We start from the raw sequence: 57671 nt of genomic DNA, 5'->3' as shown, positions 1-57671 counted from the left end.
GCCGGATGCGCTCCAGTTTGGCTGCTTCCAATGTGAAGCCAAAACTGCGGGGAGTAAATCCACCTGCATCACTTTCCAGGGCGAATACATGTTGTTCGTTTTTGGTTTTTGCCTCTTTTGCATATTGACTGCCGCCCCGTAAACCATTTTCCTCATTGGCAAATAAAACCACCCGAATGGTATGGCGGGGTTTATAGCCCATGGCTTTGAATGCGCGAATCACCTCAATGGATTGCACACAACCGGTGCCATCATCATGCGCCCCTTCGGCAGGATCCCAGCTGTCGAGATGTCCGCCAACAGTGATAAACTTATCCGGAAATTCAGAACCGGTAAATTCACCAATGATATTGTGACCGGTTGCATCCGGCTTGAAATGTGCCATACTTTTATAATAGACCTGCACCGCTTTGCCTGCTTTCAGTTGGGCGATCAGCTGATCCGCATCTTTGAGCCCCATAGCTGCAGCCGGAATTTTCGGGTAGGCGGTATCGTAAGCCAGCGCCCCTGTATGTGGATGGTTGTCATTTGCACTGGCTGTAACTGAACGAATCAATACAGCAGCTGCGCCATATTTGGCAGCGCGGCTTGGGCCAGAACGACGATAGGCACCTGATTCTCCATAGGATTGTCCCACGGAGAGATTACGCGGATTAAATACATTATTGAAAATCACGATAACATCCTTCAGTTCATCTTTGCGCTTTTCGAGTTCCTCAAAATCATGAATGAGGACTGCTTTTTTCAGGAGACCGTTTTTACCTGTGCCCATTGAGTTTCCGAGAGCCAGTACATCCAAAACCACTTTCACTTTTTTTCCGGAGGCATCAGTATACTGGTACCAGGCTTCATCCTTACCACCCCGATCCCAGTGAGGAACCTGTACTGCCTGTTTCCAGACTTTGTCGGCGCCGGCAGTCTGCAACGCTTTTTCAGCCCAGGCTTCAGACTTGTACATACCAGGGGAACCGGCGAGGCGTGGACCAATGGTTTTACACAGCACCCGGAGACTTTCATACGCCGCAGGAGAGCTCAAAACATCATCGGCCAGTTTGCGGAAAAAAATTGAATCTTGCTGAAAATCAAAAGATTGTGCACGGGCTGGGATGAAACTAAGCACCTGCACCAACAGAGCGAGCAACCAAACAATTCTAATCATGTAAACGTTTTTTTAAAATTACCTAAACATTTTAATCCAGTACCTTCACAAGGAACTAAATAAAGTTATGCGTATCGGAATTGTATGTTACCCAACCTTTGGCGGAAGTGGTGTATTGGCAACAGAACTGGGAAAAGCATTGGCAGATAAAGGCCACCAGGTGCATTTCATCACGTATCAGCAGCCTGTTCGACTGAATGAATTCAACGCCAACATATTTTATCATGAAGTGAGGGTACCAACCTATCCTCTCTTTGATTATCCACCCTATGAAACAGCACTGGCCAGTACCATGGTGGATGTGATCATCAACAACAAGCTGGATTTGCTGCATGTGCATTATGCCATCCCGCATGCGTCGGCTGCCTATATGGCCAAACAGATTTTATTGAAGCAGGGCATCTCCATTCCGGTGGTAACCACCTTGCATGGAACCGATATTACCCTGGTGGGCAGAGATAAAACCTATGCGCCGGTAGTGACTTTTTCGATTAATGAAAGTGATGCGATTACCGCGGTATCAGATAACCTTCGGGAAGAAACCTACAAATGGTTCAAGATTGAAAAAGAGATTGAAGTGATCCACAACTTCGTGGATGTGGGCAGGTTCCGTCGTAAGGGAATTGACGCTTTTCGCAGGGTGATTGCACCACAGGGAGAGCGTATCCTGATGCACGCTTCCAATTTCCGCAAGATCAAACGCATTGAAGATGTGGTGCGGATCTTTGGCAATGTGGTGAAAAAAGTGCCCAGTAAATTATTGTTTGTGGGTGATGGTCCGGAGCGCCCTGCTGCAGAAAGCCTGGCGCGTGAACTAGGGATCTGTGATCATATCCGGTTTGTAGGAAAGCAGGAGCAAATGGAAGAGATCATGGCCATTGCGGACTTGTTCTTACTGACATCTGAATACGAAAGTTTTGGACTGGTGGCCCTGGAGGCGATGGCAGCCGGCGTACCGGTGATTTCCACCAATGCAGGAGGATTGCCGGAGATCAACATTCATGGTGAGACCGGTTACCTGAGCAATATTGGAGATGTGGCTGATATGAGCCGTCATGCAATAGACTTACTCAGCAACCAGGCGCAATTGGATCAGTTCAAAGAGAACGCAAAAGTGCAGAGTGATCGTTTTGATATTCACTTCATCGTGCCACAATACGAGGCATTGTATGAAAAATGTTTAGAACAGACACCCGTCGGGTAACCCGAAGGTTATCCAACGGGTGGAATTATTTACCTAGCCAAAGCTCGGGGTTCAGGTTAATCTGGTTGTCGTTGGTGATTAAGAATTCAAGTTCGCCACGGCCTCCTTCTTTTTCCTCCAGGCGGCCTATTAACTGTCCTGTTTTTACTTTATCACCTTTGCTAACCAATACGCGTGAAAGATTGCTATAGGTAGTAAAATATTTTCCGTGTTTGAGAATTACTGCCTGTACAGAGCCAATGGTGAAAATTGCAGAAACTTCGCCATCAAACACTGCTTTAATGGAGCTGTTAGCTTCCGCCTCAATGGTGATACCTTCGTTTTCATAATCAACATTAAGGCCTTCGTATTTATTTCTGCCGAATTTCATGGTAATACGGCGTGAATTCACAGGCCATGGTAATCCACCCTGATTTTTTTCGAATATATTTGAAGCAAGCTTAATTTCTTCACGTATCTCCATAACATCCGCATCGCTGGTCGGTTTAGAAACTGGTTTTTCCTCAACTGTTTTTGTTGGTGTTTTCGTAGCTGCGGTACTACCTTCTTCCTTTTTTGCGGCAGCCGCTGCTGCAGCTGCTGCTTTTCGCGCGGCATCTTCCTTAGCTTTCCTTTCTTTTTCCAATTCAGCCAATCTTTTTTTCTCAGCCGCAATTTCTCTTTTGATGGCGGCAGAAATAGCCGATTTCAATTTATTATCCTGCTTGCGTTTAGCAGTCATCTCTTTGGTAAGTTCGCGCTCCTGACTCTTGATCTTACTCACGACCGCATTTTTTTCGGCTCGTTCTTCTGCCAGTACTTTAAACTGTTTGTTCTGTTCTTCCAAGGCGGAACTCTTTTCCTTCTTACTCAGGTTAAGGTTGTTGATCTTCTGCTCTAACTGCGATTGAGTATTCGCAATATTGATCGCCTGCTGCTCACGGTAAGCCCTGTACGATTTCAGGTAAGCCATCCGCTTTAAGGCATCATTGAAGCTGCCGGCGCTGAAAATAAAATTCACGAAATCGTAGTTGCTTCTGTTTTTATAGGCGTACACCACACTTTTCTGGTACTGGATTTTGAGAGTATCCAATTCCGCGCGCAGCTTCACAATATCGCGCCAGCTTTGGTTGATATCGCTTTGAATCAGGTTGATCTGATCATTGATTACTTTGATTTGGGATTCCCGGAGGCGCAATTTTTTCTGCACCAGGTTGAGTTCAGCCAGGCTTTTACGCTTGTATTTATTGGTTTCAGCCAGCTGTTGTTTCAGCTCATCAATTTCCTTTTGAATGGCGGCCTGCTGTTTTTTCAGATCGGCACTGCTACTGGCATTTTGTGCAAATGTGCCCAGACTGCTGGCCACAATTAACAGGAGTATCCAGATTTTTTTTATCATGCTGTTCAATTGGAAGATGGAATGCTTCAAATATAAAAACTACAACGTTTACTGAATGCTATAATTTTTCGGAATACTGAAAGGATAGCTTAAACTTTCGTTAAAGGCATACTGTTTGAACTCCATCTGCACATCAATCTTGGATTTTTCGGTGAAACTCATTTTGCGATACGTTGAAAAAGCTACACCTCCCTGTCCATTATAATTGCTGAAACTCAGATCTGCCGTACGATTCCGGCGGGCATTCTGATCATCCAGTTTGATATGCTGAAGCAGATAATTATCCACTCCAATGGTGATCAGGTTTTTAAACAATTCACCCATACTCAACAGGCTGATTGTTTCTGGTCCTTTTCGATACGATACAATATTGGAATCCAGGAAAAGCGGATTACCGATAATCAGTTCCTGTACCGCATGAAAATCAAAAGGAATCTGCGCCACTTCTTCCAGGTATTTCGCCGAACGAAGCTGTACGATTTTATCCTGCTTGTTGAGCAGCTTTACACTATCTGGCGTAATCAAAATCCGGAAGGCTTCGTAACTGAAAACTGTTGCATTAACTGACAGCCAGATGACACTATCCTTTTGCATGCGTACAAATACCGTGAGGTCGGGACCCTTGCCATCTTTGTCCCAGTACTCCACTTTCATCTTTGCACTAAAAGTTTTGTAGTCTATTGTATTCTCTGCCAGTTTCCCATACACTTCCCTGATATAGCGCAGAGAGTCGGCGTGAGCATCTGCAATGATGGTTGTAACAGCCGAATCTTTTTTGGCAATTACTGTGTTGATCTTTTTGGTAGCCCGGCAACCAACTGATGCGATGCTTACAATGAGTATTGCCAGGTATGCAAATTGCTTCATTCGTTATGCTTTTCCGGTATGCCCAAATCCTCCGGCATTCCTTTCTGTTGAAGTTAAAGTTTCTACAGGAACCCAGTTCACCTGTTGAACCCGCTGCACTACCATTTGCGCGATGCGGTCTCCCGGTGCTATGACCTGTATTTCATTGGAAAGATTAACCAGGATCACTTTAATCTCTCCCCGGTAATCTGCATCAATCGTGCCCGGCGTATTGAGGCAGGTTATACCCTGCTTGATGGCCAGTCCACTGCGAGGCCTGATCTGCGCCTCATATCCTTCTGGTAATTCCATATACAGGCCGGTTGGCACCAGGGTTCTTTCAAGAGGCTGCAGACTCAGTGGTTCGGAAATATTGGCCCGGATATCCATACCTGCTGATCCGCTGGTAGCATAGGCAGGTAAGTCGAAGGAAGATTCGTTCTTAATCTTTACAGACAGTTTCGCCGGTCTGATTTCCTCCAGTAATACAGATGCATAGGCTACCAATCCCTCTTCCCTTCCCACAAATCCCATGGTTTCGGTGGTGGTGGCTTTGATTGAAACATGCTCTGTAGGGATATCCAGAATCTTCGCGATGGTTTCCTGCATGGCGCTGACATGTGGCTTAATCTTTGGCTTCTCAAGGGTGAGGGCCGCATCCACATTAATCACCTGGTAGCCTTTGGAACGGATCAGTTCCTGGCAATGGGCCAGCAATTTCTTGCTATCGATATCTTTATAAGCCGGATCGGTATTGGGAAAATGAACCCCAATATCGCCGAGTGCCAAAGCGCCCAACATGCCATCACAGATCGCATGCAGCAGTACATCCGCATCACTATGTCCCAGTGCTCCTTTCGTATGGGGGATGGTTACCCCGCCAATTACCAACTCCCGTCCTTCCACCAACTGGTGGAAATCAATGCCGAAACCGATTTTATAATTACTACTACTCATTTGAAGATTGTTACAGGTTCTCCTATGTATTGAGTTGGGTGAAATGTGAGACGTGAGACGTGAGAAGAAAACGTGAAACGTCAGAAGTGAGACGTGAGAAGTTGGAACCACTGTTCCGTTGTCTCCCGTCTCCTTTGTCTCCCGTCTCCTTTGTCTCCAGTTTCCTTTGTCTCCCTCTTCCATTCCCCCTCTTCCATACAAAAACGTCCCGCAAAGATGCAGGACGTTTCTTATAATCTTACTTAAAATTTAAAGTGTGTTACTCTCCGCTTACCTGGTCGAGGTCAAATACCAGGCTGAAGCGCAGGGTATTGGAAAGCGGGTTCTGGTTTACACCAGATCCGGAAGGAACGATATAACTGAAATTCAGTCCGAATACATTGTAGCGAATACCGGCACCCAGGGTGAAATATTTACGGTTACCCTTGGTTTTATCTTCATAGAAATAACCGGCTCTCAGAGCAAACTGATCCTGGTACCAGTATTCTGCACCAGTAGAGACAGTGAACTCACGCATTTCTTCACCAAATCCGCCGGGAGCATCTCCGAAAGAACTGAACCAGCTGCTTACTACTGATTTGTTACGGTAGTTTACCAGTCCGGCTGAATCACCCACATTTGGCGGAGTAGGCACCAGCAGTTTGTTCACATCCATTCCCACTGTAATCTTATTGTCTTCATCAAATACTTTGGTATAAGCTACTCCCAAACCGAGGTTGGCCGGAATGAAATCTTTTTGTGTAGCATCAGATGTATATCCAATCTTACTTCCGAGGTTAGTCAGGGTTGCACCTGCACTGAAACCATTTCCGGCTTCATTCTGCCCATTGTAATAGAAACTCAGGTCACCTGCAACGGCACTACCTGCTTTATAGGTATTACCATCAATGGTTTGTCCGGCTGCCAGGTTGGAATGGATATATCGCAACGCAATACCCAGACCTACTTTTTCAGACAGTTTACGGGAATAGCCCACATCAAAACCCCATTCTCTCGGGCGTCCTTCACTGAACACATTACCCAGGTTATCGGTAAACTGAATGCTTCCCAGGTTGAAATACCGAAGCGTCGCAGACAGTGCCTGGTCATCGTCCAGTTTGTAATATCCACTCATGGATCCAAGGAATACATCATTTAATCCCAAGCGTTTTAACCATGGCGTATAGGTTAAACCTACCTGGAATTTGCTGGTATTAAAAGGTGTTTTTGCCAGGTTCCAGAAAGGTGCATTGACATCCGGTGAGGTAGCAATACCCACTTCACCCATGCCGCCTGCTCTTGCATCCGGAGAAATTCTTAAAAATGGAACCGCTGTAGTTACTACGTTGATTGGTTGTACATCCTGCGCATTCACTTCACTCACCGCCATACAGCCAATCACAAACGATAAGGCCAGCTTTAGGGACTTCTGTTTCATTGTATTGAATCTTTCAAGTTTAAATCGGGAAACGGCCGGATACGGGCCCATAGAATAAAAAACTTACCCTGTGGTGGCACAGAAAGCCTGGACGTTTCAATAAATAGTTCGGGTAAATTTTTTCTATACGCGGCGAAAATAGTGATTAATAAATAATTCGTTTAAAATCTGATTAATTGACGGGCTCTTATTGCAGTCTGGCCATTTGCGGAACGCAATACCAGTCTGTATACATAGATCCCATTAGGAACCGGAAACCCTTGCTGATTCCGGCCATCCCAGTCCATGTAGGAACGGTTTCCACTGGCAATTATTGTACCGTTTATTTTTTTGATCAGTTGCCCCTGCAGTGAAAAAAGCTCAATCTGAGCCTGTATTGGCAATTGATTCTGGTTGTGCGTAAAAACAAACCGAACCCTGTCCCGGAATGGGTTTGGCCAGGCCTCCAGTGTCTCTACTTCCAATACTTCCGCAGCTCTTACCCGAAATCGAATTTCCGTTTCGGAGCTGTTATTCAACAAGTCCCATGCTTTTATCCGAAGCCGATGCCAGCCATCTTCCAAAGCAGGCAATTGAAAACGCAACTGGCCCGACGTGTAGGTATTCGCATCAGCTTCAAAAAATGCATTCAGGATAAAAGGCTGATCCTCCGCATCATCCAGTACCATGCTGATATCGTGACCAAATCCACGCCCCAGTACATTGATACCCGAAGGGTCAGACAAGCGTAACACCAAAACAGGCCGGTCGCCGGTCAGATCCCCTGACCGAAACAGGCTGTCATTCAAGTAAGCTGTAATAACCGGCCCTTCCCTGTCTGCCGGAGCCGGATCAGAACCTGCCAACACAAGGTTGCTGTAGCCGCCCTGGGCATCTGATAGACTATCCGAGGCGTAATACAATATCCTCATATTCCCTTCACTGTAATCAATATCACGTGGGATGAAAAACGCAAATTCAAACTTACCATCTGTAACAGAAACCTGTCCCCGGTAAAGCGCCCTGTCCTGAACAGTAAACCGGGCCGGCTGGCTACCCGGATCATTTCCCAAGGTAGATTTTTCATAGGGCTGATCCAATACCACCGGATACACCCATCCATTAAATCCATTAAGGGGCTGCCCGGTTGAGTCGGCAATCAATCCACTAATCCTGACTTCCTGCAGTGCTTTCACCGTATCGGCCACCTGGTTGGCAGGTTGCCCGTTAATGTGAGTGGTCAGCACCTGGTACCTGGGGAATGCCAATGTGAGGGCAGGGTCGCCCAACAACGTAAACTTGAGGTTATTAAAAAGATCCCCGGAGCTGGCGAATGTCTTGTTTTTGGCATCCCGGGCAGCTTCTCCCAGGGTCCGATACCTTCCACCCGGCAACCTCTGGAGTGCGGTCTCCATATAATTGGTATTGAGAATCCGGTTACTGTAGGCAAAAACCAGGCGGGTGGTAGTCATGAGTGCGATCGCACCGGCATTCGGTTTGGTGAGCAGGTACTCACCCAGGGAGTTAATGGTAGGATTATCAAAAGGTGCGAAATCACAGGTTGCGGTAACAAATAGAGGCAGTCGCCCATTTTGCTGCCATCCGTCCACAATGGGCTGCTCCAGGATCACTTCATCTGCCAGCCTGCGAAATCCACCGTGACCGGTATAATTCCAGATCAGTGTACCTTTTTGCATCTGGTCGCTGATGGCTTGGTTGACCTGTGGATAGCGGCTTCCTGCTGCATCGCTCACCTGGGGATACGCATCCAGGTAAATCTTTTGTTGCTGAAAGCGGTCATTCACACCGGCAGCATCCCGAGTGATCGTTTCCATATCCTGGAGATGCAGGTTTCCATCTTCATCATCGGCGATAAAAGTCAGTTCATTGCGCCAGGCTCCCCTGCGGGAGGGATCATGATAGGCAATTATCTTATCAATGTATTGATTGGCTATTGAAACTGTTGACACCGGAATTCTTCCAATGGCGATGTCCAGCTGATTGGCCTGTACCCCTCCATTGATGTTTTCTCCATCATCCAGGAAACCAAAATAGTCATCCGAAACATAAGTGCTAAGCGGGTCCAGCGAGAAACTGCTCTGAAAGGAGGGAATCCCGCCTGAACCAGCCACCACCCTGTTTTTGGGGTCAAAGGAAGCGTCTCCGAAAAGCAGTAAAAACCTTGGGCCATTTCCAGCGCTGCCACCTGCACGGTCGTAGTGCATTTTTACATAATCCCGGATCGCCGTTGGATCCGGCACACCTGCGGAAAACTCATGATAGATGGATTCCACCGGAACCACCAGGCAACTCAGCCCATCGTGTTGACGGTGCCAGTCGGCCAACCGCTGTGCCGGTTGTTCAAGGCCCTTTGAAATGATGATGAGCATATCAGCAGAACCAGCACCATGCAGATCCTGGTTGTCGACAGGTCCAACCCGGGTTACCGTTGGCAAGGCAGCAGCCGGATCAAACACCAGGTATTCCTCGGGATATTCATGCAGGTCGGTGAAAATCAGCCTGTTGCTTGAAAGTTGACTGCGCATTTGGATTGGTTCCAGGCTATTGGAAAGTTTCCAGACCCTCAAAGCTGTATTGGCATTGTTTATTTCATAGCTGGCCACTCTGCCGGGTCCTCTTCCCTCCCAGGTTCTGAAAGGAAGCGGTTGGCCAGCCCAGTCGAGCCTGCAATCCGCCAGCAACTGGAAACGATTCAGCCATCCAATGGCTGATGCATTGGAGGAAGTAAAGCGCAATGTCAGATTAGTAGCTGGCGCCGGTGTGAATTCCGCCTCCAGCCTGCTTTCTCTTGCAAACAGATCAAAACTGGAAGCGCTTACCGGGGCAATGGTATGGGTACTAAAAACAGTTCCATTGGCCAACCATTCAAAGCCAACAACGGATCCAACTGAGCGGGCTGCGACGGTGGAAGAAAACGTTGCAGTGCGACCGGCAACAGGCTGCGGCAGAGATACCGGCAATTGCAGGGCCTGGTTAGACTCTGCCAGGAAACGTTCCCCGTACCATTCCTGGCCACTGGAAAGCAGGTTAAACAGGTCTTTTTCATACCAGTAGCGGTATTGATACTCAGCAACCTGGTGTGTTGGTGATCCGGCGACAGGAGCCAGTTCTACCCTTTTTCCGGAGCCTCCTCTGGTAATATAGTAATAAGTGGTATCGGTATAGATATTTAACTGATGAGTGAACACCTGGCGAAGGGTATCTGTTAACCAATAATGCGGGCCGGCACTATAAAAGAGGAGAAAATCGTTGGCTTGTAGCTGTCCATCGCCTCCGTCTTCGACCTGGATGGCCAGTTCAGTGAGATCATCGGAATAGGGCCCGCCGGGTGCTTCTGAGAGTGGGAAAGAGGGTCTGCCATAGAGCCGCAACTGGCTGGAGGGCATTGGTAAGGAGAAACCCATCGCCTGCAAATCCGTACCGCTGATTTTATATACCCCTGCCTGTGTGGTGGCTACCTGGTACCATTGTCCGGTTGCCAGTACCGAATGCGATGAATAGCTTCGCTGTGCATTCAGCAACAAAGGCAAGGTAAACAGGTGAACCAGGATAAGCACGCGGAGGTAAAACAGCATGGTTGATCAAAAATAATATAAAGCCTTGCGGATTTAAGATTTTGGCAAGAGTATTGATTGCTTTATCTGATTATATTCGCATTTGGTCGAAGAAAATAACACAATAATAGATAAACTGTTCCGTTATAACTGTCTAAAACCAGCTTAAATGGCTATCAATATGAACTGGAAAAACCTCACAATCCTTGTATCCTGCGCCGCAATGGTAGCTTCCTGTAAAAACGGGAAGATATTTGGCAAAAAACCCGAAAAATCGGACGTAACCGGTTGGAATTATAATGACAAAAACCAGGGAGGCTACCAGGTCTCCAAAGAGAAAGAGCAGAGAACTGGTCCCGGTCTCATCTTTGTTCAGGGTGGTACCTTTACCATGGGTGCAACTGAAGAAGATGTAATGGGTGACTGGAACAATGCCCCCCGCCGTGTTACGGTGAATTCCTTCTATATTGATCGCACAGAGGTTGCCAACGTTCACTATCGCGAATATTTATACTGGATCAATACTGTATTTGATGGAGATGAGCATGCTCCGATCCGCAATGGTGCACTGCCTGATACGCTGGTTTGGCGCAGTGAGCTGGCTTACAATGAGCCGATGGTGGAATACTATTTCCGCCACCCTTCTTATAATTATTATCCGGTGGTTGGTGTAACCTGGAAGCAGGCAAATGATTTCTGTCTCTGGAGAACTGACCGCGTGAACGAGCTGGAGTTGATTAAAAGAGGTTTTATCAACGACAAGTCACTGAAGAACATTTCCGGTATTGCTGAAGAAAACTTCAATACCAAATCATACCTGACTGGTGAATTTCAGGCAACTCCTGGTAAGGCTGCCAAGTCTAAAAAGAATACGCTTAAAAACCCGAACGGCACACCCCGTACACAGGTTACTTTCGAAGATGGTATCCTGTTGCCAAACTACCGCCTCCCAACAGAAGCGGAGTGGGAATACGCAGCACTGGGTTATGTAAACCAGAATCCGCAGCCCTCTAAAAAAGAAGGTAAGCGTGGTGAAGAACTGGTTGCCAACAAGCAGGTTTATTCCTGGAACAACAACGTAAACGGTTTGCGTGATACCCGTAAAGGAAGCTGGCAGGGTACTTTCATGGCCAACTTTAAGCGTGGATCAGGTGATAATATGGGTGTTGCAGGCGGATTAAACGACCGTGCTGTATACACTGCTCCGGTTGAGTCTTTCTATCCAAATGGATTCGGTATCTATAACATGAGTGGTAACGTGAATGAGTGGACTGCTGATGTGTATCGTCCGCTTTCACTGACCGACTTTGATGATGTTGCTCCTTATCGTGGTAACAAATTCTCTACTGTTGATATCGATGCAAGTGAAAACAAACCAACCCGTGATAGCCTGGGTCGTATCAAGTATCGTATGATGACAGATGACGAAAGCAAAGATCGTCGTAACTACCAGCGTGCTGATGTGATCAACTACCTGGATGGTGATTCTCTGATCCAGGGTGTAAACTACGGATACGGTATCACAACCCTGATTGGCGACAAGAGCCGCGTAATCAAAGGTGGTAGCTGGAATGATCGTGCTTATTGGCTGAGCCCTGGTACACGTCGTTTCCTGGAGGAAGATCAGGCTAGTTCAACTGTAGGTTTCCGTTGTGCAATGGACCGCGTGGGTAGCCCTGAAGGTAACGGTCGCAAAACCGGTATTAACTACAAGAGCAGAAAACAGAATTCCCGTAAGAGATAATTTTTGAAACCTTACTTATAAAGAGTCGCTGTATGGCGGCTCTTTTTTATTTTCGTATATGACCATTCCTGAAATCTATCAACTCTTTTTACAATATCCTTCCGTTCAAACCGATACCCGGAAATTAAAGGAAGGAGATATCTTCTTTGCACTTAAAGGCGAGCATTTCAACGGCAATGAGTTTGCCAAAAAAGCCCTGGAAGCAGGTGCTGCCTATGCCATTATTGATGAACCGGCTTACCGGGAAAATGACCGCATGATTGTGGTGGACAATGTACTGACCTGTCTGCAGCAATTGGCCCTGCATCACCGGCGGCAATTCAGGATTCCCATACTGGCCATCACCGGCAGCAATGGAAAAACAACCACCAAGGAACTGATTCACGAGGTATTGGCCACTACTTACCGAACCTATACAACCGTTGGCAATCTGAATAACCATATTGGCATCCCGCTTACCTTACTGCGCATTCAGCCGGATGCGGATATGGCAGTAGTGGAAATGGGTGCGAATCATCAGAAAGAGATTGCAGGTTATTGTACCTATACAGAGCCAACACACGGACTAATAACCAACCTGGGTAAAGCCCACCTGGAAGGATTTGGTGGTGTGGAGGGTGTACGTAAAGGAAAAGGAGAACTGTTCGATTACCTGCGTGCCCATGAAGCAACAGCATTTGTGATGTGGGATGATGAACACCTGCGTCGCATGTCTCAGGGCATTGAAACCGTTATCCGGTATGGCACCAAAGAGGGTGATGTGGTTGGTACAGCTGTTCCGGACCCCGAAGGCCAGCGGGAGTTTTTACAGGTACAGGTGACCAGAGGTTCAGCTATCGGTCTTGTATCCACGCAATTGGTAGGTGATTACAATGCACCCAATGTATTGGCAGCAGTGGCAGTTGGAAAATGTTTCGGTGTTCCGGATGATGCCATCAAAAAAGCCATAGAATCTTACCAGCCCGAAAACAGCCGGAGCCAGTTAATCAGGCGCGATGGCATGCATATCATACTGGATGCCTATAATGCCAACCCAACCAGTATGCGGGCTGCGATTGAAAACTTTAAGCAACTAAAGGTTGACAATAAATACCTTTTTCTCGGTGCCATGGCAGAACTGGGTGAGGAAAGCATCGTGGAGCACCAGGGTATTATTGATCTGATTGGTAGCGGCAACTGGAAGGCAGTGGTGCTGGTAGGAGGAGATTTTGGAAAGATTACACATCCCTATATTCAGCTCCAGAACAGTATGGAAGCGCATGAATGGCTGAAGCAGCAGGATTTGAAAGACGCTTACCTGTTGATCAAAGGCTCCCGCAGTATGCAGATGGAAAAGGTATTGTAGCCAATAGGGTGATAATAATCACTTTTTCTTGGAGCTGCATCCGGTACCTTTGCAAAAAACAGGAAGGATATGGCGAAAGAATCAAATCACCCTGGCTATTTGTCAACAGTATTATCTAACCGTTGTCCCCGATGCAGGGAGGGAAAGATATTTGAATCCTCCAACCCTTATGCGTTTGGAAAGATTCTGAAGATGAATGACAAATGCCCCGTATGTCAGCAGCCCACTGAAATTGAAGTTGGATTTTATTATGGAACAGCCTATGTAAGTTATGCGCTTACTGTTGCGTTTTCCGTAGCAACCTTTATTGCCTGGTGGGTATTGATTGGATTTTCACTGGAAGACGGCGATTACAGAGTATTGTATTGGGGCATTACCAATGCAGTATTGCTAATTGCTTTACAACCGGTATTCATGCGCCTGTCCCGCTCTTTGTGGTTGAGCTGGTTTGTGAAATACGATCCAAACTGGAAAGAAAAAGAAATAGATAAAACTACCCTGGAAAGAATTATTCCCGAGCATATGGGCGACTGGTAAGTCGCCCTTTTTTAACCCGGATTGGTAGAAAAAATACTGGCCTCTTTCAGCAGCAATCTTGGATGAAGTTTCAGCTGTGCTATCACGAGTTCCGCAAAATCTTCAGGATGCATCACTCTTTCAGGATCTCCTTTGATCAGGTTGGCACTTTGTGCAAGGTCTGTTACGATGGTGCTTGGTGCCAGTGCAGTTACCCGGATATTCAGTTTTCTGACTTCCTGCATCAGGCTTTCGGATAGACCGAACACACCGAATTTGGAGGCGCTGTAAGCGCTGGTAACCGGACTGCCTGCCTTGCCTGCGGTGGAGGAAATATTGATGATATCGCCTGCTTTTGCTTCAATCATATCCGGTAATACGGCGCGGGTAACATAATACACCCCGAAGAGATTTACTTTCACCTGCTGTTCCCAGGTTTCGGGATCCAGCTCCAGGAAACCACCGAATGTTCCGGTACCAGCATTGTTGATGAGAATATCAAATTTACCCAGCTTGCTTTTCAGATCGGCCACTGCTTTTTCAACAGCAAGGCGGTTGCTGACATCTGCTGTGGCATAAGCTGCCTTACCACCTCTTGCTTCAATAGCATGTGCCAGTTCTTTTACATCTTTTTCCGTCCTGGCCAGCAAACCCAGGTGAACACCTTCTGCTGCCAGCGCCAATGCGATGGCCTTGCCAATTCCCTTACCAGCCCCTGTAACCAGGGCGGTCTTATTTGTTAATGACTGCATAATAGTTACTTTAAGTAACCAAAGCTACTTAACTTTGCAGGAAGCAATTGTTAAATCGAAAAAAAATAGAAGCGGTTTGTCCGGTTAAGGACATCATGGCCCGTTATGGCGACAAGTGGACCATGCACAGCATCCTGTTGCTTGGCAAGCATGGTACCCTGCGGTTTTCAGAGCTTAAATCCTCCATCGAAGGAATCTCTCAACGCATGCTTACGGTAACATTGAGGGCCTTGCAGGAAGATGGTTTAGTAAAGCGAACTGTTTATGCAGAGCGACCACCGCGCGTGGAATATGCACTGACTCCCCTGGGAGAAAGCCTGCTCGAACAACTGGTACTGTTATCGGAATGGGCACATGCGCACCTGGATGAAATCCAGAAAGCCCGCAAACAATTTGCCCGCAAGGAAAAACAAAAAATATAAAATAGAGGTATGGAAATAGGAATCTGTTCATTTGCTGATCTCGGAACTCATCCAATCACCGGGGAGTCGGTTTCAGCACAACAGCGATTGAAAGATTTACTGGAAGAAATTGAACTGGCTGATCAGCTGGGGCTGGATGTATTTGCTATAGGAGAACATCATCGCCCGGATTATGCTGTCTCCTCTCCCACTACTGTGCTGGCGGCAGCGGCAGTAAAGACCAAACGAATCAAATTGTCATCAGGAGTAACGGTATTAAGCTCTGAGGATCCCGTGCGGGTTTATCAACAGTTCGCTACGGTGGATCTTTTGTCGGATGGACGGGCTGAGATCCTTGCGGGACGCGGATCTTTTATTGAATCCTTTCCCTTGTTTGGCTACAACCTGAAAGATTACGATGCGCTCTATGCAGAGAAACTGGAAATGCTGGTGCGTATAAATGAAGAAGAGAAAATACGGTGGGAAGGCAAACTAACCCAGACCATACCTAACAGGGGTGTATACCCGAGAGCTGCACAGGAGCGCTTACCTATATGGGTGGCGGTTGGCGGAACACCGGAATCAGTGGTTCGGGCAGCTGAGTATGGATTACCGATGACATTAGCTATCATAGGCGGACAGCCGGCTCAGTTCAAACCCTATGCACAACTATACCGCGACCGGTATGTACAGGCAGGGCATGATCCGGCCAAACTGCAACTGGCAGTGAACTCACATACATATATAGCCGAAAATTCGCAACAGGCGCTCGACGAATTCTTTCCGCCCTATGCGGATGTGATGACGCGGATTGGAAAAGAAAGAGGTTGGCCAGGATTATCCAGGTCCCAGTATGATGCATCCGCAGGAAAACAGGGTGCTTTACTGGTGGGTAGTCCGCAGCAGGTAATTGATAAGATACTGTATGAGCACGAATTATTTGGGCATACCCGGTACCTGGCGCAGATGTCTATCGGAGCGCTTCCTCATAAACTGGCTATGAAATCCATTGAACTGCTGGGCACCAAAGTGGCGCCGGTAGTAAAAAAAGCATTGCAATCGGTCCCAAATCCGCAATAAAATCATCGGCTTGCGTAATTGACTGGTATTTCCTAACTTGAGAGTGCGGATTACCAACCAAAACTGCTTGCCATGCTATTCGATCGTGAAACCGGATCCTGCAAAAAAATTCTCAATTTCAAACAATTGGGATTTGAAGATTTACAGATCCTTGGAAAATACAATTACAATAAAGCGGAAGAAAAACTTCCCAATCATGTGCATAATGGCATGATTGAAATCTGTTATTACGACAAGGGCAGCCAGTATTTTGAAGTAAATGGAAAACAATTCCTGGTAAAAGGCGGGGATGTGTTTATTCATTATCCGGGTGAAGTACATGGCTCTGGTGGTCATCCGGAAGAAAAGGGATGCCTGTACTGGATCCTGATCAAACTGGACAGATCTATTCCCAATAATCTGGTGAAATTATGCAACCTGATCATTGATCGGAAACGGCGCCATTTCCGTGGCAGTAAAGACATCAAACGGGTATTGGAAGATATTTATACCATTGCAGCCAATCCGGAAGATGAGGACATCAAAAGAATCCGGATTCACCTGGAGATACAGCAATTGTTGCTATGTCTGCTGGATCGGATCGATTGCCAGGCGAAAGAAGCTGAAAACGAACGATTGAATAAAGTACTCCAATTTATAGATGCCAAACTCACGGAAAATCCTTCTGTATCTGAACTGGCCCGTGAAATGAACTTATCTGAGTCAAGATTTAAAAATTTATTTAAGGAGCTAACCGGTTTTACGCCGGCGGATTATATGCAGCGAAAAAAGATTGAGTTAGCACAACGAAAAATCGTAGCAGATCCTGCCCTGAATTTAACCGAGCTTGCTTATGAACTGAATTTTTCCTCCCCGCAATATTTCAGTACGGTATTCAAAAAATACACAGGAGAATCACCGGGAGCAATACGTGTGAAGAATTCATTGCTGGAGCTGCTGTATTAAACCTGCACCTCGATATCGCCACCAATTGGGTAGGCCTGGCAGCATAGGAAACGGCCTGCACTTACTTCTTCCTCCATCAGCACTTCATTGTAAGCCATCCATACTTTTCCTTTGGTGCAGGTAGCAACACAACTACCGCATCTCCCGGATTCGCAGCTGTAAGGCATTGGGATACCGGCTGCTTTGGCTGCCATCAGGATGGAAACAGGATATTGAACTGTTAAGCGATGCTTTTGATCCTTGAAATCAAAATGCACTGTATGTGAATCGGTATCAGGAGGAACCGGTTTTTTCATACGGGGCAGAGTACTGAATTGCTCCTTATGAATCTGCTGGATTTTTATGTCTTCACTTAACAGGGTGAGTTGAACCATCTGCATATAGTCCCATGGACCACAAACATAAAATTGAAGCAGGGATTTCTCTGATTTACGGTATTGCTCCAGCAGTTGGGGAAGCAACCATTTACCAAGGCGACTGTTGTAAACATCAAAGAGATTACTAAAGAGGAAACGAATGTCGAACCGGAATTTGAATCGTTCTTTTAATTCAAGCAGTTCATTATAAAAAATAGTTGACTCCTGATCGCGATTACTATAGATCAGCACGATTCTACAGGAGGAAGTATACAACAAGGTTTTGATGAGAGAAAAGCAGGGCGTAATCCCGCTACCAGCAGCAAAGAAAAAAAATTGTTGTCCCGGATTGATTTGTTTTGGAAGTGTGAACAAGCCGCTTATAGCACTAGCCTGCAATTGGTCACCAGGCAGCGACAGTTCTACCAGCTTTCTAGAAAATTCTCCATTGGTGATTTTTTTGATTGTAATGGTTGGTGCATCACCGGCTGCTGGTGAAGAAGAAAATGAATAACTTCTCCTCTTTTCACCAAATGGCGTTGAAAAAATGAGCGTGATAAATTGTCCGGGTTCGTAAACTATGGGAGTTCCATCTGCCCTGGCAATTGAAAGACTCACTGCATCCCTTGTTTGCTGAATTCTTTTCTGTATAATGAGTTCCATGAAATCACTACCTGTAATCGGTATACAAGAATACAAAAATAAACAGGGTAAAGTTTAATAACAGTGATGCATAAACGAATTGTAAAATCGGCTTTAGGATCCTTTTCCGGCTGATATTTCATTCGTAAAACATCCATTTTGGGGTGACTGAGAAATCGTTCTGATACCTCGGAAAAGTGATTAAAAACTTAGCGAAAAGCCGGGACAGGAGTGCAAAGAAGGGCGCTATCACAGGGGAAGAAAGCAGCAAATTGTCAAAAAAACAGTTCCTTCCCTAGGGGAAATGACCAATTTTTGGTGTTTTCCCCGGTGAAAAGGCCCAAAAAAGGGGCGTTTTCCCCAAAATAGAGGGTAACTTATTAACACCCGAGGGAGAACAGGTAACAATCTGCTTTTAATGCCTAAATTGTTCCGGTAAACAAAAATCTTATAAAATAGACCGTCATGGCCAAAGCAACCAAAAAAGCCGCCGCAAAAAAGGCCGCACCAAAGAAAGCTGCCGCTAAAAAAGCTGCTCCTAAAAAAGCTGCTGCGAAGAAAGCTGCTCCTGCAAAGAAAGCTGCAAAGAAAGCCGCTCCTGCAAAAAAAGCTGCTCCTAAGAAAGCTGCTAAAAAAGCTGCTCCCAAAAAAGCTGCTAAAAAGCGCACTCCCAATGCAGCCTTTATGGCACCTTTAACTCCGAGTGCAGCACTGGCTGATGTAATTGGCGCCAAGCCTGCTTCCCGCCCGGACATCACCAAGAAGATTTGGGATTACATCAAAAAGAACAAACTTCAGGACAGCACCAACAAACGCATGATCAATGCGGATGCAAAACTGAAAACGCTCTTCGGGGGCAAAAATCAGATCTCTATGTTTGATCTGGCAAAAATCGTGAGTGCTAACGTGAAATAATTTTCACCGAACACTTGTTAAACCATAACCTGCTTAGTGCCGGTTATGGTTTTTTTTATTTTATCTGGAAAGCAGGATTGCTGGCAGGTTTACGAAGCTTTTCCATTTCAGCTTCCAATTCTTTTACTAACTGCTGATTAGCAGAAGATAAATTCTTGTTTTCTCCCGGATCTGTTTCCAGGTTGTATAATTCAGTGCGAACCGGATTCACACCCTGGTAGTAACGAATGGCCTTCCAGTTTCCCTTACGTACAGCCTGTTTATACCCCTGCTCATAGAACTCCCAGTAAAAGGGCCTGTTCTGCATCTTTTTCAGTAGCGATTGCCTGGCTTTGTTCAACCAAACCGGTGCCAACGAAATTCCATCCGTATCCGGCACCTGTATTCCGGCCAGCGAACAGAAAGTGGAAACGATGTCCCAGTTGGCAGCTGGCAGATCGGTGCTGGTTCCGGCTTCAATTACACCCGGCCATTGAACAATAAAAGGCACCCTGATACCACCTTCATATAAATCTCTCTTTATGCCTTTTAAAGGTCCACTGCTTTTAAAATAGTCCATTGCGTCTGACCGTTTTCTGCCACCTTCCTGGTGGGTACCATTATCACTGGTAAAAATAATAATGGTATTATCCGTCAGTCCAAGTTTGCTGACTTCATCCACTACTTTTCCAACATAGGAATCCATTTGAGTAATCATGGCTGCATAAGCAGCCTTTGGAAAAGCTTGTGGACCATAATGTTGCCCGGGTGCGTGTGCTGTTTCAGGAGCAAAAAGACTCTCCCCGTTAGCATTTAGATAGGGTCGCAAGAATTGATCCGGTACCACCAGTTCGGCATGTGGAAGCGTGAAGGAGAGATACAGAAAAAAAGGACGATCCTTTTCATTCCGGATAAAATTCAATGCTTCATTCGTAAACCATTCATTGGCATATTGGCCACCGGGAATACGAATCTTATTCAGTTGATTTCCCTGAATCTGCCAGGCAGAATCCGGATGCTGGTAGTGGCCTTCCACATGATGTACATGACCTGAAAAATAATCCCATCCGCGCTGTTCAGGTGAACCACTGGTAGTGGGCAGTCCTAATCCCCATTTGCCCATCATTCCATTCACGTATCCCTTTTCTTTCAGATACTCCGGAAGTATTTTTTCTTCTTTCGGAAGCGGGAACTCACCATTACCCCTAACCGAAACATGACCGGTATGCAAGCCTGTAATAAGTGCTGCCCTGGAGGGAGCGCATACCGTACTACCGGCATAAAAACTTGTGAATTTTTTTCCTCTCACCGCCAATTGGTCAATGTTAGGGGTTTTGATTTTTGTCTGACCATAACAACCCAGGTCGCCATATCCAAGATCATCTGCCAGGATATAAATAATATTGGGAGGCTGATTTTTTTGCTGTGCAACAGTCGAAAATGAAATCAATAAAAGCACCATCAGAAACAGTAATTCGTTTGTGAATAACCGTGAATTATTTTTCATATTAAAAAATTAAAAGAATAAATATATTTTTTTAGCAATATCCCTGAAATGCTTATCCAGACTGATTTTTAAGTATCTTCAATCAAATTAAACAATATGCGAAAATTAAATTTTTCTTTACTTTTCGGTTGCGCCATATTGGTATCTTTCAACCCGAAAAAAAGGCTAACGGATCTGCCTCCTGATCCTGCAAAACCAAACATTGTACTGATCTTCATGGATGACATGGGTTATGGAGACCCTGTTTGTTATGGAGGTGGTCCATACCAAACTCCTAATATCGACAAACTAGCCCACAATGGTATCCGGTTCACCAACTTTTATTCAGCACAGGCTGTATGTACTGCATCTCGTAGTGCATTACTTACCGGTTGTTATCCAACGCGCATCGGAATATCGGGTGCTATTAATCATACATCCAAAATTGCGCTCAACTTAAACGAAGAGACTATACCTGAATTATTAAAAAGAGCCGGATATAAAACAGGTATGGTTGGTAAATGGCATTTGGGTCATAAAGAACCTTATCTTCCTCTTCAGCATGGCTTCGATGAATACCTGGGTATTCCTTATTCCAATGATATGTGGCCCGTTCATTATGATGGCAAACCATGGACTGATACTAGCAGTTTTCGTTCCACTTATCCCCAATTGCCTTTAATCGAAGGAAATAAACCAATTGAATTCATACGTACATTGGAGGATCAGGCAACTTTAACTCGGCGGTTTACAGAACGTGCCAACCAATTTATTAAAGCAAATAAAAAATCTCCCTTTTTCCTGTATCTGGCACATCCAATGGTCCACGTTCCGATTGCCGCCAGTGAGCAATTCAGAGGGAAAAGCAAGGGTGGATTGTTTGGCGATGTCATGGAAGAAGTGGATTGGTCGATTGGCTCCATTATGCAAACATTACAGGAAAACAAACTCCTCGAAAACACACTGATCATATTTACCAGCGACAATGGTCCATGGCTGACTTTTGGGAATCATGCAGGAAATACGTCCGGCTTGCGTGAAGGCAAAGGCACAGCCTGGGAAGGTGGAGTGAAAGTTCCCTGTATAATGAGTTGGAAAGGGAAATTACCTGAAGGTATAGTTAGCAACCAGCTAACTACCACCATGGACATCCTTCCTACATTGGTTAAATTCTGCAGTGCACCATCACCTAGCCAAAAAATTGATGGCATTAATCTTTCGGAAATGTTACTAGGGCGTTCAAAGGAAAGTGGCAGAAAGGAATTTGTTTATTACTACGACAAAAACAATTTGAAGGCTATTCGAAATGAACGTTTCAAACTGGTGTTCCCTGCAAATTCTCAAACCTATGGTCCTCCCGCTTTTCCAAATTTAAATGGATTCCCGGGCAAATATGGTACTGACTCGGTTAAACTGGCATTGTATGATCTCTGGACAGACCCTGGAGAAGACCGGGATGTACAACAACTTTACCCGGAAGCAGTTAACGAATTAAATCAAAGAGCTGACTACTATCGCAGAACATTGGGTGATGGTCTAACACAAACACCCGGTTTAGAAGTTCGGCCTGCTGGAGCAATGTGAATACATCAGAATATCAGTTATTGAGAAAAATAGAAGCTGGTACCGGTTGGGTACCAGCTTTTTTATATCTGATTTTCTTACCAGCCAGGATTTTGACCCAATGCTGGATTGAGTGCTGTTTCTTTTTGTGGAACAGGCCATATATAATGTTTGGCCGGATCAAATACACGGGTTACACTTGGAACTTCAATTGTAACCGGGTTCCCATTTTCGAAATAGGTAATTCCATAAACCGGTCCACGCATTACCTGTTCACCAATTTTCCAGCGCCGTATATCAAATAATCTCCAACCCTCAAATGCAAGTTCAATCGTCCGTTCTCTACGAACAATTTTTCTTAATTCATCCTGTGACAAACCTGCTTGCAATTCAGGAAGTCCAACGTCAGGTCGAGTTCTGATAGCATTAATTGCATCGTAAACTGATGCATCCAGCTGGTTTAATTCAATTTTCGCTTCCGCATAGGTCAACAATACTTCAGCATAGCGCAACAAAATGAAATTTAAGCCACTCGCTCCCGGGGTTTGAAGATCTTCAGCTACAACGTATTTCTTAAGAGAATATCCTGTACTGGTATTGTATTGCGTTTTACCTACTTCATCTGCTCCACCTTGTCCGGGTACAGGCTTGAACAATATACCGCTTGGCAATGGATCTCCATCCAGATACATAGTATATCGCATTCTTGGATCACGATTTAAATATGGCTGCATCGGGTCAAATCCAGCATCCGGATCGGTAATTTCCTTTCCATTTTTCATAGTATACAAATCTGCCAGAGCTTTGGTAGGAACAAAATTACTACTACTATTCCGCTGGCTATAGGGGCCCATATAGGCAAATGAATTGTGCGTTAGTGTACCAGCCAGAAATTGCTTGTCAAATACTACTTCTTTGCTATTTTCCATTGCATAAGTAAATAGCTTACCATATTCATCAACAAGCCCATAAACGTTTAAATCAATGACTGCTTTTGCAGCTTCAGCCGCCTGTGCAAAATCCCCCGACCACAGGTGAGCACGAGCTTTTAACGCAAGGGCGGCCCCTTTGGTAATACGGCCTTTTTCGGCTGTTGGATAAGAAGCAGGCAATGCGCTTGAAGCAGCGGCCAATTCAGTTGAAATAAATTCATACACATCTGCCTGTGAAGTACGTGCAATAGACAGACCTTCTGCTGCTGTTATAGGATTTGTAATCAAAGGGACGTCGCCATACAAACCAGTTAATTTGAGGTAATAATAAGCGCGTAATACTCTTGTTTCTGCTTTTAACCGATCGAGCAGTGCAGTGTTGGTTGTGGTTATTTTATCAATATTAGCCAATACATCATTAGCCAGAAAAATCCCACGAAATCCGTTTTGCCATTCTGTTTGAATTCTGGAATGAGAAGCATCGTAGGTTCCATTTTCAATATTGAACTCTACTGTGAACGTAGTATTGGTATGGCCAATATCAGAGACGCCATCTAATACAAAAAGATTTACTGCATCCAATGCAGAGTACACCGAATTAACACCATAAATAGCATCTGATTCAGTTCTCCAATAAATGGCAGAAGAAACCCTGTCGTTTGGTATCGTTTCCAGAATATCTTTTTTACAGGAGCTCATTATCCCTGAAAAAAAGAAAAGTGATAGTATTGTAAAGTTGGTAAGTTTTTTCATAATTAATCGAGTTGACGAATTAAAAATTCAGGTTTAATCCTAAGGTGTACAAACTGGTTTGAGGGTAATAGATTCCCCTGCCTGATTCTGCTTCAGGATCAAGGTTCCATTCGTTCAACTTTGAGAATGTTAATAAGTTCGTTCCAGATAAATAAATTCTTGCTGCATTAATTCCAGCTTTTTTTAAGAGTGGTGAAGGAACGGAATAATTTAGCTGGAGATTTTTCAGTCGCAGGTAAGATCCATCTATAATCAGCCTGTCTGATGTATTAACATTTCTCTGATCACTTTTCCTTGGCAAAGGGAAACGTGCATTGGGACGCTCAGGTGTCCAATAGTTATCAGTAACAATTTTATGTGTAAATCCCTCAAAGATTCCATATTCAGACAAGGCCCCAGACAACCGGGTATCTACATCAGCAGCTCCCTGGAAAAGCAGGTTCAGAGAAAAATTACGATAACCAAGTTCTGCCGTAGCACCAAATGTGTATTTTGGAAAAGGGTTCCCAATAACTGTCCAGTCGTCTGCATTGATTCTTCCATCCTTATTCAGATCAACATATTTAACATCACCTGGTTTTGTATTGGGTGCGATGGTAGGATAATTATCAATTTCTTGCTGACTTTGAAAATACCCATCCGTTTTATACCCCCAATGTGAGTTATAAGGCAATCCCTCTTTTACTATGTAACGAGGGTCCAGATCATATGAGCTATTGATAAATGGACCACCTCCTTTTAAATCAATCACTTCATTTCTATTGATTGCAACATTACCGCTGATGGCATAAGTGAATTTATGCTCATTGTTACGATATCCTAATGAAATCTCCCAACCCTTATTATCAATTACACCTGCATTCTGATTGGATGAAGTAAAACCCGTAACTACAGGCAATGGCAATGCCAGTAATATACCACTGGTTCGCTTTTTATAATAATCAACAGAAAAAGAAAGTTTATAGCCAAGAAGGCTCCCCTCAATACCAATATCGGTTTGTGTATTGGTTTCCCAGGATATGCTTGGATCAGCCAGAACAGTTTGCGAGAAAGTTGGAGCAGCCACGCCTCCAAAGGTGTAAGATCCCTGTGTTAATGACGCAAAATAGCTGTAGAGAGGAACGGTTTGATTACCCGTTTGCCCCCATGACCCCCGAATCTTTAGTTCATTAAATGGCGTATTCAGGTTATCAAAAAAATCCTCTTCTGTAATTCTCCAGGCTGCAGAAAAGGATGGGAAAAAACTATACTGTTTGTTGCCGGTAAACCTGGATGATCCATCATACCTGCCGTTAACTTCCAGCAAATATTTCTGGTCAAAGGAATAATTAAGTCGGGCAAAATAAGAGCGCAATCCGAATTTGTATTCATTTCCGGAATTATCCTTGGTTGGATCATTGGCCCCCTGTCCTATTGATTGTATGTCATTATTGTAAAACCGTTCCCGATAAGCCGACAAGTTATAGCCATTATTATACAATTCTGAAAATCCAACAAGTGCTTTCAACTCATGCCGACCAAAACTAGTAGCATAATTCGCCAGATAGTTGGTTGTAATTTCCCTATATCGATTACGTGTTTCAGTCAGTGCGTTATTTGCTACCTGATATCGCCTTCCGGTAAGAGAATCAAAATTATTTACCGCATTCCGGTAAGCTTTCTGCTCTGTAAAATCCATAACTGCAGAAACCTGGGCACTAAGTGTTAGTCCTTTCAACAACTGATATTCCATTTTACCAGAAGCGTAAAAATAGTTACTGGCTATATTATTATTGCCTGATTTTTCAGCAAGGAGGAGCGGATTAAATCCCTGTTGACTAAGCCCGTATGTGCCATCCGGATACTTTGGAGCTGCAAACAATGTTCCATGAAAAAAACGGTTAAACACATCAGATGCAAAAGGACTTCTGGACATATTATACCGATAGTTAAAGTCTGCACTCATTTTCAGCCGTTTGTGGAGTTGCATATCATTATTAATCCGGATCTCCCGAATGGATGCGCTATAATTCGGGGCAATCCCTCCCTGGTCCATATAGCGCATACTCACGCGGGTACGGGAAAATTCATTTCCCCCGCTAAAGGAAACATTATGACTATGCTGTGGTGCAGCTTTCAATACTGTTTGGAACCATGTATTTACATCCGGATATTTATAACGGTCTGAAGAATTTACCCAGGTATCGATACTTTCATCAGTATAACGAGCGGGAATTGTTAATCCCTGGTTTGTATAGGCTAATTGCTGATACCGCATGTATTTTTCCAATTCCATATTTTCCGGCTGGTTTACAGATTTCTGAATGGCATAATATCCATTATAAGCGATCTGAACTTTTCCGGTTTTAGCTCTTTTAGTTGTAATCAATACCACTCCATTTGCGGCACGTGAACCATAAATGGCTGTTGAGGATGCATCTTTCAATACAGAGATACTTTCCACATCTTCCGGATTCAGGTTAAACATCTGTTGCTCCACACCATCTACAATAATGAGTGGGGAACTATTTCCGGAACTATTTCCGGAGAAAGTGGTAATACCTCTTACCCGCAATGTGGCTGCAGAGCGGCCCGGCTCTCCTCCCCTGTCTAAAACTGTTAGACCAGGAGCCTGCCCTTGTAATGCCTGCTGCAGATTGGAAACCGGTCTTCTTACCAGGTCTTCACCTTTAACCTGGGTTACAGCACTGGTCATACTGACTTTTTTCTGAGTACCATATCCAACAACAACCACTTCATTCATCGACTGATCCACTGCTTTTAACTGAATGATAAGATTCGCATTTACTCCCACCCTGATTTCAGCAGTTTGCATATCAACATAAGAAACCACTAGAATGGCATCATTGTCCGGAACTGCAATTGAAAACTGTCCCGCATCATCCGTAGTGGTAATCAATGAACTGCCTTTTACCTGAACCGTTGCTCCGGATAAGGGTTCCCCTTTGGAGCCTGTTACTTTACCTGTGATCGTTTTATTCTGATCCTCTGAACTGGAAGCGGTAATTACTATAATTCGGTTCGGCAGCTCCTTAAATTTTAATTCATTGGCAGAAAGGATTGATCCTAAAATTTCGACTACCCGAACATTCTCCCCTTTAAAATCAACGGTTACATTTCCGGGGATCTTATCACTGCTGTAAACGAAACGGTAAGAAGATTGTTGTTCAATCTCTTTCAGTGCTTTTTTCAAGCGGGTTTGAGAAAAATTAACAGATATTCGCTCCTGCGAATAGGACTTTGCCGAAACCTGTAAACAGGTAATCAGCATAAATGCGATCGTTAACTTCATAAGCAGCAGTGTTTTTAGCACTTGCCTCGGCAGGAAAGGGCACGTGCGGTCCTTTGTTTTTTTCATACTTTTGTTCTGGTTTTATACAGAGCAGTTGCCAACTCCAATTGAACACTGCTTCTGTGGGTTAAACTAATGGAAAAGGGAGAGCGCAACTCCCTTTTCATTTATCTGTCATTTTGATCTGATTTTTAGTATTTTATCGTTTAATTCATAACTAAAGGAATTGGATAGCTGCATAGCTTCTAGGGCCTGTTCCAGGGGGATATTCTCAAAAAAAGCAGTAAACCGGTATTGTTTAATGGCTTCATCCTCAAAAACAAGCTGAACCTGGAACCATCTTTCAAACTTTTCTTTTAATTGATCAAAGCGTTCGTCGTTGATTTCAAGGGAATTCCGGGTCCAAACGGTTTCAATAATGGAATTGCCATCTTTACCAATGGTGATGGGTAGTACCGTAGCAGTTGGTTCTACCACTTCGCTGGTTGAACCGGAAACGGTAGCCGCAGTAAGTTCCTTTTCTTCCCATACCAACTTCTGGTTGGGTTCCAGAAATATGGAACGATCTTTTTTAGCAGGTAAAATCACTTCAACCGATCCTCTGATTAATGCAGTTTCAGCCTGCCTTGAACCTTTAAATGCCCGTACATTAAATGCGGTACCATGAACTTTTACGGTAAACTGTGGTGTGGTTACAAAAAATGGAGCAGACGGATCATGTTTTATATCAAAAAAAGCCTCACCGATCAGTTGCACAGTGCGGTTTGAACTGCCAAATGTAGCGGATAAGCTCAAAGAGGAATTGGCATTTAAAACCACTGTTGACCCATCCGGTAATACCAGTGATCGTTTTTCCCCAACTGTTGTCAGATATTGTTCACTGGCTGTAAGCTTTGTAGTATCCGCAGCTTTTTGCACCAGTTTTTTGGTTGTTGGGGTAGTGGCTGGCTGGGTCGGGTTGCCGAACCATTGATACCAAATAAGCACCGGCAACAAGACCGCCGCCGCATAGGCGAGCCAGCGTTTAACCGGAACAGGGGTTTTGATTTCCGGATTTTGTTCAGCTATAGATTGCTTTAGTCTGTCGAGCTGTTGTTTTTTATCCTCTTCTTTGAGTACGCCGAACAGCGATACAAGCAGCAACCTGGCATCTTCCAGTGTCGCCCACTCTTCCGGATAAGTAGCCAGGTAAGCAGCCCAATGGGATTTATCAGTTTCTGTAGGTCGTGTACAAAAACGAATAAATGATTCGTCTTCCAGTAACTGATCCCTGTTTTTTCTATCCATCACAAGCAGCGTTATGAGGATAAGACGGAAAACAGACAGGAATCTACCTGCTTTTTCTGAAGTTTTTTTAAATCGTTGCAAAAAGCAACAAAAGCAGCATGGAAGACCCACCAGTTGCCAGATTCGGATGCACTACCAGCTCGGCCTTCAACTGCTTTAAACCTATTGATAAATAATTATAAATACTTTGAGCCGACCAGCCGGTTTCTGCCTGAATAGCTGAAACAGATAGCCCTTTGTAATATTTCAGAAAAATGGCCCGCTTACAGCGCTCCGGTAATTGGTCGTATGCTTTCCTGAGCAACTGTGTCAATTCCTGCATGGATTCCTTTTCCATGAGAGTTGTTTCCGGGGAAGGGATGAGGGTAAGGGGATGATTCATCCAGTTATCATCCTGGGAATACCTGTGCGATTCCCGAAATAGATCAATGATCTTTCGTTTATAGGAAGTTATGATATAGGAATTCGGATAACTGATCGTATCGAAATCAATCTGTTTCTCGTAAAAGGACAGAAACAATTCATGAATCAGGTCCTTTTGTACCAACTCCTCCAGTTGGCGGGCTCTTCCGATTTGCAGAAGCTGTTCATATACCTCTTCAAAATATCGGTACAACCGCTCGCAGTCGTAAGATGGCCGTTGGTCCTGATACATAGCAATCAGAGTTTGGTTAACCCGGTTATTAGCAGTAACCGTATACTGAATATATCAAGTCCTGACAACACTGACAAATGCAAACGTTTGTTCAAAAATTGATTGGAATAAAAAAGGATATTTATTTAACACCAAAGAAGTCAACATGAAATTACCTGCCATATTGATTTTCCTGATAACCCTCATTACAGGATTAATCTCCTGTAAAGCTCCAGAGACCAATAAAGCCACTCGTACTGCAACACCAAATATCATTTACGTCTACGCAGACGACCTGGGTTATGGAGAATTAGGTAGTTATGGGCAGACAAAAATCAAAACACCGCATCTCGACCGGATGGCTGCAGAAGGGATGCGCTTTACCCAACATTATACGTCTACTCCGGTTTGTGCACCAGCCCGTGCCATGTTATTGACCGGCTTACACGGCGGACATTCTTACATTCGCGGCAATCATGAACTAGGAGGATTTGCAGACACTGCCGAACGCGGGCAATATCCACTTCCTAAAGCTGCTATAACCATTGCAGATGTCTTAAAAACAAAAGGGTACAGCACGGCTATTATTGGTAAATGGGGGTTAGGAATGGCCAACACAGAAGGAAATCCCCTCCTGCACGGATTTGATTACAGTTATGGATACCTTGATCAGAAGCAGGCCCACAATTATTACCCCTCGCACTTATGGGAAAACGGGAAATGGGACACACTGGATCAACCCTATTTTTATGTACATCGTAAGCTTTCACCAGACAGTGCAACTGATGATGCATTTGCTTCTTTTATCGGTAAAGACTATGCGCCGGATAAATTGACAGAAAAGGCAGAAAAATTTATTCGCGAAAAAAAAGAAAAGCCGTTTTTTCTTTACCTCCCCTACACCATTCCTCATGCTTCTCTGCAAGTTCCTGAAAAATGGGTGAACGCGTATAAAGGGCAATTCGAGGAACAACCCTATTTTGGACAGCAGGGTTATACACCTAGCAAATATCCCTTATCAACTTATGCCGGAATGATTTCCTATCTGGATGAACAGGTAGGGAAAATAATGGCACTGATTAAGGAACTAGGACTTGAAGAAAACACCCTGATTTGTTTCAGCAGTGATAACGGTGCAACATTTAATGGCGGTGTAGATGCCCGTTTCTTCAATAGTGCAGCAGGTTTCAGAGGATTAAAAATGGATTTGTATGAAGGTGGAATCCGGATGCCGTTTATTGCCCGCTGGCCCGGAAAAATTAAAGCCGGAGCTGTTTCTGATCATGTATCTGTTCAATACGATCTCATGGCTACACTCGCAGATCTAACCGGAGTACCAGCCCCTCCCAATGATGGAATTTCGTTTCTTCCTACTTTGCTGGGTAATGACAAGAATCAACAGCAACATGAATTTCTCTATTTTGAGTATCCTGAAAAAGGCGGGCAGCGTGCTATCCGGTATGGAAACTGGAAAGGAGTGAAAACCGGTCTGAAAAATAATCCGGCTGCTCCCTGGCAATTGTTTGATTTGTCCAAAGACCCATCTGAAACAACAGACCTCGCTTCAAAACACCCTGATCTGTTGAAAACTTTTGATGCCATCGTTGCGCGGGAACGACAGGATAGCCCGCTTGCTACCTGGAATTTCTAAGTGTCAGACAAGAGTCAATACATTGTCTTAACATTGTACTGACATGTTTCTGACACTTCAGCGATACTTCAACCAGTTTCAACCGCTTTCAGCCCCTGCACTGGAAGCAATAGAAGCTATCTGTAAACCCATTACCATTCAGAAAAACAAGAACCTACAGCATATTGGTCAAACCTGCCAGACCATTTATTTTCTGGAAAACGGGATTGCACGTATTTATTACCTGAAAGATGAAATTGATATAACAGAAGGTTTTTATTTTGAGAATAGCATCATTGCCCGAGCCGAAAGTTTATTCACGGGTAGGCCTAGCCGAAAAGGTATCCAGGTGTTGGAGACTGCGGATCTGATTGCCATTGATTCGCAAAAGTTTTTTGCCCTCTTTGATGCCTATCCCGAAATCGAACGCCTTTTCCGAAAAATTATCGAAGCTGCCTACATCGACACCATCAATCGGATTGAATCACTCCAGTTCAACAGTGCTGAAGAGCGTTACAAGAGCCTGCTTGAAAGCAGTCCCGATTTAATCAACCGTGTTCCCCTTAAATACATCGCTTCCTTCCTGGGCATAACCCAGGTAAGTCTTAGCCGGATCCGGGCAGTCCGTTGATTTTTTATCATTTGATAAATCTGCTCGCTGCAATCGAATGGAACTTTGCATATAGATGCATTCCATTCAACTCGGATTAAAAGAAAACTGGAAACAGTTCACCTTGCTGGTGATCGTCAACGCTTTTGTTGGCGGAATGGTCGGGCTTGAACGATCCATCCTGCCCTTACTGGCAGAGCAGGCTTTCCAGATGGCTGCCAAGACGGCTATCCTCTCTTTTATTATTGTGTTTGGTGTCGTAAAAGCACTGACCAATTATTTTACCGGATCACTGGCAAATAAATTCGGTAGAAAGCGTTTACTCATTGCCGGTTGGATTATTGGTCTTCCGGTCCCTTTCCTGCTGATCTACGCAACTTCCTGGAACTGGATCATCGCTGCCAATGTTTTACTCGGTATCAACCAGGGACTTACCTGGAGCAGCACGGTGGTAATGAAAATTGATCTCGTTGGAGAGAAAAAAAGAGGCTTTGCAATGGGCCTTAATGAATTCGCAGGTTATCTCGCCGTGGCAGCCGTAGCCTTTCTGACGGGATGGCTCGCAGGCCGGTTTGGCATTCGACCCGTTCCATTTTATACCGGTATTGTATTAGCAGTGGCTGGGTTACTGACCAGTATATTTCTGATTAAAGACACGGTGCACCATGTAGCAAAAGAAGCTGCCGATAGTAATATTCCCATAAGAAAAAAACTTTTCCGCGAAACGACCTGGGCAGATCCTAACCTGGGGGCAGTTACACAGGCCGGATTGATCAATAACCTGAATGATGGTATGGCATGGGGACTATTCCCCCTGCTGCTTGCTTCAAAAGGATTCAGTATTGGACAAATCGGGTTCATTACAGCCATCTATCCGGCGGTATGGGGCATTGCCCAACTGTTCACCGGCCATATGGCAGACCTGTACAGCAAGAAAAAACTCTTGTTTATCGGCATGTTATTGCAAGCTATCGCACTACTTCTTTTTCCGGTTGCAGCCACCCTACTTCATTATTTTTCCTTATCAATTTTATTGGGATTAGGTACCGCGATGGTTTACCCAACCTTTTTAGCTACCATCGCCGATTGCACACACCCCAAAGACCGCGCCGCCAGCATTGGCATTTTCCGGCTCTGGCGCGATCTGGGTTATGCTATTGGCGCCTTATTAACCGGACTGCTTGCTGATCTTTTTGACCTGGATATCGCGATCTATGCAGTTGCATTGCTCACCTTTCTATCAGCCATGATCATACGCTTTCGCATGACGATCCAATAAATTACCGGAATACAGCATCCTTTCCAGTGTATTCAAACCAGTCAAACGAAGCTTTATTAATACTTTGCTCACCCATAGAGGTTGCATACAATCCGAAAACCGCGCCTACAAACCCACCAGCAGTGGCCGTACTTAAATAGCGGCCATCCAATTCCTTCAGGGTTTCCCAACGCTTTCCATCGGGCGACCAGGAAAATGTATACACTGCTTTATTAGGCTCAATCCTAAGATAAACAGCTTCTTTATTGTTATTAACCGGTTTTGATACCAGTAATTGCATGCTGTCCTTTTCAGATTTATACAATTGCACTACCTGTTTACCTGCTTCAACAGATTTACATAAATAATAAAAATGTGTTTCATTCTGAAAAATGATCAATCCTGCTTTTTCCTTTTCAGTTTCGGCAGAAAATTTCATTTTTGTACTTGCACTTGCCTCATGGTGATGCTGCCGAAATCCAACAAAGGATGGGTTATCGCGTCCGCTTACTGTATGCGGACGAAGCGAAATCTCCAGCCAACCAGGCTGACTGGTTGTTGAATACCAGGTATCGGTTACAGTTCTCAGGAACGTAAAGCGTACATTCAGCGCTTTCTCCTTAAAATCATCCTTAAAAGTAAAATTGCCGCTAAACGCATTATCCAGTTGCCCCTTAACACCTTTTGGCAACGGATATCGATACTGTACTTCTTCCTCTTCCCGGGTTATAACCGGCCAGCCATCTGTTGTCCAGGTTACAGGCGTAAGAAATGTTTCCCGGCCAATATTATAATGATCGCCTTCATAAGGACGACATCCTAAAAACACCGCATACCATTCACCCTGCGGTGTTTCAACCAGATCTGCATGTCCGGCAGTGGTTATGGGATTTTTCCTGGATCGATCCAGATGTCGTTGTGTCAAAATTGGATTTTGATCCCAGGGTTTAAAAGGACCAGTTACTGATTTACTTCTGAATATAACCTCAGAATGGTTGTAACCGGTTCCACCTTCTGCGCACATCAGGTAGTACCAGTCCTTAATTTTGTAAATATGAGGCGCTTCAATCCATACCGGATGTTTGGACGTATCAACTCCTCCATTCACCATTAACATTTCTTCACCTACCACCTTTTTAGACTTATAATCAAATTCATACATCCGTATGGTACGATGCCCATTCCATAATGTCTTCCGATTGGGAGGATCGCTGTTGTAAATAATGAAAGATTTATCAGTTGTTTCATCAAAAAACAAAGAAGGATCTATACCATTTACTTCTTTGATGTATACCGGATTGCTCCATGGTCCTGCAGGATTCGTAGCTGTTATCACAAAATTACCACCCTTGTCAATCAGGGTACAAACAATGTAAAAAACACCTTTATAATAACTGATGGATGGTGCAAAAAGTCCTCTCGATACTCCGGCACCAATTAATGGCAATTGTTCCGGCCGATCCAAAGCATGACCGATCTGCTTCCAGTTTACCAGATCACGACTATGAAAAATCGGCAAGCCCGGATAATACGCAAAGGATGAATTCACGATATAGTAATCATCCCCGGCACGACAAATACTGGGATCAGGATAAAATCCGGTCAAAATAGGATTCGTATAAGTTTTGGTTTCCTGGGCTCTTACTTGTTGTATGAGCAGCAACAGAAACATCCAACATAGAACTCTTTTCATAACTTAAAATTAGCAGTGAACTATTCAGGCTGATAGTAATTTTGTCGATTTAAAGGGAAGAAATGTTTTACTTCTGATTGATTTGCTTTAAAGCCAGCCGTGGATTTTCAACAGGGCGTTTACAGGTACCATCTTCACATACATAAATCATCGTTTTAGTCATTGTAACTTTGTTATGCAAGAGGGGAATAAACTCCTCTTTTTCAGTTCCAAGAAAAATAGCCAGCGGCAAATAGTTTTGCTGAAGCTCCTGATTTATCCGGAGTGCATCAGAACCTGCTATCGCAACTTCCTTTGTTCCATACCCATACCAGGCTGCCAATTGGGCCCAGGTGCCGTAATACGGTGCTTTATCACCAACTAATTCAAGTTTAATTTTACCAAACAGGCTGGCTGATAGCTGCAGATATTCCTTATTATCCAATAAGCTCCCAATCTGATACAAAAGAATCGCAGCAATTGCATTCGGAGCAGGAATTTCCGTATCCGCCAAACCAATTTTCCGGATGACCGGATAGCCTTTCTCCGCACTGGTATAATAAAATATTCCAGCCTCATTATCATAGAACTTTTCAATTAACTGTTCACAAATACCGGCTGATCTGAATAACCATTCCTTATTAAAATCCTGCTGATACAACTGCAGAAACGCCTTACCTACTAGTACGTAATCTTCCAGGAACACTTCTTCTTTCCCGGCTTCTGCGATATGGCGAATACCCTTATCCATTTCTGCTGCCAGCAATTCACCTAACTGAGTTGCTCTATTCAGGTAGGCAGTGTCCCTGAATGCAGTATAAGCATCCATATATGCCATTACCATCAGTGCATTCCAGGATACTATAATTTTAGTGTCTACCGATGGTTTTGCTCTTTTAACCCGGTAAGCAAGCAGTTTTTGATTGGCACTTGCTAATTGAGCAGAGAAGGATTCGGGATTCAGTTTATTCAATAAAGCAAATTGCTCTTCAGTAAAAGCAGCTCTTAATACAGACCTGCCGTTTTTCCAGTTTCCGGATTTATTAACCTGGTAATAGTTGCTGAACTGCGACAGGAAATCAGGAATCAGTGTTTCTAATTCCTTATAGGTCCAGGTATAATAATAACCCTCACCTTCTTCAGAAACTGCGTTAGTGGAACTGAAATAAGCACCTTCTGCAGTTTTCAATGTTTTAAAAACGAAGTCAATTGTTTGTCTCGCAACTTTTTCCAGCAGTGGATCACGGGTTAATTTAAAGGCTTTGGCATAGACACTGATCAACTGTGCATTATCGTAAAGCATTTTTTCAAAATGCGGCGTTGCCCAGGCACTATCCTCTGTATACCTTGCAAACCCGCCTTCCAACTGATCATAGATTCCGCCCAAAGCCATTTTATACAGGGTAGTTAGCAATTGTTGCAAAGCGATAGTATCCTCTGTTATGGCAGCATACTGCAACTGATATTCCAGCAGCGGTGAGTTTGGAAATTTGGGAGCTCCTGTTAATCCTCCGAAAACTGTGTCCAATTTGTTTTGAACAGCGGAATAAATTTTATAATAATCGCTTACCGTGAATGCGCTGCTATTTACTGAAGTATCAATTACTGAAAACTCCAATTGTGCAATGCCGTGAGAAAGTGATTGGGCCTGCAACTTTACCTTGCCAGGCTGTTGCCGGTAGGTTTTACTAATCTGCAACAGTAATGATTTCCAGCTCTCTTTTTCGTAATAGGTGCCTGCGTAAAACGGACTACCATCGGGCAACGCAAAAGCATTGAGCGGCCATCCTGCATTGCCCGTTATGAGTTCACAGGCATTCATATAAATCCTGTCAATATCCGGTCGTTCTTCCCGATCTACTTTTATACAAATGAATTGCTCATTCATTATTCTTGCAACAGCAGTATCCATAAAGGATTCCTCTTCCATCACATGACACCAGTGACAGGAAGCGTAGCCAATACTTATCAGTAAAGGCTTATTCTCCAGCTTTGCCTTTGTCAATGCTTCCTCTCCCCACTCATACCAATCCACTGGATTATCGGCATGCTGCTTTAAATAGGGACTACTTGCTGAGCCCAGTCGGTTCAGGTCGGTATTCCTGCAAGCACTCACAAAAAACAGGTATAACAGCAACCAGCGCATTTCTATCTGGTTAGTTTGAATGTCCGAAGAGAATCGTTATTCGAACTAACCAGAACCGCGAATCCCGGTCCTTGCTTTAGTAATTGCATATCTTTCACATTGTAGGGTACAAAAAAGCCTGATTCCTCTATTCCGTATGGTTGAAATTGAAGCTTACCGGTTCCTTTTAAAAATAAACCCGGTGATGCATCAGCAGGAGTAGTTTCCACTTCTACATCGAACTTATTTCCGGACAATAAGATATCAGTATACCCATCTGCATCAAAATCATGTACTATAATTCCATTTACTGTTGACAATTGCGCTTCAACCGGTAATCGTTGTTGTTTTAACTTACCTCCCTCATTAATAAATAGCATACTCGAAAACTGATGCGCTTTGTAATGAAGTGCGGATTCAATCTGATCACCCAGAATTGTTTTCAAATCGGATTCAGCAAAGGATAAGAAAGTTGGGAATTTCTCTGCTATAAACGGACATTGTTGCGATGTGCATTCCCTTCCCCGAATAGGCACCTGCGTAGTTCCGTTGTATTTGGCAAGAAAAATATCATTGGTGCCGTTATTGTCAAAATCTTTTGCAAAGACCTCGAATGGTTTTTTTGCACTTGCTTTGAATTTGTAATTTTCACCGAGATTACCTGCGATCAGATCCAGGTCACCATCCTTGTCAATATCCGCTGCTGTAATTTTATTCCACCACCCTTCCGTACCATTTAACTGGAATTGAACTGTACGCTCTTCCATTTTACCCCCCACAAATGAGAAAATCCGGATAGGCATCCATTCGCCCGAAACTACCAGTTCAGCTTTTGTATCTCCGTCCAGGTCAGCCCAGGTGGAAGTATGTACCATTCCAGGTTCAAGGAGTGCGGGAGCCAGTTCTTTCGTTCTGTCCACCAGTTTTCCATTTTCATTTACCAGTAGGTAACTCCTTGGCGCATAAGGGTAACGATGAGGAACAACCCTTCCGCCTCTGTATATATCCAGGTCTCCATCACCATCAAAATCAAAAGCTGATACACAGGATCCACTACTGGCAGTAGGCAATAGTTCCCTTTTGGTAAACTGTCCTTTTCCATTATTGATGTAGAGCCTGTCCTGATATTGTTCAGCTCCTTCCGGAAAGGCTGCCCCCCCGCTTACCACATACAAATCAAGATCTCCATCAGCATCCACATCAGCAAATAGCACACCTTCATCTTCATAGGCAGCATCATCTTCAAATACGGCAAGAGGCTGGGCCAGCAATTTACCCCCCTGTTGAATATATAAACGTCCGGCCTGTCCGGCCGCCCCTCCAACAAAAACATCTTCTTTTCCATCACCAGTTACATCACCGAGGGTAATGAATGGACCTGATTTTGAAAACATGTGTGGCAATAAGATCTGATCTTTATATTCATCATATTCGTTTTCCCGGTGAACAAAGGGAGCAGAAAGCAACCCTTTTTCTGCTACAAATAAGGGCTGATTTTGTGTTGGGCTTGCAAATGGAATCTCTGCATCTGTATGCCAAATCTTTATTTTTTGATTCGTTTCAGCTCCACTTATTCTATTTTCCTTTCCATCTAACCATCTGACAACTATACTATCAATCTTTTTAATTTGACCCAGGCCAAAATGAATCAGCGGATCATTGGACGACAAATATCCTCTTACTGTTTTCTGTTCAAAATACTGCTGCATTTTACCTTCATAATACAAGGATATTTTTGCACCGATTCCATCTGGATTTCCCTTAGGACCATGCAGTTTCAATTGCAGAAAACGGTGTTTTCCGTTGGATGTATTTTCATACAAATGAGCTTCCATTTCCAGGTTGTTGATCACAAGATCAATATCGCCATCATTATCAAAATCAGCGATCGCTGCACCATTTGAAAATGTACTGTCTTCAAATCCCCAGCTTTCCGATACATTATCAAAATGGAGGTCTCCATTGTTTTTGAATAGATAATTACGAACTTTTATCGGATCATAGATTTCAATATACTCCTTGAATCCACGCTCAAACATATCATCAGCCGATGTATATTTATGAACATTCGCCTTTACATATGCGTTCTGTTTTTCCAGGATATCTCCGTCAAATAAGTCACGCCGGTATCCATTTGCTACAAATATGTCCCGGTGTCCGTCGTTATTAAAATCTGCCAGTAAAGTTGACCAGCTCCATTCAGTTTTGGAAACTCCTGCAAGCTGAGCTATATCACTAAAGAAAAGATTTCCCTGGTTGAGGTGTAAAACATTGTGCATGTACTGACGCTGAAATCCACTGTCAACAATCGCCCAGAATCCTTCCACATCCATACGGGGCATAGATACTTTGGATCGTTTATAATTTTCCGGTAACATTTCCATTACCATAATATCTTCCCTTCCGTCATTATTGATGTCAGCAATATCAGCACCCATTGAAAAAAGGGAGTTGTGATTGGTTGCTGTTTTTATCAGATCTTTAAATGTTCCATCTCCCTGATTAATGAACATGTAGTCGTTATCTGCATAATCATTGGAGATGAAAATATCCTCATACCCATCATTATTCAAATCTGCATTGGTAACTGAAAGCGCATATCCATAGGTATTTCCGATCCCGGCCTGTTTACCGATTTCTGTATACCTGCCCTGATCATTGCGGTAAAGTTTGTTCCGGCTATGATCCGGAGGGTTTCTTTTTCCTTTTACCATCTGGGACAATCCCAGGTAAAAGGAGTCCGGTCGTGCTGCAATATAAAGATCCAGGTCATTGTCATTGTCCATATCAAAAAACAACGCCTGCTGCGAATATCCACTATCTGCTATGCCATAGGAAGCAGCCATCTCTTTAAATTTCTGATTCCCCTGGTTTACATACAACAAATTTTTTCTGGATGCATCTGTATCCCTGTATCCTCCTTTACACACATAGATATCCATCAACCCGTCGTTGTTAATGTCTACCATCGTAACTCCATTATCCCAGCCTTCACCTCCATCCACACCGGCTTCTGCAGTAATGTCTTTGAATTTTAAATCACCCAGATTCAGATAAAGTTTATTAGGGACTTCATTGCCGGTAAAATAAATATCAGGCAGACTATCATTGTTAATATCACCAACTGCTACTCCGGCACCATTGTACACATAAGCGAAACTGTCAAAATAGTTTTTGTGATAATTTTCATCCACCAGGTTCATAAAGGTTATACCACTTTCGGTGGAAGGCAGTTTGCGGAATATTTTTGTTTCGGCAGTCTTGCCAGGCTGATTCTGATTGCAGGCAACTAACAGGCTAATAAATGCAAAAAGCAGCCCCAGGTCACGAACTATTTTATTTGCAGGCATAATGTTTAGTATTATTCAGGCTATTTATTTTTTTCCGGTAAATTGACGGTATTTATGCCAGATGGCTCCTGCAATGCTTCGGCCTAATTTTAATCCTTCAGTATTTTCAGATTGAATATGATACCCACCCATTACGCGTGAAATTCCAGCCATTTCTGCTGTTTCAGTAAAGGTGGAAAAAAACAATTCCACTGGCTTTCCCGCACGATCCGGCTCGGTTAATGCTCCAGGAATCAGGGTAACATGATGCCCGAAACGATCATTCCCTTTGAATAAGCGAAGGATCTCAGCACAAGCTGCACTAACGGTACTGTGACCAGATACATAAGAGGGAAAAGGCGGACATAAAAAGGATTCGGGGGAATAAGGTCGCCAGTGCCGCCCTTGAGCCATTATCATACCCTTTTCCGGACCTGCCCACAACTTAATAATCGAATCCGCATAAAGCTCATGAACCAGCGAATAAGGTCTTGCAAAATCATATTGCATTTTGGCATCCCAGCATGCGATAAAAGCATCCATCGCGGCAGCTTCAATCAGAAAGAACATTTGAACATCCTGATCCAGGGTGTGTTGATCCCTGATGGAAACCTGTTGCCCAAACATAAACCAATGGCCTGCCTGTTGTACCGATTTTGGCCCGTCGCGCATGAATTCTACCAGGGCCTTATGTTCATCTGTAAGCTTACTCTGAAGTTCCACCACCTGCCGGATTTCATTTTTGAGTTGTTCAGAACCAATCGCAGGTGGCGGCCCCGGTCTGAACTGACTGGCGGAATCTATCAATAAGGGTTTAACCAACCCCCAATGAGGGGTAAGGCAGGATGGGGCAAATCTTCCTCCTTTTCCATCTGAAAAATATTTCGGCTGCCACCTGGCCAGCTCAACCAAATGGTCAGCAGTATTTACAGGTTGATAAGCGGTATAATCAGCGTAAGCCATCCCATCTGAGCCTGGAGCATCGCCCAATTGATTGGAGCCATCCCGCGCTCTTTTTTCTGATACTTGTTTCGCGGCAAGGTTCCCAATACCGATTGCAGTACCTGGATCAACTGAAAAGTTATCGGGATTCAAACCCATTTTTATCATTGTCTCTTTCAGTAGCAGCGAATCAGCATAAAAATAAATAAGTGCAGTCCGATATACTGCATAACTAATTGCTAGCTCTTTATTTTTCAGTGTCCGTTCAACAGCCGGACGGCGCTCCACATCAGACAAATATACCGGAACAGCCTTGTCATCATACCTCGACCATGCGTCATATGCTGCTGTCCAGATAAGTCCCAGAAAACGGGAGGTAACGGTGGGGCGTGGCCGAAAACGATCCGTATCATTTGCGGTGCAGGTCATAATCACTTCACCCCATTGATGAGCGCGATTGTTTTTTCCAGTTGGTTCTTTAAGGCCCGAAGGTTGCGTTGAACCGGCTATGCTCAATAAAAGGAACCCGAAAAGGAAGAAATGCCTAACCATAATAAACTGCTTAAAATGGAAAGGAACAGGAAGAAAAATCCTTCCTGTTCCAGAATATGGATAACCAAGCCATATGCTTTTCAGCCTCTTACTAACTATTCATAACCAGGATTTTGCGGGAATGCAGGACCTTCTGTTACAAGGTCAATTTGTTCCTGGGGTATCGGTCTCAATCGATGATGCTCCTGTACTCCATCCGCACCTTCAGGGTTGTAGGCTTTTACACGTTGTACAAGCCTTCTTGTACGCGCCAGGTCCCACCACCTGGTATACTCACCAAAAAGTTCCCGGCTGCGTTCATCAAGTAGAAAATCAATCGTCATGTCAGCTGCACTCACTTGCTGAGCAGCAACTGCAGCATTGTATTCAGCCGGCGTTTGATTCGGTTTAAGTGCAGCTCTTGTCCTCAATACATTTATCATGGCAGCAGCATCCTGTGGAGTTGCACCTCCCTGAATAGCTGCCTCAGCTGCTATCAGATATACTTCTGCAAATCGGAAGAGTATGAATGGGCGATCTGAGTAATCATTCATATCGGCCCTTGTAGAATCATCCCATTTCCGAAGATTTGGATAATAACTGGCTGTGTACCGGACAGTGGCACCTGGCAGATGCTCCGGTTCAAAAATAACTCCTTTAAAATTGGCTCTTTCCTGGCTGGTCACAACTCTGTCAGCCATCCAGATAGATGTATCGACACCATTGATCAACTGACCACGCGGAGTAGTAGCACCAGGTGAACCAACTGCTGACATAGGAGAACTATTCGATAACCATACTGTTTGGAAGGTACCATCATAACGGGAATCTGTTTCCCGGTTAGCGAATGCCACATCAATAACATATCGGGTATTGGGACGAATCCGCTGGAAAGGTCTTCCATTGTTTACATCACGCACGGTAAGATTGGCTCCACCACCTGCCGGATAGTTGGCATTAATCGCAGGATAGTTGGGGCGAAAGAAGAAATTCGATTTGTTCTCCTGAGGATTGGAGGCAAAAGTTCCCGGATTTGAATTCTGGCCAAATTTAAGATCCTTGGTACGATCAATCACCATCAGCACTTCCGGACTGTACTCATTTCCTTCCTCAAACACAGAAGGGAAATAAGGCATTAGGTCTAAACCGTACTGAGCCTTGTTATCAATCAGGTCTTTTGCAATGGTGTACGCACTGTTGAAATCACCAGACTGTGCAGCAGATGACCAGCCTCTCCATAAATAAGTTTTGGAAAGCAGAAACAAAGCAGTTGCCTTGGTAGCTGGTTTGCCTGTTCCAGGCGCAGGGAGGCTAGGCAAATCCTGCGCGGCTTCTGTTAAATCTTTAATGATCTGTGCATATACTTCTCCTTCCGGAGTGCGTGAATCTGCCGTGGATTCTTCTGTATTAAAGTCAATGTGCAATGGAACATCGCCGAAAGTAGTTACCAGGTAGAAATAGCAGAAAGCACGTAAAAATTTGGCCTGTGCCAATACCTGGGTCTTGGTTGCTTCCGGCATATTGGCCGCAGCCCCATATTCGAGCACACCATTCGCTGTATTGATATTAATGAACATGGAATTCCAAAAACCGGCATAGTTGTTTGCTTCTGTCCTGATCTGCGCATTATTGAAAGTGTACCAATGCTGCACATCCGCTGCCGCTCCTTTCTGAAATTCATCACTACCTGCATTAAAAAGCTGCGTGAAAATTTGTGTACCCCAATGACCGCGGAAGGAAGAATAAATACCTGCAATACCACCCTGGATACCTTCCGGGGTGCGGAAATAGGATGGATCAATTCCCGCTCTGGGCTGTTCATCCAACACCTTGCTACATCCTGCCGCAATAACTGAAATCAGGGCAAGAACTAAACTGTAGTTAATTATTTTTATACGCATCGTTTGATTTTTTTCGGTTAGAAATTCAGGTTTACGCCAAAAATGAATAACCGACTTGGCGGAACACCCATACCCACAGTAATGGCCCTGGTTTGAACAGGAGATCCACCACCTGCATTGGAGTTGACAGCATTACCAGTGCCGTTTCCTTCCGGATCAATTCCCAATCCATCGCGAACCAGCGGCGCCCATAAAATGAACGGATTCTGAGCAGATACATACACCCGTAAAGATTGCATCTTCAGCTTTTCTAACATTGCCTTTTTGAATGTATAGCCAAGATCAATAGTCCTGATTTTGATGAAAGAACCATCTCTGTAGGTTAATGTGGAAGTATACAATTGAGCATCACGGCTTGCATCAGGCTGAGGAAAGTCGTTGGTTGGATTGGTTGGTGTCCAATAGTTGATTTTGTGCTGATTGACACGGCTGTTCAGGAAGAAGGGATAACCTGCAGCACCTCCATCAGCAGACAAATAGGTAGCTGCTACAGTTTGACCAAATCTTCCAAACATTACTACGTTCAGATCAAATCCTTTAAAGCTGAAACTATTGGTTAAACCTGCTACCAGGTTGGGTTGAAAATCACCAATGATCTGGCGGTCTTCCGGTCCAATTGCGTTATTTTTATTAACATCTTCCAACTTTATATCACCAGGAGCCTGCCCGTATTGTGCAGCTTCTGCTTCCTCTCCTAATTGCCAGATACCGATTTTCCGAACATCATAAATCACTGTCATCGGCTGACCAACAAACCAGCCATTCGCAATATCCTGCTGTAATCCCTGTTGAAGGGCAACAATTTTTTCACGATTGAAAAATGCATTTACATCTGTTCTCCAGGTAAAACCACCTGGTTTTTTAGCCTGAATATTATAACTGCTTAAACTGAATTCCATACCATTGGTGGCAGTTTCACCCACATTGGTTAGAATAGAGTTGGCTCCCTGGCTACGTGGCAGGCTCTTACTCAGCAGGATATCTGTTGTGCTGGTATTATAATATTCAATTGTACCGGTCAACCGATTGTTCAACAATCCGAAATCAAGTCCGAAGTTGATACCTCTTGTTTTTTCCCAGGTGAGATTAGGGTTGGGAATTGTATTAATAGTATAACCGTTTACAAAATTCACAAGTGGTGTTGTACCCTGTCCATAGTTATAGAAACCGGTACTCAAACTTCCCAGGGTAGTATAAGGATTGATACCCGCGTTTGAACTGATACCCCAACCCGCACGTAGTTTCAGGTTACTGAAAATATCCTGGTTTTGCATGAAGCCTTCGCGGTCAATATTCCAACCAAGTGAAAGCGCAGGATAGGTTACCCATTGATTACCTTTCGCCAATACCGAAGCTCCATCAGCCCGGAAGGTTGCAGTCAACAGGTATTTGTCATCAAATGCATAGTTAATCCGTGCCATGTACCCGATGATGCCGGATTCACTGTACTGGCCAGCCTGGGGATTGATAGAATTAACCAGTTGGAAATTGTAGTCCTCAATATAGTTGGCAGGAACTCCCTGACCTGTCCAGCCCTGCGACTGGAAACTGTTCTTCTGAACTTCTTGCAAAACAAGCGCCTGGACTTTGTGTTTGTCTGCAAACAGTTTATTGTATTCAAGCGAATTATTAATCGTATACTGCCAGCCTTCAGCATTTGACTGACTCAGGTTGGATCCTGCAGTATTGGTATTGGTATTAAAGATGGTACCCGGACCATTATAATTACTGTTGAAGGTCTGGGACCAGCTAAATCCAAAAGTAGTTCTGAATTTCAGTTCTTTCAGAATTTGCCACTCACCATACACATTGTGCTGGAATTGAAATCGGCGGCTTCTCGCTTTAATGAGGTCATTGTTGCCAATAGCTGTAAGCGGGTTGAATGTATTATTATCAACCCCTTGTTGAACAGTCGGCTGAAGATTTAGTGTCCCATCTTCATTGTAGGGCTTGTAAATCGGGCCGATCCGTGTTGCAGTACCAAATGCATTGGTCCCTACCCGATTGGAATAAAACATGGTATTAAAGCTGGTGAACCCTATTTTCAGCTTGTTGCTCATTTTATGATCAATGTTGACACTGAAAGAAGGGCGATCGAGTGACTGATCATGAACGATACCAGTTTCTCGGTAATAACCCAATCCAAAGAAATACTGGGTTTTATCAGTACCGCCACGAACACTGATGTCGTGCCCGGTCCTTAAACCGGTGGTCAGCAGCAGATCCTGCCAGTCTGTATTTACACCTTCCTCGAGGTTGGAAACTTCAATTGGTGTAAGCGCATACGGACTAATCACATTGGGGTTGGTTTGGAAAGCTGGCTGTCCCTGGCGGGCATCCTCCTTAAACTGGGCGTATTCCTGCGCATTGAATACACGCCATGTATCAATGGCCTTAGACATACCCGCATACCCATTGTAGGTAGTGGTTGCCTTACCCGAGGTACCTCTTTTGGTGGTAATGATTATTACACCATTTGAACCCCGTGAACCATAAATGGCAGTTGCGGAGGCATCTTTTAAAATGTCCACATTGGCAATATTATCCGGGTTAATATCATTTACACTACCACCGTATACCATTCCATCCACCACAATTAATGGATTATTATTCCCTGTAATGGAACGGTTACCACGGATACGTATCTGTCCGGCGGCTCCAATTTGGGTGCTGTTATTCACAATATCCACCCCAGCAGCCCGGCCTTGCAACTGATTGAAAATATTCGGAGCTTTTATTTCATTCAATGTTTCTCCTTTTACTGAAACTGTTGAACCCGTAACATCTCTTTTTCGCTGTGTTCCATAACCCACTACAATTACCTGATTTAGATCATCAGCACCTGCTTCCAGGGTAATTGAAAACTGAGTTTTTCCATTGATAGCCAACTCTTTAGTAGGGTAACCGACAGAAGAGATAACCAGGGTTCCATTAGCGGGGGCAACGATGGAAAATTCACCATTATCGTTGCTGCTAACCCCGTTACCTGTGCCCTTGATAACCACAGAAGCCTGGGGGATGGGTCTCCCCTGCCCGTCTGTGATGCGCCCGGTAACCGGACTTTGGGCAAAAACTGGCACTGCTATTAGGCTCAGCGCCACAAGCAGAATCGTTAGTACTTTCATAATCGTTAGAATTTTGGTTTTTGCAATCGATTGCAATAATCGTCTTTTTATTTGTTTTTTCATAATGATTTATGAAATCTTTTTTTTGATCAGCAATTCAGACGTGTTGAACAGCTTTTGGATGAGTCAAGAGTCCTTGCCGGTAGGCCGGACGGCTGTGGAGGAGACATGATTCCGGGGATCCCGGATTTTAATTGGACTGAAGAATAGCTTTGGAAATGGCAGCATGTAAATCGTATTTGGTTATTAGCAGTTATTTCAGTTCACCCAATAATCAGGTTTTAATTTAAATGTCGTTTTTACATTTTATTGTTTTTATTTGTTAGGAATTAGACCATGACTGTTTCGTTAGACTATTAATGATCGTGAAGATATTAGCAAGGAAAAATGAACCATAGCACATTTGTCGAAACTCATGGAACAAATGTTTAAATTCCTCCAGCATCATCTAAGAAGCTGATTTTGAACGAATGCCTTCTGCTGTATGAATAGAATTTTGGGACTACTCATGTTTGTATTGGTGCCGGTCTTTTTCTACCAGGGGCAGGCTCAACCCAATCAGATTAACCTTATAGCAATTACGACGAAAGACGGACTATCATCAAATTCCGTGAATGTGTTATTGAAGGACCGATCGGGTTGGCTTTGGGCAGGCACGGAAGATGGATTGGCCCGTTTCGATGGTACCAACTTTACCATTTACCGGCGAAATGAAACGAGAGAAGGTACTTTAATGGCAAATGAAATTTTGAGTCTACACGAAGATCCGCAAGGGAATTTATGGATTGGTACCAGTGGCGGTTCCTTAAGTAAATACGACCGCAGGACTGATAAGTTTCAGCATTATCCGGCAGTTAGAAAAAAAGATGCGATCCAGAACAATGTAATCAGAAGTGTCATCAGCGATTCAAAAGGAATGATCTGGGTTGCCCATTTCGATGGTATAACTTTATTGGATCCGGCAACAGGTTCAACACGGGACCTGGAAATTAATCCTTCATCCGGCATCTCTTCTATCCAAACCCCTCCAACCTGTCTGTTTGAAGACAGCCGGCATATTATCTGGATTGGTTCAGGTAAAGGATTACATCTCTACAATCCGGTTACCAAAACAGTAAAATACTTCACAAAATTGGCGGATCCTATGGCTACCCAATCAGACGAAACAATCAATGCAATAAGAGAAGATAAATCCGGTACACTTTGGGTTGGAACAAGTCATGGCTTATTTCGTTACAATCCTACAAATCAGTCTTTTTCAAAAATTGCTTCCCATTCGGTAAATGCGCTCGCAGACGATGGTCAACATTTATGGATAGGTACATCTGAAGGACTTGAAATCATGGATTTAAGAACAGGAAGAACCAATAGTTTCAGACAAAATCAGCGAAATCTGCACAGCCTTTCTGCCAAACAGGTACGAAGTATTTTTATTGATAACCAGGGGATTTACTGGATTGGTACGGTTGGGGGTGGTATCAATAAATTTGACAGCAATCTGAATCTCTTTAATTATGTCCAGAGTAATCCATTTGATAACTATGGACTAAATGACCCAATTGTCAAAGCTTTTGCGGAGGATTCAGATGGTAACGTATTTGTTGGTACGGAAGGGGGAGGATTGAGTTTGTTTGATCCCAAAACGAAAATATTCAAACAGGTTCTGATTCCCTCAGAACGTGGGACCTCCAACACTGAAATTGATGTATTAACGCTTAAAAAACTCTCGAATGGAACCATCTTAATTGGAACGTATGGGGATGGACTTCTTGTGATGAATCCAGCCGGAAAAAGCATAAGACGCATTAAAGCTGGAAATAACTCTTCCATGCTGAATGCCAATGAGGTATTTGTGGTGAGTCCAATGAAAAACGGAGAGATCTGGCTGGGAATGAATGGCCAGGGAATCAATGTACTAAATTCAGATTTCAAGGTGATTCGTCGCTATACTCCTTCCCCCAAACAGCCTAACGATAGTTTGCTTCCAATTAATGGTTATATCAGAGATATTGTGGAAGATGCCGACGGAAATATATGGATAGCTACACACGGTGGAGGAGTAGCTTGTTTTAACGAGAAACAAAATGAATTCAATGTCTACAAAAGCAGCAATAGCAATTTGCCAAACGATAAAATACAATGCATTCTAAAAGATAATAAGGGGGATTTATGGATGGGAACTTTTGGCTCAGGGGTTGTCAGGTTCTCAAAAGAAAAAAAATCATTTCAAACATATGCTGAAAATAACGGCCTGGCCAATAGTATGGCTTATACTTTACTGGAAGACGAAACCGGGTTGATATGGGTAAGCACGAATAATGGAATCAGCAGCATAGATCCGAAAACGAACAACATAAATAATTATGGATCGCACAATGGATTACAGGAAAATAACTTTGTTCGGGGTGCTGGAATTAAGCTTAGAAATGGAGACTTGTATTTCGGCGGGAAAGAAGGTTTTAATTATTTTAATCCGGAAAAACTGATAAAAAACAATAATATTCCGATTGTTACCCTCACAGATTTGAAAATCGGAAACCAAAGCGTTCAGGCATCCAAAGATGGACCTGTTACTGATCACATTTCGGTTGCAAAAGAAATCAACCTGGATTTCAAACAAAATTTTACACTGGAATATATTGGACTGACTTATACTGCTCCATTACAGAATAAATATGCTTATAAACTGGAAGGTTTTGAAAAAGACTGGAACGAGGTTGGTAACAAAACAAGTGCCTCGTATACCAATCTGGATCCTGGGAATTATGTATTCCGAATAAAGGCAAGCAATAATGATGGGTTATGGAATGAAGCAGGAAATTCCATCCGTGTAATTGTACATCCGCCTTTCTGGAGAACCACTTATGCTTATATTTTTTATGCATTACTTACACTTGGAATATTACTATACATCCGCTATTTATCACTGCAAAAATGGAAAAAGAAATTTGCGCGCGAGCAGGAACAGTTAAAAATTGAACAGGAACGCCGTGAGGTAGAACGGGTTCGTGAACTAGACCGATTAAAAATAAAATTTCTGACCAATCTTAGTCATGAATTCAGAACTCCCATTTCATTGATCCTGGGTCCGGTTGAAAGTTTACTTCTGCGGGAACATGGGAATGATTCCAAACAATTGCTATTAGTAAAACATAATGCAAAACGCTTACTAAATCTTGTAAACCAGCTACTTGATTTCCGGAAAATGGAAGAACACGAATTAAAACTCCTGCCAACGGAAGGTGACCTAGTTCCATTCATGAAGGAAATCAGTCAGGCATTTGTTGACCTGGCAGAAAGAAAAAAAATCGGTTTCAGCTACACCAGTTTAATAGAGAAACTGCACACCAGTTTTGATCATGATAAATTAGAAAGAATATTATTCAATATTCTTTCTAACGCGTTTAAGTTTACTAACAAAGGTGGCTCCGTGCACATGTCTCTGAACTGGGCAAAACGCACTACCGCAGAACAAACCTGGGTCGAAATTACAATTGCAGATACCGGAATCGGAATTCCGCAGGAACAGCAATCCCGCATTTATGACTTGTTTTTTCAACATCAGTCACCTGCCTCCATCTTAAACCAGGGGACTGGAATCGGATTATCTATTACAAGGGAATTTGTAAAAATGCATGGTGGCGATATTGAATTGGAAAGTACTCCGGACAAAGGAACTACTTTCAGAATTTTACTTCCGCTCACCCTGCTGGAGGAGCCAGAACAGGAAGGCAAACTGGCAGAAGCAAACTATTCAGTACCGGGTAAATTAATGCAGGAGGTTGTTAATCCGGTAAGCAATACTGTAACCGGACCGCTACCCTCTATTCTTTTAGTAGAAGACAACGATGATTTTCGGTTTTATTTAAAAGACAATCTTCGTTTGCATTATAAGGTTTTCGAAGCAACCAATGGCAAGGAAGGATGGCAAAAAACCCTGACGCATCATCCCCAACTTATCGTTAGTGATATTAGTATGCCTGAAATGGATGGAATTCAATTCTGCCAGAAAATCAAATCAGACAAAAGAACCATGCATATTCCAATCATCCTGCTAACAGCATTAACGGGTGAAGATGACCAGCTTAACGGATTAAAAACAGGTGCCAGCGATTATATCACCAAGCCTTTCAATTTTGAGCTTTTAAATGCAAAAATTAAAAACCTGTTGCTGCTCAACGATACCTTAAAAACAACCTATTCAAAACAAATTAAAGCCCTGACTCCAGAAATTGAAATTCAGTCGGCCGATGAAAAATTATTGCATACGATTTTAAAGTACCTGGATGAAAATTTGAATAATTCCCAACTTTCGGTAGAAGAGTTGAGCAGGCATGTAGGCATGAGCAGAAGTTCACTTTATAATAAACTGCTGGAATTAACCGGACAAACTCCCGTTGAATTCATCCGTTCGATCAAACTTGAAAAAGCCGCCGTATTACTTGAAAAATCAGATATGAATGTTGCAGAAATTGCTTATTCAGTCGGGTTTTCAACCCCTAATTATTTTGCAAAATCCTTTAAAGCAAAATACAATTTACTTCCATCCGAATACATGATAAAAACGAGAAAAGAAAATGTGAATTAAACAATCTACTGGCTGATGAACGTATAAACCTTGTTCATTTCAGTCATTACATCGTATTCTATAATTTCTTTAAGAGCTGTCTTACCCCCTGCTAAATTCTTCCCTGCCAGGGGTTCCGGAATTGATTCAATAACATAAAATGGATTGGGATTGATTCCGGAACTCTTCTCAATCTTTTTTCCCGAATAAAATTGAAGTGGCTGATGTACCCGCAATCGCAGGTTACCTCCCAAATGCGACAGTATCACCAGTTGCTTAATTTTTCCGTCTTTCCAGCTTACTTCTTTGATTTCAAATCCACCCCTTGCTTTAATTCCGGTAATATATCCATCCGCCCACTCTTTTGGTAAAGCAGGCAGCATATGCACCGCCCCATCAGCTGATTGCATCAGCATCTCAGTAATACCTGAGGTACAACCAAAGTTTCCATCAATCTGGAAAGGCGGGTGTGCGTCAAAAAGATTGTCATAACTACCACCTCCTTCACCATTGGAACCAACCGGTGATAGTTGATTTCTGAGTAATTGCAAAGCACGGTCACCATCCTGCAATCTGGCCCACCAGTTGATTTTCCATCCCATACTCCAGCCCGTTGAAACATCCCCCCTGTGTTCCAGACTTACCCTGGCTGCCTGAAACAAGCTGGGATTTCAATACGGTGAAATTTGGTTGGATGGATACAATCCGTATAAATGAGATATATGCCGGTGGTGGTCATTCGGATCATCTATGTCTTCCATCCATTCCTGGAGCTGACCGAACCGACCAATTCGCATAGGCGATAACTGGCCTCTCAAATATTTTAAGGAATCAGTAAATGCCCGATCCGTTTTTAACCATTCTGCAGCCCTGATAGTACTGCTGAATAGATCAAACGCAAGCTGATTATCCATCGTTGTGCCTGCATCCAAAGAGGATCCACCATGAGCAGCAGGTGCATTTTCGGGAGAACTACCAGGGTTGATCACCAGGTATTTTTCATTCGGATGCGGAATAAGAAAATCCATATAAAAACGGCTCGCTTCTTTTAAAACAGGATAAGCCGTAGCCAGAAATTTGAGGTCACCAGTGTATAAAAAATGCTCCCATAAATGCTGACTGGTCCAGGCGCCACCAGCCACCCACATCCCCCAGAAAGCACCATCAATAGGCCCTGTAATCCTCCATATATCCGTGTTGTGGTGGGCTACCCATCCCCTTGCTCCATACATGGTTTTAGCAGTTTCCCTGCCCGTTTCAGAAAGTTCCCTGACCATTCGCAGGAAGGGTTCATGCAATTCCGAAAGATTTGTTTTCTCGGCCGGCCAGTAATTCATTTCAGCATTGATATTGATTGTATACTTGCTGTCCCATGGAGGATACATCCGGTGATTCCAAATTCCTTGCAAATTGGCCGGCTCACCACCTGGCTGAGAAGAAGAAATCAATAAATACCTTCCATACTGATAATACAAACTAACCAGCTGCGGATCGTTCCTGTTTCTGAATTTGCGCAATCGTTCATCCGTTGGTTCATTATTAGCCGTACTCACCCCAAGGTCAAATTGCACCCGGTTAAAATACTGCTGGTATTGATGAATATGTTCCTTTTTTAAAACACTGTACGATTTTTTGACAGCTTTATTAAGCCAGAATATACTTCTTGCTACTTCATCACCACCCAGATCTTTATACGAATTAAAATTGGTTGCGATGGAGATATAAATTTCAGCTGCATCAGCCTGCTGCACCTGAATGCTTGAATCAGTGTTAACGATATTTCCACCTGTAGTTTTAATCTGTGCAATCGTATAAAATCTGACTTTCCCCGGAACGGTTTCATGATCTGGTGTAGTACCTTTTAATATAAGCAAGCCATTTTCAACAACTACTGCAGCCCTTGGTTGAGGTGTAGAATACCGTGCTGTAAAACTGAGCATTTTTGCTTTATCCGCAGTAAGCCGAATGACAAGAACACGATCTGCAAGAGATGCAAATACCTCTCTTTTATACGAAACACCATTTGATTCATAGATGGTACTTGCTATTGCGTTATCTATATCCAGTTCCCGGTAATAATTACTGTATTGGTGCTGGCCCTTCATATCAAGATGCATCGTACCTACCGGTGCAAAAAATTGTCCGTGCGATTTTTTCGTAATTATTTGTTCATTGGCGATTTTTTCAGCTTCTTTTTGTTTCCCCTCAAATATCAACTCCCGGACACTGGCCAATGCATTCATTGCTGCCGAATTATCATTCCGGTTCGGACTTCCACTCCACACAGTATGTTCATTTAGTGTAATCAGCTCTTCCTCAACATTCCCGTAAATCATAGCGCCCAAAAAACCATTTCCCACCGGCAGCGCATTTTCCCATATTTGCCCGGCTGGTTGCTGGTACCACAATTTTAAAGATTCTTTTTTTTGGCCTGCCGCACTAAAAAAAAGAAATGAAAAAAGAATCAAAAATAGTCGGTTCATATGGCTCCCTCCCTGCTGGTAATTAAATGTAGGCAGAAAATTTCAACCGATTGCAATTCTAATTTACCTGCAAACTACTTTTCATCAACTCTTATAAGCCACTCCTGATAAGCCGCTCTTAACTCCTGCACCTTAGCAGGGTATTTTGATGCCAGATTAACTTTTTCCCCGGGATCTGACTGAAGATTAACCAGCATCAGTCCATTTGCATCCAGTTCCGCAGGATTCGATTGCAGAGGCGCATGTAATAATTTCCAATCGCCTTTTCTTACTGCCCACTGTGGTGCCTCTTTTGTGCCTCCACTTTGCCAAACAAAAAGCTCGTGGGGCGACTTTGCAGTTTCCGATGCGATCAATTTACGCAAATCCCTTCCATCTAATTTTTTATCAGGTAGTGCCAGCCCGCAATAACCAGCCAGTGTTGGATACCAATCGACATTGGCAGCAAACTGATCTCTTGTGACATTCATGGGTAACTGCCCTGGCCAGCTAATGATTGCCGGCACTCTGATGCCCCCTTCAAACAAACTGAACTTGGATCCCCGCTTTCCAATGGCAGTTCCACCTCCTCCAAATGTTCTGATTTCTTCAGAATAACCATGATCAGATTGAAATATCACGATGGTGTTTTCTGTCATTCCAAATTCATCCAGTTTTGCCAGCAATGCCCCCACCCGCTCATCCATGGCAGAAACAAAGGCTGCATATTCTCTTCGGGGAGAAGGGAGATTTTTATAGTACTCCAGCCATTTGGTATCCCCCTGTAAAGGATAATGTGGTGTATTCAAGGCAAAATATAGGAAAAATGGATCCTTCCGATTATTCCGCATGAAGTTGGCTGCTTCATCTACCATCAAATCCTGAAAATATTTTCCTGGTTCATGAATTTCAACTCCGTTTCTCCACAGATCATGGCGATTGGGACCATCCCAGTAAAAAAAATGCGAATAATTATCAATACATCCTCCCATAAATCCAAAGGAGTGATCAAATCCCTGGCCATTGGGCATTGTTTCCGGAGTATACCCAATATGCCATTTTCCAATATGAGCGGTTTTGTACCCCCCTGCTTTAAATAACTCAGCCATTGTGTATTGTTCGGTTGGCATACCAGCCACTCCTGCTGTAGAGGAGGCGTTACCAGGCAATCCGGCACGTTGGGGAACAAGTCCGGTCAACAATGCCGCCCGCGAAGGAGAACATACTGGTGCCGCTGCATAAAACTCAGTAAAGCGAACCCCACGCTTTGCCAGTTTATCTATATGCGGTGTATGTAAATCTTTGGCTCCATAACAGTTCAGATCAGAATACCCCTGGTCATCAGAATAGATTATTATTACATTGGGTTTGGTTGATTGCGCTTCCAGTTCTCCATTTATTTCAAACAGAAAAGCTGCCAACACTATCCACTTAAAAATCTTGACGTTCATCTTGTTTCATTTTATAGAAATAAACTGTTCAGGCATATTCCATCCCTCCAAGGCCAGCATCGGCTTCACACCATTCTTTGGGGTATAGTCCAATACCACTGTTCTGCTTTCGCCAGGCAACACCGATACATAATTATCTTCATAAAATACCGGGAGTATGCGTTTTTTAGTAGTGGGATCAACTAACGACAAGCGATTGAAAAAAGAGATCGGTCCACCTGCCGGAGCATTGATGGTTACTGCTATTTTACCTTTTTGAATTGCTGAGGCACTGATCTCCGGTTGAACCTTGGGCATATTGGCAAGCCCGCTGTACTGACCGCTTGAATCCGGCAGCCAATACAGGTTTTGGGAAACGACTTTTTTATCCAGATTCAAAATTTTAAGACTCAGAAAAACTCCTTCCGTTTTGGCGGCTTCGCGAATTGCTCTATTTATATCCATGACTTTACGGGTGGTAGCCGGACCAATCTCCGCAAACACCTGCCCCAGGCTACGCTCCTTTCCATCTTTATCAAACAGGCTCATTACCAGCATCAGGTCATACTGGTGAACAAATGTATTATTGATCAGATGTAAACTTGTATCTGCAGGATTGTAGAAGAAATTGACTGGCGCTCCTCCCTGTCTCAAACCATACAAACAGGCATTGGGATCCAGGTAATAATCATACATCTGGCCGCGTAAAGCGGTCCAGGGATTCTGCGTTTTCCAGATGATCACTCCCGTATACCAGTCCCACATACGTGAACTGAATCCCTCCATCAAAGCCCGGTACTGATCATAGTTCACAAGTTGCGCTTTACGGCCCCAATCTTTCAAATCGGAGGCCTTACCATAGGCATCTATAGATTTTCCATACCCAATGTATTTATGATATTCCCAAACAGAATCCACTGTTTCTCTGCGTATCTCCTTTTTGTAAACAGGTGGCACCAGGTTGGGCGCGGGGATAAACCGTTCCAGTGATGCATAATCCCCTGCACCTACTGATCCGATCTCGGAATTAAAAGGCCAGGTGCGGTGATTGAAAAATGTTTTGATGTCCTGGATACCATAGGGACCATCACCATTACCCCCGAGGAAATTATAGGACATATCATCGGAGTTGCTATAGTCCACGAACCAGCGTGTGCCATCCAGTTTGGGCAGAATAGAATCGCGCAGCGGAGTTTGAATATCCTGAGGCAGTGTAATCTCATTGCCACCACACCAGATCGCCAATGATGCATGATTGCGAATCATTTTAATCTGATCCGCTGCCGAAACCAAAAACAGGGTATGATCATCCGGATACTTTCTTCGAGTCCACTGATCGTCTTTTTTCATGGGATCCAACCAGCGGCCATTACAATCTCCGGAACCCCAAAAGTCCTGCATCACCAACATTCCATATTTGTCACAGGCTTCATAAAACTCCGGACGTTCACTGATAGCTCCACCCCAGATGCGAATCAGGTTCAGGTTCATATCCCGGTGAAAGCGGATCTCGGCATCATAACGTGCTTCACTGAAGCGTAACATGGCATCTGAAATAATCCAGTTACCTCCTTTGATGAAAACAGGCTGTCCATTGACAAAGATCTGCTTGCTCCTGGTTGTGGTATTCCAGTCGGCAGTGATTTCCCGAACACCCACTTTTATTTCTTCCCGGTCAGAAATTTTTCCTCCCGCCACGAATTCCAGTTTCACAGGATATAAATGCGGCTCTCCATAACCGTTAGGCCACCAGAGTTTGGGATTAACCAATGAATAATCCGGTAACGATACTTCAGTTGTACTAGTTGGTTTAAGGCTTACTGATTTTGATACGGTTTTGCCATCAATCGTATATCTCAGGATTCCGGTAAGAGGCACTGACCCTGTATTTTGTAATTCTGCGGATACTTTCAAAATGGCAGGTTGCTGACCGCCAGTTGGCTTTCTCTTACCAGGTACCAGGGTTACTACATGTGGATTCTGCAAATTCACTGAGCCGGTCTTTTCTATGAAGACCTTGTCCCAGATACCTGTATTCCGGTCGCGGATTGGCTGGATCCAGTCCCACCCTGCCACATATTGATGTCCCACGTTCTTAGCGATGGTTCCATCTCCACCCTGACCCCCATTCGGATTACCTGGTTCGTCCGGCGGAAATACAATTACAGCCAGACGATTTTTTCCGTCCTTGCGAAGCAGCTTAGTTATATTGTACTGCTGCCTAAGGAACATGCCTTTATGCAACTGCCTGTTCAGTTTATGCCCATTGAGATATACATCTGAGCTATAATTTACTCCACGCAAATGAAGCCAGACCTGTTCACCTGCAGCAGCGGTTTCTGAAAACTCTCTTACAAACCAATAGGTATAATAATCCCGCCCGGTATCATAGATATCAGGTATATATTTGTTGTTCATCCCAATAAAAGGATCCGGTATTTGACCATTCGCCAATTGAGTGGTTAATACGGTACCGGGAACAATGGCCGGCTGCCAGTTGGATAGTTCAAAACCCGGAAAAGAGATGCGCTCCCCGTTTTCTTTTACCTGGGAAATGGAGGCCGCTTTCCATTCACCGGCTAATTCATATTGTTTTTGCGCTTTGATCGAATAACTGCAACAAGCTAAAGCAAAGAGGCTAACCAGAAACTTTTTCATTCAGCGAATAATTTATTTAACTGTAAAGGTTGTTTTCAATGGAAGTTCGGAAGAAGACCCACCGATCATTACTGTAAATACTCCAGCCTCCACTTTAAGTTTCATATATTGATCAATGATTTGAAGGTCTTCCTGACCAAGGGTAAACCGAATGGCTTTTTGTTCGCCGGCTTTTAGTGCGATCCTTTGAAACTGTTTCAATTGTTTGTTGGGTTGTACCACAGAAGCCAGCTCATCCCGTAGGTACAATTGTACAACTTCGGTTCCATCAACAACTCCGGTATTTTTCAACTG

36 protein-coding genes and 1 pseudogene (2 of these 37 running past the window's edge) are annotated in these 57671 nt (G+C 43.8%); 13 read left to right on the top strand and 24 right to left on the bottom strand.

All coding sequences use genetic code 11. The annotated features are described in order from the left end of the window. Window positions 1-1159, bottom strand: the 5' portion of a protein-coding gene (locus tag L0U88_RS18560; RefSeq protein ID WP_234867995.1) for a M20/M25/M40 family metallo-hydrolase. It extends 248 nt beyond the left edge of the window; 1159 of the gene's 1407 nt are visible here — the first part of the coding sequence; its start codon is at window positions 1157-1159; the stop codon falls past the left edge of the window. 67 nt (window positions 1160-1226) lie between these two features. Between L0U88_RS18560 and bshA the strand changes: the two genes are divergently transcribed. Then, on the top strand, window positions 1227-2363 hold the full coding sequence (gene bshA / locus L0U88_RS18555; protein ID WP_234867994.1) for an N-acetyl-alpha-D-glucosaminyl L-malate synthase BshA: 1137 nt from the start codon (window positions 1227-1229) through the stop codon (window positions 2361-2363). Between the two features lie 25 nt (window positions 2364-2388). Here the strand turns inward: bshA and L0U88_RS18550 are convergent, their stop codons facing one another. The 5 genes from L0U88_RS18550 to porU form a co-directional block, all read right to left on the bottom strand. After that, on the bottom strand, window positions 2389-3741 hold the full coding sequence (locus L0U88_RS18550; protein ID WP_234867992.1) for a murein hydrolase activator EnvC family protein: 1353 nt from the start codon (window positions 3739-3741) through the stop codon (window positions 2389-2391). A 48-nt stretch (window positions 3742-3789) separates the two neighbouring features. Further along, window positions 3790-4608 (bottom strand): lipoprotein insertase outer membrane protein LolB1, encoded by an 819-nt coding sequence (gene lolB1 / locus L0U88_RS18545; protein ID WP_234867990.1) that lies wholly within the window; start codon window positions 4606-4608, stop codon window positions 3790-3792. Between the two features lie 3 nt (window positions 4609-4611). Further along, window positions 4612-5544 (bottom strand): 2-C-methyl-D-erythritol 2,4-cyclodiphosphate synthase, encoded by a 933-nt coding sequence (gene ispF, locus L0U88_RS21225; protein ID WP_255723214.1) that lies wholly within the window; start codon window positions 5542-5544, stop codon window positions 4612-4614. Between the two features lie 259 nt (window positions 5545-5803). Then, window positions 5804-6961 carry a type IX secretion system outer membrane channel protein PorV gene (gene porV, locus L0U88_RS18530; protein WP_234867988.1) on the bottom strand — a complete coding sequence of 386 codons (1158 nt, stop codon included), beginning with the start codon at window positions 6959-6961 and terminating at the stop codon, window positions 5804-5806. 161 nt (window positions 6962-7122) lie between these two features. Then, window positions 7123-10536: a type IX secretion system sortase PorU gene (gene porU, locus L0U88_RS18525; protein ID WP_234867987.1), complete on the bottom strand. Its 3414-nt coding sequence runs from the start codon at window positions 10534-10536 to the stop codon at window positions 7123-7125. 148 nt (window positions 10537-10684) lie between these two features. Here porU and L0U88_RS18520 point away from each other — a divergent pair, with 148 nt between their 5' ends. From L0U88_RS18520 to L0U88_RS18510, 3 genes are all read left to right on the top strand, one after another. Then, window positions 10685-12259 carry an SUMF1/EgtB/PvdO family nonheme iron enzyme gene (locus L0U88_RS18520; protein ID WP_234867985.1) on the top strand — a complete coding sequence of 525 codons (1575 nt, stop codon included), beginning with the start codon at window positions 10685-10687 and terminating at the stop codon, window positions 12257-12259. Between the two features lie 58 nt (window positions 12260-12317). Continuing rightward, complete coding sequence (locus tag L0U88_RS18515; protein ID WP_234867983.1) at window positions 12318-13604, top strand: UDP-N-acetylmuramoyl-tripeptide--D-alanyl-D-alanine ligase; 1287 nt, start codon at window positions 12318-12320, stop codon at window positions 13602-13604. A gap of 69 nt (window positions 13605-13673) precedes the next feature. Then, window positions 13674-14141: a DUF983 domain-containing protein gene (locus tag L0U88_RS18510; RefSeq protein ID WP_234867981.1), complete on the top strand. Its 468-nt coding sequence runs from the start codon at window positions 13674-13676 to the stop codon at window positions 14139-14141. An 11-nt stretch (window positions 14142-14152) separates the two neighbouring features. On the opposite strand, the gene L0U88_RS18505 is transcribed toward L0U88_RS18510, so the two are convergent. Continuing rightward, window positions 14153-14872, bottom strand: coding sequence for a 3-ketoacyl-ACP reductase (locus tag L0U88_RS18505; RefSeq protein ID WP_234867979.1), 720 nt, complete (start codon window positions 14870-14872; stop codon window positions 14153-14155). 47 nt (window positions 14873-14919) lie between these two features. On the opposite strand from L0U88_RS18505, the gene L0U88_RS18500 reads away from it, so the two are divergent. The 3 genes from L0U88_RS18500 (at window position 14920) to L0U88_RS18490 (ending at window position 17298) form a co-directional block, all read left to right on the top strand. Continuing rightward, window positions 14920-15294: a winged helix-turn-helix transcriptional regulator gene (locus L0U88_RS18500; RefSeq protein WP_234867978.1), complete on the top strand. Its 375-nt coding sequence runs from the start codon at window positions 14920-14922 to the stop codon at window positions 15292-15294. A 9-nt stretch (window positions 15295-15303) separates the two neighbouring features. Continuing rightward, window positions 15304-16353, top strand: coding sequence for an LLM class flavin-dependent oxidoreductase (locus L0U88_RS18495; protein ID WP_234867976.1), 1050 nt, complete (start codon window positions 15304-15306; stop codon window positions 16351-16353). A 72-nt stretch (window positions 16354-16425) separates the two neighbouring features. Next, a complete protein-coding gene (locus L0U88_RS18490) occupies window positions 16426-17298 on the top strand; it encodes an AraC family transcriptional regulator (RefSeq protein WP_234867974.1) in 873 nt (290 codons plus the stop codon). On the opposite strand, the gene L0U88_RS18485 is transcribed toward L0U88_RS18490, so the two are convergent. Continuing rightward, window positions 17295-18317 (bottom strand): flavin reductase family protein, encoded by a 1023-nt coding sequence (locus L0U88_RS18485; protein ID WP_234867972.1) that lies wholly within the window; start codon window positions 18315-18317, stop codon window positions 17295-17297. The two genes, L0U88_RS18490 and L0U88_RS18485, sit on opposite strands and share 4 nt — an antisense overlap. A 444-nt stretch (window positions 18318-18761) precedes the next feature. Between L0U88_RS18485 and L0U88_RS18480 the strand changes: the two genes are divergently transcribed. Continuing rightward, on the top strand, window positions 18762-19211 hold the full coding sequence (locus tag L0U88_RS18480) for an SWIB/MDM2 domain-containing protein (RefSeq protein ID WP_234867971.1): 450 nt from the start codon (window positions 18762-18764) through the stop codon (window positions 19209-19211). Between the two features lie 55 nt (window positions 19212-19266). Here the strand turns inward: L0U88_RS18480 and L0U88_RS18475 are convergent, their stop codons facing one another. Then, a complete protein-coding gene (locus L0U88_RS18475) occupies window positions 19267-20697 on the bottom strand; it encodes an arylsulfatase (protein ID WP_234867969.1) in 1431 nt (476 codons plus the stop codon). 96 nt (window positions 20698-20793) lie between these two features. On the opposite strand from L0U88_RS18475, the gene L0U88_RS18470 reads away from it, so the two are divergent. After that, window positions 20794-22260: a sulfatase family protein gene (locus L0U88_RS18470; RefSeq protein ID WP_234867967.1), complete on the top strand. Its 1467-nt coding sequence runs from the start codon at window positions 20794-20796 to the stop codon at window positions 22258-22260. A 77-nt stretch (window positions 22261-22337) separates the two neighbouring features. Here L0U88_RS18470 and L0U88_RS18465 read toward each other — a convergent pair whose 3' ends face one another. From L0U88_RS18465 to L0U88_RS18450, 4 genes are all read right to left on the bottom strand, one after another. Continuing rightward, entirely contained in the window at window positions 22338-23924 is a 1587-nt protein-coding gene (locus L0U88_RS18465; protein WP_234867966.1) for a RagB/SusD family nutrient uptake outer membrane protein, read from the bottom strand. A 19-nt stretch (window positions 23925-23943) separates the two neighbouring features. Beyond that, entirely contained in the window at window positions 23944-27216 is a 3273-nt protein-coding gene (locus L0U88_RS18460; RefSeq protein WP_234867964.1) for a SusC/RagA family TonB-linked outer membrane protein, read from the bottom strand. 174 nt (window positions 27217-27390) lie between these two features. After that, window positions 27391-28503, bottom strand: a complete 1113-nt coding sequence (locus L0U88_RS18455; RefSeq protein WP_234867962.1) for a FecR family protein — start codon at window positions 28501-28503, stop codon at window positions 27391-27393. A 67-nt stretch (window positions 28504-28570) separates the two neighbouring features. After that, window positions 28571-29158, bottom strand: coding sequence for an RNA polymerase sigma factor (locus tag L0U88_RS18450; RefSeq protein WP_234867960.1), 588 nt, complete (start codon window positions 29156-29158; stop codon window positions 28571-28573). A gap of 145 nt (window positions 29159-29303) precedes the next feature. Here L0U88_RS18450 and L0U88_RS18445 point away from each other — a divergent pair, with 145 nt between their 5' ends. Genes L0U88_RS18445 through L0U88_RS18435 form a run of 3 tightly spaced genes read left to right on the top strand, consistent with a single transcriptional unit; the run spans window position 29304 to window position 32656 of the window. Continuing rightward, window positions 29304-30788 (top strand): arylsulfatase, encoded by a 1485-nt coding sequence (locus tag L0U88_RS18445; RefSeq protein ID WP_234867959.1) that lies wholly within the window; start codon window positions 29304-29306, stop codon window positions 30786-30788. Window positions 30789-30831: 43 nt separating this feature from the next. Continuing rightward, window positions 30832-31398, top strand: coding sequence for a Crp/Fnr family transcriptional regulator (locus L0U88_RS18440; RefSeq protein ID WP_234867957.1), 567 nt, complete (start codon window positions 30832-30834; stop codon window positions 31396-31398). A gap of 55 nt (window positions 31399-31453) precedes the next feature. Next, the gene (locus L0U88_RS18435; RefSeq protein ID WP_234867955.1) at window positions 31454-32656 is read left to right on the top strand and encodes an MFS transporter; all 1203 of its coding nucleotides are present in this window, start codon (window positions 31454-31456) and stop codon (window positions 32654-32656) included. Window position 32657: 1 nt separating this feature from the next. Here L0U88_RS18435 and L0U88_RS18430 read toward each other — a convergent pair whose 3' ends face one another. The 6 genes from L0U88_RS18430 to L0U88_RS18405 form a co-directional block, all read right to left on the bottom strand. After that, window positions 32658-34328 carry a glycoside hydrolase family 43 protein gene (locus tag L0U88_RS18430; protein WP_234867953.1) on the bottom strand — a complete coding sequence of 557 codons (1671 nt, stop codon included), beginning with the start codon at window positions 34326-34328 and terminating at the stop codon, window positions 32658-32660. 67 nt (window positions 34329-34395) lie between these two features. Then, window positions 34396-36453 carry a thioredoxin domain-containing protein gene (locus L0U88_RS18425; protein ID WP_234867951.1) on the bottom strand — a complete coding sequence of 686 codons (2058 nt, stop codon included), beginning with the start codon at window positions 36451-36453 and terminating at the stop codon, window positions 34396-34398. Between the two features lie 2 nt (window positions 36454-36455). Continuing rightward, complete coding sequence (locus tag L0U88_RS18420; protein ID WP_234867949.1) at window positions 36456-39782, bottom strand: VCBS repeat-containing protein; 3327 nt, start codon at window positions 39780-39782, stop codon at window positions 36456-36458. Window positions 39783-39806: 24 nt separating this feature from the next. Beyond that, complete coding sequence (locus tag L0U88_RS18415; protein WP_234867947.1) at window positions 39807-41255, bottom strand: vanadium-dependent haloperoxidase; 1449 nt, start codon at window positions 41253-41255, stop codon at window positions 39807-39809. A gap of 95 nt (window positions 41256-41350) precedes the next feature. Then, complete coding sequence (locus L0U88_RS18410; protein WP_234867946.1) at window positions 41351-43135, bottom strand: RagB/SusD family nutrient uptake outer membrane protein; 1785 nt, start codon at window positions 43133-43135, stop codon at window positions 41351-41353. Between the two features lie 17 nt (window positions 43136-43152). After that, window positions 43153-46260, bottom strand: coding sequence for a SusC/RagA family TonB-linked outer membrane protein (locus tag L0U88_RS18405; RefSeq protein ID WP_234867944.1), 3108 nt, complete (start codon window positions 46258-46260; stop codon window positions 43153-43155). Window positions 46261-46744: 484 nt separating this feature from the next. On the opposite strand from L0U88_RS18405, the gene L0U88_RS18400 reads away from it, so the two are divergent. Further along, window positions 46745-50848 carry a hybrid sensor histidine kinase/response regulator transcription factor gene (locus L0U88_RS18400; protein WP_234867942.1) on the top strand — a complete coding sequence of 1368 codons (4104 nt, stop codon included), beginning with the start codon at window positions 46745-46747 and terminating at the stop codon, window positions 50846-50848. Between the two features lie 5 nt (window positions 50849-50853). Here the strand turns inward: L0U88_RS18400 and L0U88_RS21220 are convergent, their stop codons facing one another. The 5 genes and pseudogenes from L0U88_RS21220 to L0U88_RS18375 form a co-directional block, all read right to left on the bottom strand. Then, complete coding sequence (locus tag L0U88_RS21220) at window positions 50854-51237, bottom strand: glycoside hydrolase family 95-like protein (protein ID WP_434801964.1); 384 nt, start codon at window positions 51235-51237, stop codon at window positions 50854-50856. A 12-nt stretch (window positions 51238-51249) separates the two neighbouring features. Beyond that, window positions 51250-53235, bottom strand: a pseudogene (locus L0U88_RS18390) (glycoside hydrolase family 95 protein); the annotation flags it as partial. 149 nt (window positions 53236-53384) lie between these two features. Then, window positions 53385-54740, bottom strand: coding sequence for a sulfatase-like hydrolase/transferase (locus L0U88_RS18385; RefSeq protein ID WP_234867937.1), 1356 nt, complete (start codon window positions 54738-54740; stop codon window positions 53385-53387). 6 nt (window positions 54741-54746) lie between these two features. Beyond that, on the bottom strand, window positions 54747-57377 hold the full coding sequence (locus L0U88_RS18380) for a glycoside hydrolase family 2 protein (RefSeq protein WP_234867936.1): 2631 nt from the start codon (window positions 57375-57377) through the stop codon (window positions 54747-54749). A gap of 12 nt (window positions 57378-57389) precedes the next feature. After that, a protein-coding gene (locus tag L0U88_RS18375; protein WP_234867935.1) for a glycoside hydrolase family 3 N-terminal domain-containing protein crosses the window boundary here: on the bottom strand, window positions 57390-57671 show its final stretch. The gene runs 2058 nt beyond the window's last position; the window shows 282 of its 2340 coding nt (coding positions 2059-2340); its start codon lies beyond the right edge, outside the window; its stop codon occupies window positions 57390-57392.

Source organism: Flavihumibacter fluminis, from assembly GCF_021491375.1.
GTDB classification, from domain to species: domain Bacteria; phylum Bacteroidota; class Bacteroidia; order Chitinophagales; family Chitinophagaceae; genus Flavihumibacter; species Flavihumibacter fluminis.
The sequence above is the reverse complement of the archived record's forward strand: the minus strand, read 5'-3'. Positions and strand labels throughout refer to the sequence as shown.

Excerpts from the sequence above, each read along its gene's own strand:
- bshA (WP_234867994.1), top strand. The coding sequence starts at position 1,227 with ATGCGTATCGGAATTGTATGTTACCCAACCTTTGGCGGAAGTGGTGTA.
- L0U88_RS18550 (WP_234867992.1), bottom strand. The coding sequence starts at position 3,741 with ATGATAAAAAAAATCTGGATACTCCTGTTAATTGTGGCCAGCAGTCTG.
- lolB1 (WP_234867990.1), bottom strand. The coding sequence starts at position 4,608 with ATGAAGCAATTTGCATACCTGGCAATACTCATTGTAAGCATCGCATCA.
- ispF (WP_255723214.1), bottom strand. The coding sequence starts at position 5,544 with ATGAGTAGTAGTAATTATAAAATCGGTTTCGGCATTGATTTCCACCAG.
- porV (WP_234867988.1), bottom strand. The coding sequence starts at position 6,961 with ATGAAACAGAAGTCCCTAAAGCTGGCCTTATCGTTTGTGATTGGCTGT.
- porU (WP_234867987.1), bottom strand. The coding sequence starts at position 10,536 with ATGCTGTTTTACCTCCGCGTGCTTATCCTGGTTCACCTGTTTACCTTG.
- L0U88_RS18520 (WP_234867985.1), top strand. The coding sequence starts at position 10,685 with ATGGCTATCAATATGAACTGGAAAAACCTCACAATCCTTGTATCCTGC.
- L0U88_RS18515 (WP_234867983.1), top strand. The coding sequence starts at position 12,318 with ATGACCATTCCTGAAATCTATCAACTCTTTTTACAATATCCTTCCGTT.
- L0U88_RS18510 (WP_234867981.1), top strand. The coding sequence starts at position 13,674 with ATGGCGAAAGAATCAAATCACCCTGGCTATTTGTCAACAGTATTATCT.
- L0U88_RS18505 (WP_234867979.1), bottom strand. The coding sequence starts at position 14,872 with ATGCAGTCATTAACAAATAAGACCGCCCTGGTTACAGGGGCTGGTAAG.
- L0U88_RS18495 (WP_234867976.1), top strand. The coding sequence starts at position 15,304 with ATGGAAATAGGAATCTGTTCATTTGCTGATCTCGGAACTCATCCAATC.
- L0U88_RS18490 (WP_234867974.1), top strand. The coding sequence starts at position 16,426 with ATGCTATTCGATCGTGAAACCGGATCCTGCAAAAAAATTCTCAATTTC.
- L0U88_RS18485 (WP_234867972.1), bottom strand. The coding sequence starts at position 18,317 with ATGGAACTCATTATACAGAAAAGAATTCAGCAAACAAGGGATGCAGTG.
- L0U88_RS18480 (WP_234867971.1), top strand. The coding sequence starts at position 18,762 with ATGGCCAAAGCAACCAAAAAAGCCGCCGCAAAAAAGGCCGCACCAAAG.
- L0U88_RS18475 (WP_234867969.1), bottom strand. The coding sequence starts at position 20,697 with ATGAAAAATAATTCACGGTTATTCACAAACGAATTACTGTTTCTGATG.
- L0U88_RS18470 (WP_234867967.1), top strand. The coding sequence starts at position 20,794 with ATGCGAAAATTAAATTTTTCTTTACTTTTCGGTTGCGCCATATTGGTA.
- L0U88_RS18465 (WP_234867966.1), bottom strand. The coding sequence starts at position 23,924 with ATGAAAAAACTTACCAACTTTACAATACTATCACTTTTCTTTTTTTCA.
- L0U88_RS18460 (WP_234867964.1), bottom strand. The coding sequence starts at position 27,216 with ATGAAGTTAACGATCGCATTTATGCTGATTACCTGTTTACAGGTTTCG.
- L0U88_RS18455 (WP_234867962.1), bottom strand. The coding sequence starts at position 28,503 with ATGGATAGAAAAAACAGGGATCAGTTACTGGAAGACGAATCATTTATT.
- L0U88_RS18450 (WP_234867960.1), bottom strand. The coding sequence starts at position 29,158 with ATGTATCAGGACCAACGGCCATCTTACGACTGCGAGCGGTTGTACCGA.
- L0U88_RS18445 (WP_234867959.1), top strand. The coding sequence starts at position 29,304 with ATGAAATTACCTGCCATATTGATTTTCCTGATAACCCTCATTACAGGA.
- L0U88_RS18440 (WP_234867957.1), top strand. The coding sequence starts at position 30,832 with ATGTTTCTGACACTTCAGCGATACTTCAACCAGTTTCAACCGCTTTCA.
- L0U88_RS18435 (WP_234867955.1), top strand. The coding sequence starts at position 31,454 with ATGCATTCCATTCAACTCGGATTAAAAGAAAACTGGAAACAGTTCACC.
- L0U88_RS18430 (WP_234867953.1), bottom strand. The coding sequence starts at position 34,328 with ATGAAAAGAGTTCTATGTTGGATGTTTCTGTTGCTGCTCATACAACAA.
- L0U88_RS18425 (WP_234867951.1), bottom strand. The coding sequence starts at position 36,453 with ATGCGCTGGTTGCTGTTATACCTGTTTTTTGTGAGTGCTTGCAGGAAT.
- L0U88_RS18420 (WP_234867949.1), bottom strand. The coding sequence starts at position 39,782 with ATGCCTGCAAATAAAATAGTTCGTGACCTGGGGCTGCTTTTTGCATTT.
- L0U88_RS18415 (WP_234867947.1), bottom strand. The coding sequence starts at position 41,255 with ATGGTTAGGCATTTCTTCCTTTTCGGGTTCCTTTTATTGAGCATAGCC.
- L0U88_RS18410 (WP_234867946.1), bottom strand. The coding sequence starts at position 43,135 with ATGCGTATAAAAATAATTAACTACAGTTTAGTTCTTGCCCTGATTTCA.
- L0U88_RS18405 (WP_234867944.1), bottom strand. The coding sequence starts at position 46,260 with ATGAAAGTACTAACGATTCTGCTTGTGGCGCTGAGCCTAATAGCAGTG.
- L0U88_RS18400 (WP_234867942.1), top strand. The coding sequence starts at position 46,745 with ATGAATAGAATTTTGGGACTACTCATGTTTGTATTGGTGCCGGTCTTT.
- L0U88_RS21220 (WP_434801964.1), bottom strand. The coding sequence starts at position 51,237 with ATGCAATCAGCTGATGGGGCGGTGCATATGCTGCCTGCTTTACCAAAA.
- L0U88_RS18385 (WP_234867937.1), bottom strand. The coding sequence starts at position 54,740 with ATGAACGTCAAGATTTTTAAGTGGATAGTGTTGGCAGCTTTTCTGTTT.
- L0U88_RS18380 (WP_234867936.1), bottom strand. The coding sequence starts at position 57,377 with ATGAAAAAGTTTCTGGTTAGCCTCTTTGCTTTAGCTTGTTGCAGTTAT.